Genomic DNA, 56,849 nt, shown 5'->3' with positions numbered 1-56,849 from the left:
CTGCGCGAACGCGAATTCGTCCGCGCCGCACGGTATATGGGCGCGTCGACGCCGACGGTCATCGTCACCCACATCGTGCCCAATATCGCCTCGATCCTGATCATCGATACGACGCTGGCCGTCGGCGCCGCGATCATGGCCGAGACGGGGCTGAGCTTCCTGGGGTTCGGCGTCCAGCCCCCCGACGTCTCGCTGGGCTCGCTGATCGCCTACGGCACCAGCCGGGCGCTCACATTCCCCTGGCTGTTCCTGTTTCCCGGCGGATTCCTGATCGCGATCGTGTTGTGCGCCAACCTGGTCGGCGACGGTCTGCGCGACGCGTTCGATCCCGGTTCGAAGCGGGCCCGGGCCCCGCGCAAGGCATCCAAGGCGGCGAAGAAGAAGGTCCAGGCATCATGACGGACAAGAGCGACGCCCCCACGGCACCGCTGCTGGAGGTTTCGGACCTGCACGTGTCCTTCCCCAGCGAGGAGGGCCGCGTCGACGCGGTGCGCGGGGTGAACTACTCCGTCTCCGACGGCGAGGTGCTGGCCATCGTCGGGGAATCCGGCTCGGGGAAGTCGGTCTCCTCGCTGGCGGTCATGGGGCTGCTGCCCGACCAGGCGCGGGTGAGCGGGTCGATCCGGTTGCGCGGCAAGGAATTGCTCGGCATGGACGACAAGCACCTGTCGGCGCTGCGCGGCACCCGGATCAGCATCGTCTTCCAGGATCCGCTCTCCGCGCTCACCCCCGTGTACCGGGTCGGCGATCAGATCGCCGAAGCGCTGCTGGCGCACAAGAAGATGAGTAAACAGCAGGCCGCCGACCGGGCCGTCGAACTGCTCGATCTGGTCGGCATCCCGGAGCCGGCGGTCCGGGCCAAGGCGTTCCCCCACGAGTTCTCCGGCGGCATGCGCCAGCGCGTGGTGATCGCCATGGCCATCGCCAACGATCCGGAACTGATCATCTGCGACGAGCCGACCACCGCGCTCGACGTGACCGTGCAGAAGCAGATCCTGAACCTGCTGCGCAAGGCGCGGGACATCACCGGCGCCGGCGTCGTCATGATCACCCACGATATGGGGATCGCGGCCACCCTGGCCGATCGCGTCGCGGTCATGTATGCCGGACGGGTCGTCGAGAACGCCTCCGCCACCGATCTTTTCGGCGCCCCGCGCATGCCCTATACGGTGGGGCTGCTGGGTTCCATCCCGCGCATGGACGGCCCCGCCCGGTCGCCGCTGATCCCGATCGTCGGAGCCCCGCCGACCATGCACGCGCTGCCCCCGGGATGCCCGTTCGCGCCGCGCTGCCCGGTGGCGATCGACGAGTGCCGGGCGGCGGAACCGGAACTGCGGGAGACGAGTCCGGGTCATCACGCCGCGTGCATCCGCACCGCCGAGGTCGGCACGGACGGTTTGTTCGCGGCGTACCGGCGCGAGATCGGCGACTCCGAGCCACCGGCCGCGGCGGATTCCGATGTGGTGCTTCGGGTCTCGGATCTGGTCAAGACGTTCCCGATCACGTCCGGTGTCGTCTTCAAGCGCCGCAAAGGCGAGGTGCGCGCCGTCGACGGCATCAGCTTCGAGGTGCGCGCCGGCACCACGCTGGCGTTGGTCGGCGAGTCCGGCTCGGGTAAGTCGACGGCGCTCACCCAGGTGATGGATCTGGTGAAACCGCAGGGCGGCGCCATCGAGGTGCTCGGCTCGGACGTCGCCACCCTCACCAGGGAGCGCCGCCGGGAAATCCGCCGGAGGATGCAGATCGTCTTCCAGGATCCGTCGGCGTCGCTGGATCCCCGGCTGCCCATCTCCGACGCGCTCGCCCAGCCGCTGCGCATCGACGGCCGTTCGCGCGACGAGATCCGCAGGCGGGTGCCGGAACTGCTGCGACAGGTCGGCCTGCAGCCCGAACTCGCCGAGCGGTACCCGGCCGACTTCTCCGGTGGTCAGAAGCAGCGCATCAATATCGCGCGGGCCCTGGCACTGGATCCGCAACTGCTGGTCCTCGACGAGCCGGTGTCCTCGCTGGACGTCTCGATTCAGGCCGGCGTGCTGAACCTGCTGCGCGATCTGCAGGCCGAGCGCGGCCTGTCGTATCTGTTCGTCTCCCACGACCTGTCGGTGGTGCGCAATCTGGCGCACGATATCGCGGTCATGTATCGCGGCAAGATCGTGGAATCCGGACCGGCGGAACAGATCTTCACCGATCCACAACACGAGTACACCCGCGCCCTGCTCGACGCGGTGCCCGTTCCGGTCGTCGCACGATAGGAGAAGACCGTGAGGATCCGTTCCCTGGCAGCCGCATTCGCCGCCGTGGCCACCGTGTCGGCGATCGGCCTGACCGGATGTTCCTCCGGCACCGACACTCCGACCGGCCCGGTGGCGCTGGGCACGGCGAACGACATCAATCCACAGCCCCGGGACGCGATCCGGGACGGCGGCAACCTCCGGCTGGCGGTGGGGGAATTCCCGCCGAACTGGAACGCGCTGACCAACGACGGCAACACCGTCGACTTCGGCCGCATCACCCAGCCGATGATGCCGCGGGCGTTCACCACCGACGCGGCGGGCCGCACCGCGGTCAACCACGACTACTTCACCGACGTCCAGCTCACGAACACCGCACCGCAGCAGGTGACCTACACCATCAACCCCAAGGCGGTGTGGAGCGACGGGAGCCCCATCACCTGGGAGGACATCGCGTCGCAGGCCCGCTCGCTCAACGGCGAGGACAAGCGGTTCCTCATCGCCATCACCAACGGCTTCGAGCGGGTGGCGAAGGTCGAGCGCGGGGTCGACGACCGCCAGGCCGTCCTGACCTTCAAGCAGAATTACGCGGAATGGCGCGGGCAGTTCTCCGGCAACGCGATGCTCTACCCGAAATCCGTGACCGCCGACCCGGAATCCTTCAACCACGCCCTCGCCGATCACATCACCCTGACGGCCGGACCGTTCCAGGTGCAGTCCACCGACCGGACACAGGGCCGAATCGTGCTGGCGCGCAATCCGAAATGGTGGGGCGAGACCCCGAAGCTGGACACCATCACCTTCAGCGTGCTGGATCAGGCGGCCGAACCGGCCGCGCTGCAGAACAACGAGCTGGATGCCGCGCAGCTGTACTCCCTGAGCGATCTCGCCACGGTGCGCAGTTCCCAGGGCCTGGTCATCCGGCGCACCCCGGGAACCATGTGGCGCCACCTGACCTTCAACGGGGCGCCCGGGTCGATCCTCGCGGACCCCGGGGTGCGGGTCGCCGTGTCCAAGGCCATCGATCGCACCGCCATCGCCGCGACGGTCATGAACGGCCTCGAGGACAACCCCAAGCCGCTGAACAACCATGTCTACGTGCAGGGACAGGAGGGGTACCAGGACAACAGCCTGCCCTTCGATCCCGATGCGGCGGCCCGCGAACTCGACGCGCTGGGCTGGAAGCTCCAGGGTGACGTCCGGGTGAAGGACGGCCGGCCGCTGGTGATCCGGGATGTCATGTACAACAGCGACCTCTGGGTCGGCGTCGCGAAGATCATCCAGCAGAACCTCGAGCGCGTCGGCGCGAAACTCACCATCGATACCCGGCCCTCGCAGAACATCTTCACCGACGTCTTCATCCCGGGCGACTTCGACCTCGCGCAATTCCAGTGGCAGGGCGACGCGTTCCCACTCAGCGGCGTTCCGCAGATCTGGGGCTACTACCCCGGCAACGTGCAGGGCAATTACGGCCGGATCGGCTCGCCCGCACTGAACGATCTCATCGACCGCACACTGTCGGAACTCGATCCGAAGAAGGCGATAGACCTCGCCAATCAGGTGGATCGCGGGGTATTCGAGGAGGGCCATTCGCTGCCCCTGACCCAGGATCCGGGCAACTGGGGCGTCCGCTCGAACGTCGCGAACTACGGGGCACCCGGTCTGGCCTCGTACGACTACACCACAATCGGCTTCGTGAAGTAGCCGCCACACCCGACTGAAGGAGCGCGATCCATGCGGATTCGTTCGATAGGAGCCCGACTCGCGATCCCCGCGGTGGCGATCGGATTGATCGTGTCGGGGTGTAGTTCCGACAGCACGCAGACCGCCCCCAGCGATATCGGATCGACCAACGACATCAATCCGAGGGATCCGAGCGAACTCCGCGACGGCGGCAATCTCCGCACGGATCTGACCGCGCTGCCGCAGAATTTCAATTACCTGAACGTCGACGGCACCGACGAGAACACCTCGTCCGTCATCGATCCGGTGATGCCCAGCGCGTTCACCGCGGACGCGGCCGGAAATATCGGCATCAATCACGACTACTTCACCGATATCCAGCTGACCGGCACCGATCCGCAGAAGGTCACCTACACCATCAATCCCCAGGCGGTGTGGTCGGACGGCACGCCGATCACCTGGGAGGACCTGAAGTCCGAAGCGCACGCGCTCAGCGGCGCCGACCCGGGTTATCTGCTGTCGTCGCCCAGCGGCTTCGACAAGGTGGCGTCGGTCGAGCGGGGTGTCGACGATCGGCAGGCGGTCCTCACCTTCAGCAAGCCGTACGCGGAATGGAAAGGGCAGTTCAGCCCGCTGTATCCGAAGTCGGTGACCCAGACTCCGCAGGCGTTCAACGAATCGATCCGCAGTAATCTGCCGGTCAGCGCCGGACCCTTCGTCATCACGAACATCGATCGCACGCAGAACCGGATCACGCTGGGCCGCAACCCGAAATGGTGGGGCGCGCCGCCGAAGCTGGACACCGTCACCTTCAGCGTGCTGGATCCCACCGCCGTACTGGCCGCGATCCAGAACAACGAGATCGACTACGCCTATCTGTCGGGCCGCACCAATGTGGTGGCCGCGCACAGTATTCCGGACATCACCGTGCGCACCGCTCCCGAGAGCCGGTGGAATGTGCTGACGTTCAACGGCGCGCCCGGGGCCGTCATGTCCGATGCGAAGGTGCGCGTGGCCATTTCGAAGGCCATCGACCGCCAGGCCATCGCCGACGCGCTGCAGAACGGCATCGTGACCAATCCCCGGCCGCTGAACAACCACATCTTCCTGTCGGGACAGAAGGGGTATCAGGACAATTCCGCGCCGTCCGCGTTCGATCCGGCGGCGGCCGCCGCCGAACTCGACGCGCTGGGCTGGAAGCTGAACGGCGACGTCCGCGAGAAGGACGGCCGCAAGCTGGTACTCAAGGATGTGATGTACCAGCAGGACGCGTGGGTCGACGTCGCGAAGATCATCCAGGAGAACCTGCAGAAGATCGGCGTGAAGCTCGAGATCCAGACCGTCCCCGGCCAGGGCCTGTTCACCGACGTCATCAACCCCGGCAACTACGATCTGGCCGAGCACGGCTGGGGCGGCAGCGTATTCCCGCTGGGCGCGCTGGAGCAGATCTACTACTACGACCCCAACAACCCGCAGAGCAACAGCGGCCGGATCGGGTCGCCCGAACTGAATGCGCTGATCCAGAAGACGATTTCCGAGCTGGATCCCGAGAAGGCCATCGACATGGCCAATCAGGCAGACAAGATGATCTGGGAGGAAGGCTTCTCGCTGCCCCTGGTGCAGGCCTCGGGTAACTACGGCGTGCGGTCCACCCTCGCCAATGTGGGCGCCTTCGGTCTGGCGACCGTGGACTGGACGAAAGTCGGTTACCTGAAATGATTCGCTCGACGGTGTCCCGTCTGGCGATCCCCGCGGTCGCCCTCGGATTGATCCTGTCGGGGTGTAGCTCCGACACCGGCACGACCGGTGGCGACAGCAGTATCGGGACGACCAACGACATCAATCCCCGGGATCCGAGCGAACTCCGCGACGGCGGGACCCTGCGGTTGTCGCTGGGCGGATTTCCGTCCAACTTCAACTATCTGCACATCGACGGCACCAACGAATACACCTCCGACGTCATCGAACCGTTGCTGCCCTCGGCGGTGATCAGCGACGCCGCGGGTGAGATATCGGTCGACCACAACTATTTCACCGATATCAAGCTGACCGGTACCAACCCGCAGCAGGTCACGTACACGATCAACCCGAAGGCCGAATGGTCCGACGGGAAGCCGATCACGTGGGAGGACCTGAAATCCCAGGCGCACGCGCTCAGCGGCGCCGACGGCGGATATCTCATCTCCTCGCCGCAGGGATTCGACCGGGTCGCCTCGGTGGACCGCGGGGTGGACGATCGGCAGGCGGTCGTGACCTTCAGCAGGCCGTACGCGGAATGGGAGGGGCAGTTCAGCCCGATCTATCCGAAGTCGGTGACCGAGAGCCCGGACGCATTCAACAACTCCGTCCGCGACAATCTCCCGATCACCTCCGGGCCGTTCGTCATCACGAACATCGATCGCACACAGAACCGGATCACGCTGGGCCGCAATCCGTCATGGTGGGGTGACCGGCCGAAGCTGGACACCATCACCTACTCGGTGCTGGACTCCAGCGCGGAGGTCGCGGCGATTCAGAACAACGAGATCGACTACACCGCGGTCGGCGGCCTGTCGAACGTGACGATCGCGCGGAATACGCCGGGAGTCGCCGTGCGGCGAGCGCCGGCGCCCGGGTTCAACGTGCTCACCTTCAACGGGGCTCCCGGCGCGATCCTGTCCGACGTCGCACTCCGCCGCGCTATCGCGAAGACGATCAACAGGCAAGCCCTCGCCGAAACCTGGCATCAGGGGGTTCTCGACAACCCCAAACCGTTGAACAATCACATCTTCATGGAGGGTCAGAAGGGCAATCAGGACAACTCCGGAGATATCCGGTTCGATCCGGATCAGGCCGCCCGCGAATTGGACGCCCTGGGCTGGACGCTCAACGGCGACGTCCGCGAGAAGGACGGCCGCAAACTCGAACTCCGGGACGTCATGTACCAGTACGACCCGTGGGTGGACGTGGCGAAGATCATTCAGCAGGATATGGCCAGGGTCGGCGTGAAGCTGAATATCGAGACCGTGCGGGGTCAGGGCCTGTTCTCGGATGTCATCAACCCCGGCAAATTCGATCTCGTCCAGCACGGCTGGAGCGGAGGCGTCTTCCCGCTGGGCGCGCTGGAGCAGATCTACGCCTGGAACCCCGACAACCCACAGAGCAATCACGCGCGGGTCGGCACGCCGGAACTCAATGCCCTGATCGAACAGACGGTGTCCGAGGTCGATCCGGACAAGGCCCGCGAACTCGCCAACCGGTGCGACGTCATGATCTGGAACGAGGTGCATTCGCTGCCGCTGTTCCAGGGGGCCGGTAACTACGCGGTCCGCGCGGATCTGGCCAACCTCGGCGCCTTCGGCCTCGCGTCGAAGGACTGGACGAAAGTCGGCTTTCTGAAGTGATTTCCGGTTCGGGTCACCCGCTGGCCTATCCGGTGCAGGCGGCGCTCGGCGCCCTGGTGATCTGTTTCGCCTGGGCGCCGTTCGCCGATCTGGAGCAGTTGAGCATGCTGGCGACGGTGGCGCTGATCGTGGTGGGGTACACGGTCGTCCGGCTCGCGGTCGCGGTCGGGCGGCTGCCGGTGCGCGGGGTGGCGCCGGGCATCGCGGACTGCACGCGGGTGCGGCAGCAGCATCGGCTGCTCAGCCGGTCCTGGCTGGAGTTCGAGATGGAGGGCCGGAGCCGCTGGCTGCCGGTGTATTTCGATCCCGCGCTGGTCACGCTCCCGGCATCGACGGCGACGCTGGGGGACGGCACGGTCCGGGTGGGGACGCTGCGCCTGTATCCCTCGGGGCCGCTGCGGGATTCGGAGCCGCCCGGGCGGCTGATCGACAATCCCACCCGCCCCGATCCGGACGGGCCCGCGCACGCCGCGCGGTCGGCGCGCTTCGGCCGCCGGTTGCTGCTGGATGCCCAGTTCGCCGTGGCCGCGCCGTTCGCCGCCCTGTTCTGGGTCTACGTCGCGGGCGGCGGGGCGCCCGCCTTCGTCGGCGCCGCAACGGTTTCCGCCGGCGTCGCCGTCTGGTTCGCGGCGATCCGCGGATCCGACCCCAGCTGAGCGGCCGGCTAGGCCGCGGTCAGCGGCTGCTGCTGGGTGGAGCAGTGAATACCGCCTCCGCCCTCCACCACCGCGTTGTATTCGATGCCGACCACCTCGCGGCCGGGGAACGCGTCCGCGAGAATTCCGGCCGCGCGGTCGTCGCCGCGCCGATCGCCGTAGCGCGGCATGTACACCGCGCCGTTGCCGACATAGAAATTCGCGTAGGAATAGAGGAATTCGGGGCCGCGTTCGCCGAGTTCGGCGGCGTCCGGTTGCGGTAGCTCGATGATCTCGAAGCGACGGCCCGCGGCATCGGTGGCCTCGCGCAGGATTTCCCGCGCCCGCACCGCCGCGCGGGCGAAGACGTCGCCCGGATCCGGGTGGACGGGCCAATCCAGCAGCACCACACCGGGTTCCGCGAAGCGCGCCACCGCGTCGACGTGGCAGTCGGTGACGTCCTCGCCCGAAACCCCTTGCAGCCAGATGACCTTGGTCACGCCGAGCATATCGGCGAGCGCCTTCTCGATCGCGCCGTGCTCCGATCCGGGATTGCGATTCGGGTTGACCAATGCGCTCTCGGTCGTCAGCAGAGTGCCGTCGCCGTCCACCTCGAGTGCGCCGCCCTCGGCCACGATCGGCGCGATCACGCGCGGAATTCCGGCGTGCTCGAGCACTTTTCGCGCAACCTTCGCGTCCATGTGGTATTCGGCCTTCTGTCCCCAGCCGTTGAAGTTGAAGTCGATTCCGGCGGGACCGTCCGGACCGGCGACGAATATCGGCCCGGTGTCGCGTATCCACAGATCGTCGAGGGGCGCCGGGACGACCTCGACGGCCGAACCGCAGGTCCGGCGCGCCTCGTCGGCATGTTCGCGCCGGGCCAGGACCGTCACCGGTTCGCGCTCCGCGATCGCGCGGGCCAGCCGCGCGATATCCGCGCGCACCAGCGGTAGCAGCTCTTCCCACACCGATTCCTTGGCGGGCCAGGCCAGCCAGGTCCGGGCGTGCGGAGCGGTTTCCGCCGGCATCATGTAGCGCGTCATGGCGACGACGCTACCTATTTTTGCGATGCGCACCAAAGAAATGGCGCGGATACTGTTTGCGGACGCACTCTCGACAATTTTCAACTACCGGTTATTCGGTGTTGAATTCCGGCCGAACGTTACGCGTATTCTCGTGCGGCAGCTATTCACCGGCCCGGGTGAACAGTGACAGGTGGTCGTCGACCCACCGCGCGAATTCGCGTGGCCGCCGCCCGATCGCCCGCAGCACGTCCTCGGTGAGTACGGCGTTGCGGCCCTCGCGGACATAGTTCGCGCCCTGCTGCGCGCCGTCGATGAAGGCGTCGGGCAGGCCCGCGGCCCGCATCCCCTGCCGCGCTTGCTCCTCGGAGATCTCGGCGGTCCGCACCTCCCGGCCCAGCGCCGCGCCGAGGATCGCCGCCTGCTCCGGCTCGGACAGCAGGTCGGGCCCGGTCAGGGTGTAGACCCTGCCCGCGTGGTCGCCGGAGACCAGTGCGGCCACGGCCACCGCGGCGACGTCGCGCGGATCGATCACGCCCTGTCGGCCGTCACCCGTGCGCACCGGCACCGGCGCGTCCGACCGGATCGCCTCGGCCCAGGAGCGGGTATTGGAGGCGAAGGCGGTGGGGCGCAGGATCGTCCATTCCAGACCGCTGGCGCGCACCGCCCGCTCGCCGGGCAGGTGCCAGGTGCCGACGATGCCGAGATCCGGTTCGCCGGTGCCGATCGCGGACAGTTTCACGACCCGCCGGGCCCCGGCGGCGCCGGCCGCGGCGACCAGTTCGGCGTCGGTATCCGCCTTCTCCGGGCCCAGCACGCCGACCATGAAGACCGCCTCGACACCGTCCATCGCCGCGCGGACCGAGGCGGGATCGGCGTAATCGCCCTGTGCCACCTCGACTCCCGCGGGGAAATGCGCCTGCTCCGGATGCCGCGTGAAGGCCCGGACCGGGTCGCCACGCTCGACCAGCTGTCGCACGATGTCACTACCGATGGTGCCCGTCGCACCCGTCACCAGAATCATGCGAGCCAGCATGCCGACCCACTCACCTGCCGCTATAGGAAATTTCGGCACGGCTCGCGGCGCGCGGGACGCTTACAGTGGGGCTGGTGACCACCCTGTCCGCCGCGCCGATGCACACCGTGGAGCGCTTCGCCCGGCCGCTCCCGGTGCCGGACGCCCTGCGGCCCTGGTTCACCGGCGGCGAGAGCATCCCGTTCGATCCGGGACTCACCGTGCCGTTCGTCCACATCCCGGACGCCACGACCCGGCTGGTCGTGCGCGACGACCGCGAAGGCCACCGCGACATGCTGGTGATCGGCCCGCTCACCCGCGCGACGTACAAGGCCGCCGCCGAACCGGTGTCCTGCGTGCGGCTACGGCTGGCGCCGGGCGCGGCCACCGCCGTCCTCGGGGTGCCCGCGGCCGAACTCACCGATCGCGCCGTGCGGATCGATCGGCTGCCGGGCCCGCTCGGCGCGCTGGCCGGCGAGTTGGCCGAGGCCACGCCGGACGAGGTTCCGGCACTGCTGGAGTCACTGCTCGCGCCGCGCCTGTCCCCCGCGCCGGCCGATCATCGCGCCCTGTTGCGGGCGGCCATGGCGCTGTTGTCGGCCACCTCGGCGTCGATACCGGCCGTGGCCGCCGAGCTGGCCGTCAGCGAGCGGCATCTGCGCAGCGTATTCGCGTCCGGAATCGGGTTGTCGCCCAAGCATTTCGCCCGCATTCGACGGGTTCGCCGCCTGCTGGCGACCGCCGAGCGCGCGCCGCTGGCCCAGCTCGCCGCGGATCAGGGGTATTACGACCAATCCCATATGACCGCGGATTTCCGCACGCTCATGGGTGTTCCGCCGACCTCGTACTTCGAGGGCCGGACGCCGGGTCCGACGCCCTGCGGAGTCTTGTTGCGCGGGTGAGCGTCTCAGCTCGATTCCGGCCCGAGTACCGCGTTCAGCAACTGCCGCAGCGACCATTCGAAATCCGCGACGGGTTCGGCCGCGGCGAGGTGCGGCCGGGCCGCGGTGAGCGAGGGATAGTCGGCGGCGGCGACATCGAATCCCGGGTGTCCGAGCGGATGGTTGTTGACCACGTGGCCCAGCAGTAGCAGCCAGATAGCGCGATAGGTGCGGGCCGCGATATCCGGGGTCAGGCCGGCGTCCAGCAGGGCGGTGAGACCGGCCTCCGCGAAGGGCAGGGCGGTGGCCGTCACCGACGACGCGTCCGTGATGACCCTGGCGGCCCACGGATGGTCGATCAGCACCTGGTGCGCGCCGAGCCACTGCTCGAGGATCCGGTCCCGCGCGGCGCCGTCGCGTACGACGGGAAAGGCGCGGGCCAGGTCCTCGTTCAGCAGCGCGAGCAGTTCGCGGCGGTCGGCGATGTGCCGGTAGAGCGAAGCCTGGCCGGTGTTCAGCTCCTGCGCGACGCGGCGCAGGGTGAGCGCCTCGATGCCCTCCTCGTCGGCGACCCGTCGTGCGGCGGCGACGATGACGCCGCGGGTCAGCGGTTGGTCGCGCATCGCTCTCCCTTCTCGGTGCCGTCCGTCTCGGTGCCGTGCTGTCGCGCTGTCCGAGCCTAGGTCGCGGCATGCGGGCCACGCACACTCGGTCGCCGGGCAGGGGTCGGCTTCGAGGCAACTCCACACCCTCTTGCGAACAACGTTCGCATGTAGTTAGGTTTGCCTAACGCGAACGTTGTTCGCATGAGGAGGAGGGGTGTAGTGACCACCGAAACGACAACCGGGACTCCGGTGGCGCGGCCGATCCATCGGCTGGGCGCGATGGCCGCGCTGGCGCTCGGCGTGCTGTCCTACGGGCTGATGCAGACCATGCTGGTGCCGGCGATCGGCGTACTCCAGCACGCGCTGCACACCGGGGCGACCGCCGCGACATGGGCCGTGCTGAGTGCGCCGCTGCTGGCCAGCGCCATTCTCACGCCACTGATCAGCAGGCTCGGCGACCGGTTCGGGCGGCGACGCATGCTGCTGATCGTGCTGGCGATCTACCTGGCCGCCACGCTCGTCGCGCTGGTCGCGCCGCAGATCGGGGTGTTGATCGCCGCCCGCGCCGGGCAGGGCGTCAGCCTCGCGATACTCCCGCTGGCCTTCGGTTCCGTGCCGGACATCCTGCCCGCCGAGCGGGTGCACGGCGGGCTGGGCCTGCTGTCGGGGCTGGTGGGCGGCGCGGCGGGGATCGCGCTGGTATGCGGCGGGCTGATCGTCGACCACGCCTCGTGGCGCTGGCTGTTCGTGGTCGGGGCCGGATTGATCACGGCCGCACTGCTACTCACCTACCGCTACGTCCCGGACGGGTCGGCGCGGTCGCCGGGGCGGCTCGACCTCGCGGGCACCGTCCTGCTGGCGGGCGGGCTGTGCGGCATCCTGCTGGCGCTCACCGTCGGGCCGGGCAGCGGCTGGCTGTCGGCGCCGACGTGCGGTCTCGCCGTCGCGGGTGTGCTGCTCCTGGCCGTCTTCGTGCGGGTGGAACGGCGGGTGCGCTTCCCGCTCATCGATATGGATCTCGTCCTGCACCGGCCCGTCGGGATCGCGCACCTCGCGGCGCTCACGCTCGGCGCGATGCAGTTCATGTACTACGTGCTGGCACCGAAGCTGGTCGAAACGCCCACGGCGGCCGGAGGATTCGGCGGTTCGGTCACCGCGGCCGGTCTGGTGATGCTGCCCTCGACCCTGGTCGTCCTCCCCGCCGGAACCGCGGCGGGCCGGGTGATCGCGCGCCGCGGCTCGCGCGGACCGCTGGTCGCCGGCCTCCTGCTGACCGCCGTGGGCGCTGGCCTCCTCGCCCTCGCCCACGGCTCGCTGTGGCAGGTGGCCCTCTGCGCACTGCCGATCGGCCTCGGCACAGGCTTGGTGATGACGGCCCTCCCCTCCCAGCTGCACCGGGTCGTCGATCCGGCGCGCGCGGCCACGGCCAACGGCATCAACACCGTCTCGCGGACGGTCGGCGGCGCGCTGGGCAGCCAACTGGGCGCGGCCTTGATCGTGGGGTCGGTGAGTGATGGGTTCCCGGTGGCGTTCTGGATTGCCACCTTCATCGGAATCAGCGGGGCCACACTGGTATCCGTCGACCCACCTTTTTTCCGGCGCGCTTTTGGCCGGAATCCGTGGTGAGCGCGGTGTGGATCCCGGCCAAAAGCATGCCGGGAAAAGGGAGGGGAGCCGGACCGCTGTCAGGCGTCGCGGGCCGCTCGCTTGGCGCGGCGGCGTTCCAACTCTTCCTGTTCCAGGACTGCTGCCTGTTCCAAGGTGGGCGCGGTGCCGCCCAGGCGGGCGGGGACCCAGCGGGCGCCCTCCGGCATGTCGTAACCCTGCTGGGCCTGGTCGAGTAGGTGTTCCATGCGGGAGCGAAGCTCAGCGGTGAGGGCGTCGGCGGGCTCGTGGGCGGGGATGGGCTCGCCGATGCGGATGTGGATCGGGAAGTGGTGGCGGCCCAGGTTTTTGGGCATGTCCTTGGTCCACACGCGCTGGGCGCCCCAGATGACCATCGGCACGATCGGCGCGCCGGACTCGATGGCCATGCGGGCCGCGCCGGATTTGAATTCCTTGAGTTCGAAGCTGCGGCTGATGGTGGCCTCGGGATACACGACCACGATCTCGCCGTCGCGCAGTGCCGCCACGGCCCGCTCGCGGGACTCCGCGCCGTGGCCGCGATCCACGCCGATCGCCTTGCAGTGCTTCATGAGCCAGCCCACGATGCCGTGCTCCAGCTCGGCCTTCATCATGTAGCGGACATTGCGCCCCGACTTGCGGCCCACCAGGCCGACTTCCATGAAATCCAGGTAGGCCGTGTGGTTCACGGCGAGCACCGCGCCGCCGGCCCGGGGAATGTTCTCCTGCCCCGCGATATCGAAGCGCAGCCCCTGCGCCCAGAACAGCGTGCGGACCAGACCGGTGAGGACGTCGAAGACGGGCTCTCGCGCCATGCTCTCGAAAACTCCTGTCCTGCCTGCCGTTCGGCTACTGGGCGCCATCCGGGGCCGCCCGGCGCGCGGCCTTCTCGGCGGCCTCCGCGGCGTCCATCGCGTCGGCCTCCTCCAGCGTCGGGGCGCCGCCGCCGAGCCGGGCCGGCACCCAGTATGCACCGGGTTCGTGAACGTAATCCCGCTGCAGCTGCTCCAGCATCTCCTGCATGGTCGCGCGCAGCGTGCGCGTCAGCTCGGCGGCCGGTTCGGTGATATCGCCCGAGACCTCGGGCGGGGCGATGGGCGCGCCGACCTTGATGGAGATCGGAGTGTTGGTCCGCCCCAGCCGCTTCGGATAGCCCTTGGTCCACACCCGCTGCGCGCCCCAGATCACCATGGGGATCACCGGCACCCCGGCCTCGATCGCCATGCGGGCCGCACCGGACTTGAATTCCTTGATCTCGAAGCTGCGGCTGATGGTGGCCTCGGGATAGACGCCGACCAGCTCGCCGCGCCGTAAGTACTCCACGGCGGCCTGGTAGGAATCCGCGCCCGCCGCGCGGTCCACCGGAATGTGTTTGAGCGCGCGCATGATCGGCCCGGAGATCTTGTCGTCGAAGACCTCCTTCTTGGCCATGAACCGGATGTAGCGCTTCGGCGTGCGCGCGGGCAATCCGGCGTAGGTGAAGTCCATGTATCCGGTGTGGTTGATCGCGATGACGGCGCCACCTGTCGCGGGGATGTTCTCGTCCCCGCTGACCTGGAAGGACAGTCCCTGTGCGAAGAAGACGGTCCGGGCCAGGCCGATGATCGTCCGGTATACGGGTTCCACAATTCCGCTAGCGTAGTCGCTGTCACATTCGGCACTCCCAGCGCACGCGCAGGAAAGAGGTTCCCGCAGTGAAACGCCCCCGACCAGCATCGCGGGATCGACATCGTCGGATGCGCCGGGGAGCGCTACTCGGTGGCCTCGCCGTTGTGGCGGTCGCGGCCGTGAGCGGGTGCGACTCGCGCGTCGGAATCGAGGGCACCGACTACGACAGCGGCGACACCACGTCGTCCGCCGCCGCGCCCGAGGCGCCCGCACCGGCCGCCGAGACGTCGGTCACCATCGCACTGGAGAACCGGGACCCCGCCGCGGCGGACGCGCTCACCCGCTGGGCGATCGACCTCCAGGAACTGCCGACGCCGAGCCTGGTGAACAAGTGCTGGACGATGGCGCCGCGCAATGTCGAGACCATGTACGCCGACAAGCAGGCCATCCTCGGGGCGCTCGCCGAACCGGGCGCGGACGACGGGACCTCGATCACGTGGAAGGGCCCGGCCGCACCCGGCCGCACCGGCGTGACGGTCGTCGCCCAGCGGTCCGATATCGCCACCGGTTATGCGTGCCCGCGGGTGTTCCCGTCCGGTACGGACGCCGCGTTCACCGACGCCGACGCCCGGCACACCGTGCGGCGCTACCTGGCCCGCGCCACCGGCAAGCCGCTCGACCCCGCCGATCGGGAGGCTACCCACCCGCTGCTCTGCACGGCCGCCACCACCTGGGATCCCACCGGCAGCGGCAGTTCGGCGACACCGCCGCTGGCGGCCGAACCGGACAAGTTCGCCGGCGCGCGGTCCTTCGTCGACCAGTCGATCACCTCCGACCAGCTGCGCCGGGGCTATCTCACGGTATCCGCGCCGGTCACGGGCGCAGCCGGGGTACAGCAGGAGCGGACGTTCACCGTGCGGGAGACCGAGCAGGGGTACTGCATCGGCGACGTCTCTCCCTGATTCCGGGGATGAATCGGACACGACTAACCTGGGTGGCTGATATCGGTTCAGGAGGGACTTCTTCGTGCAGATCACCAGTGTCGGACACGCCGGATTTCACATCCGTACCGCGGCCGGGACGATCCTCTGCGATCCGTGGGTGAACCCGGCGTACTTCGGATCGTGGTTCCCGTTCCCGGACAACACCCGGCTCGACTGGGACGACCTGGGCAACTGCGATTTCCTGTACGTCTCGCACCTGCACCGCGACCACTTCGACGCGAAGAACCTCGCCGAGCACGTCAACAAGGACGCCACCGTCCTGCTGCCCGACTACCCGGTGCCGGATCTGCGCCGTGAACTGGAGAAGCTCGGCTTCCAGCGCTTCGTGGAGACCGAGGATTCGGTGAAGCACACCGTCACCGGCCCGGGCGGCGAGATGGACATCATGATCATCGCGCTGCGCGCGCCCGCGGACGGCCCGATCGGCGACTCCGGTCTGGTCGTCTCGGACGGCGAGACGGTGTGCTTCAACATGAACGACGCCCGGCCGGTCGATATGGACGTGCTGCACGACCAGTTCGGGCATGTGGACATCCATCTGCTGCAGTACTCCGGGGCCATCTGGTACCCGATGGTCTACGACATCCCGAAGAAGACGAAGTCCAACTTCGGCAAGCAGAAGCGGCAGCGCGGCATGGACCGGGCCCGCAGCTATATCGAGCAGGTCGGGGCGACCTGGGTGGTGCCGTCCGCGGGCCCGCCGGTCTTCCTCGACGACGAGCTGCGCTACCTCAACGACGACCACGGCGACGAGGGCAATATCTTCCCGGACCAGATGGTCTTCCTGGAGCAGATGCGCATCCACGGCAATGCCGGTGGCGTGCTGATGATTCCGGGATCGGTCGCGGATGTGCGCGGGGCCGACCTGGAGTTGAGCCATCCGTTCGATCCGGGCGAGATCTACGACGACAAGGCCGCCTACATCGAGGATATGGCGCAGCGCATGGCACCGGTCCTGGCCGCCGAGAAGGCATCCTGGGCGAGCGGGGACGGCCCGCTGCTGCCGCAGCTGAAGGAGTTGTTCGAGCCGATCATGGCGCAGAGCGACCTGATCTGCGACGGCATCGGCTATCCGGTCGGCCTGGTCCTCGGCGACGAGACCGTGGTGCTGGACTTCCCCAAGCGCGTGGTGCGCGGCCCGATCGACGGAGAAGGCAAGTACCGCTACGGATTCCGCATCGACCCGCAGCTGGTGCGGACGGTCCTGCGCGACGACGAGCCGGACTGGGTGAACACGATCTTCCTGTCCACCCGCTTCCAGGCGTGGCGGATCGGCGGCTACAACGAGTACCTGTACACGTTCTTCAAATGCCTCACCGACGAGCGCATCGCCTACGCCGACGGCTGGTTCTCCGAGGCGCACGACGATTCGGCGTCCTGCGAACTCGACGGCTGGGAGGTGCAGCGGCGCTGCCCGCACCTGAAGGCCGATCTGTCGAAATTCGGTGTGGTGGAAGGCACCACGCTGACCTGCAACCTGCACGGCTGGCAGTGGGATCTGGAGAGCGGGCGCTGCAAGACGTCCAAGGGGCACGAGCTGCGCTCACGCAAACTGGTGTGAACGCAGCTCGCGCTCGCCCTATCTGATCTCGCGCGTCAGGCGCGAGGACCACGGACACCAGAAGCAGCCGGGCAGGAACGCGCCGCAGGCCTCGTCCAGGTGGTCGTCGACGTAGGTGATGCTCGCGTCGCAGACCTCGATGGCCATGGTGAAGAACGTGATCGTGTCCGGATCGAGGTGGAAGCTCCACCCCGGGTTGTATTCGGCCGGTTGTTTGCGGATCCGGCCCATGACGTGCACCGACATCGTTTCCTCGCCGGACAGGATCCGGCGTGCCTCCTCGATCCGCTGGTCGTTGGTCAGCCGGATGACGAATTCCTTGCCGGAGTAGTCGGTGAATGCGAAGTCCGCCATGGTGTTTCACCTCGATGAGTGGTGAAGGGGTAGGGACGCGCGCCGTTGCGAATCGATGGTAATGCGGCCGACCTGCCCGCTTTTACGAAATCGACTGTGCTGCAATAAAGTCAGTGTCGCGCGGTGGTTTTCGCCCCTATGATCAACTCCCGGGTGGCCATGGCTCCGCGCGCGACGGGGGCGGCCACCCGGCCGTCGGCGCCGATCAGCACCGCCGAGGGGGTGCCGCGCACCCGGTAGCGCAGGGCGGCCTCGTTGCCCTGCTGGACCAGCACCGGGATATCGCCCAGCCGCTGGTCCCGGCCCCAGCGGCGGTGCTCGTCGAGGTCGCCGTTGCCGACCACCGCGATCGTCAGGGTGTCGGCGGTGCGCGCGTGCCAGCGGGGCAGTTCCCGCGCCAGGGCCGCGCACAGTTCACAGCCCGGATGCACGAAGACCAGGAGCAGGCGCCTGCCCGGGGCCAGCAGATGTGCGAGGTCGGTGCGCCCGCCCGCGGTGTCCAGGAGTTCGAACTCCGGCGCCACCGCGCCCGCCGGGAGGCCCTCCGCGCCGAGCGTCGACAGTGCCTGCTCGTCCAGCCGGCGGCGCACCGCGCGGATCTCACTGAACAACCGGACCAGCGTCGCGATCAGGGCCGCCGCTGTCAGGGTGCCGACGGTGCGATCGGTCGGCAGGCCGTCCGGGATCGCCGGGTACACGCGGGATCCCCACGCGGCGACGACTGTCACGGCCAGCAGCAGGATGTTGCGCAGCACCGTGCCCCACCCGATCGGCGCGCTGGTCACCGTGCCGAAACACGAACAGGGCGGGCGCTTCCCGCTCCGCAGCAACCGGATCACGGCCGCCGTGAACACCACCAGCAGTAGCGCCGCCGCTACCGCCGCGGGCACGGCCGTCCACGGCGGCAACACCGCCACCGCGAGCACCGCCTCCACCCCCGGCAGCGCCCACGCCACCCCCGGCGCCCACCGCAACGGAACCCCGAAGTCCCCCACCGCCTTCCGCGTCCCCGCCCGATCCGCCAGCTTCCCCCACGCCGACAGCCCGAACACGGCCGCCACGGTCACCCGCACCACCCACACCCCGGTTTCGACCAGCATGAGTGCACGGTCGCACAACAAGCCTGCGGCGAAAGGCCGAACGGCGGAGCATCTTTCGCCTACCCCTGCCCAACCTCGTGCCTTTCGGGCACGCCGGGCAACAGGGTTCTTACGCCTGGGCCGTGATCGCTGAGGCTCGTGCTTGTTCCAGTACGTTCAGCGTGGCGACGGCATCGCGGGGGTTCACCGGGACCGGAGCGCCATGTAGGACAGCGTCAGCCACCTGGGTGTAGAAGGCCGGGTAGTCGCCTGGTTCGGTGGGGGTGGGGTGGGTGTCGCCCTCGGCGCCGAGGAGGCCCCACTGAGCGGCTTCGACTATGCCCCAGGGGGTTCCGTCGCCGGGGCGGCGGCCGGAGCGGAGGGCCTCCTCCTGGGGGTCGAGGCCGTAGGTGACGTAGCCGCTGGTGGAGCCGAGGACGCGGAAGCGCGGGCCCAGTTGCGGGGCGACGGCGCTCATCCAAAGATGGGAGTGCACGCCCGAGGCGTGGGTGAGGGCGAGGAAGGCGTCGTCGTCGGCTCCCACGCCCTCGCGGCGGGTGTCCAGTTCGCAGTAGATGTCCGAGACCGGGCCGAACAGGGTGAGCGCCTGGTCGACCAGGTGGCTGCCCAGGTCGTAGAGGATGCCCGCGCCGTCCGCGGCGGTTCCGGCCTCCCGCCAGCCGCCCTTGGTCTCCGGCCGCCAGCGCTCGAACCGGGACTCGAAGCGCCGCACCGTGCCCAGGCTGCCGTCCGCGATCAGCCGCCGCACGGTACGGAAGTCGCTGTCCCAGCGCCGGTTCTGGAATACCGTGAGCAGTTTTCCGGCCCGGTCGGCGGCGGCGATCACCTCCTCGCCCTCGGCCGCGGTGAGCGCGAACGGCTTGTCGACGACCACCGGCAGGCCCACCTCGAGTGCCTGTATCGCCAAGGGTGCGTGGGTGCGGTTCGGGGTCGCCACCACCACGAGGTCGATCCCGTCCGGGTCGGCGAACAGGTCCTCGGCCCGGGCGATCACCCGCACTCCCGGATATTCGTGGCGCGCCCGGTCGCCGCGCTCGGCGGACGAGGTCACCACGGCGGCCACCCGCATTCTCGGTTCGGCGGCGACCAGCGGTGCGTGGAACACCGATCCGGCCAGGCCGTAGCCGATCACCGCTACATTCAGTTCCCGCACACCGGCCCCTTCCTCGACGTCACCTCAGCTACCGATGATCGCACCCGAGATCGCTCCCACAGGTCAGGACGCGTCCCGGGCCGGTTCCGGGCGCACCGGGCTGCGGGTGGCGACGGCGACCGCGACGAGGGTGAGCAGGACCCCGGCCACCGTCGTGCCGGACAGTCCGGGGCCCGCGGGCGCGGCGATATCCAGGACGACGGCCGCGAGCAGCTGACCCGCGACCGAGGTGAGACCGAGCAGCAGGACGCCGATCCAGCGCACCGCCAGGGCCGCCAGCGCGATGAACACGACACCGATGACGCCGCCGAGGTACAGCCACGGGGCGGAGGGGAGGTGATCCGGCCATCCGGTCCTGGCCAGCACCAGGGATTCCACCACGAGCAGGCCGACCAGCCCGGTCGCGAAATTGACCAGCGTGGCCGAATAGGGCCCGCCGACCACGCCGATCCGCCCGTTCATCGCCTGCTGCCACGCCAATCCGATGCCGGCGAGCGCGGGCAACAGCACCAGCACCGCCGGGGGCACACCGCGCACGAGATCACCGGCGGCCGAGGGCGGGTGATCGGATCCGGAGCCGCCGGCGGCCGAGACGACCACCGCCGCCAGGGCGAGGGCCGCGCCCGCGAGGCGCATCGTCGTCACGGGAGTCCGCCCGGTCGGCCCCACGCCGAGCCGGTCCACCGCCAGACTGCTCGTCAGCTGTCCCGCGACGGTCGCCACCGTGAACGCCGTGACCCCGATCGCCGCGACGGTAAGCCCTTGGCAGGCAACGAAAAAGGCCCCGCACAGCCCGCCCGGTAACTGCCACCAGCGCAGACCGCCGTCGGCGACGGCGCGCCACGTCCGGCGCACACCCGCCCGCAGGCTCCCGTTCACCACGTAGACCACGCACAGGACCGCCAGCCCGGATCCGAAACTGATCACCGCCGCGGCGATCCCGTCCTGCAAACGCTCCCCCAGCGCCCCGTTCACTCGGCCCTGTACCGCCACCCCCGCGCCGATACACAACCCGGACCCGATACCCACCGATCTGCGCACCGGCCCGATTCTCCCGGACGGCGCGACCGCGGCGCCGCGCGCAACGCTAGTTCTGCGCGCCCGTATCGAACGGGTTGTCGACCGGAACCCATCCGTTGGTGGAGAATTCGCGACCCGCGCCCACCAGGCCGTGCCGGTCGTTGAGATCGTCGATCAGCTCCGCGACCGGATGCGAATCGCTGTAGTGATAGCCCTGGGCCAGCGCGAAGCCCAGCTCGGTGAGCACCGCGGCCTGGTACTCCGTCTCCACGCCCTCCGCGATGACCTGCAGATCCAGCGACTTGCTCAGCGCGGCGATGACGCCGAGCAGCGGCGGGGCGGGTGTGTCGGAGCGGATGGCGGCGACGAAGGACTGGTCGACCTTCAGGATGTCGCTCGGGATGGTGGCCAGGCGGCTCAGCGAGGAGTACCCGGTGCCGAAGTCGTCGATGGCGATGCGGACGCCCCGATCCCGCAGCATGTGCAGATTCGCGAGGGCCGTCTGGGATTCGGCGGCCAGCTCGCTCTCGGTGACCTCCAGGACGAGCTGGTCGGCGGGCCAGCCGGTATCGGCGAGGATTCCGGCGACCCGGTCCGCGTATTCGGGTTCGGCCAGTTCCAGGCCGCTCACATTGACGTTCAGGGTCAGATCCAGCTGGGCGAAGGTCTCCTGGAGGCGCGCCGCGTCGGCGCAGGCCCGCCGCAGGACCAGCTCGTCCAGATCGGAGATCAGGTCGTATTCCTCGGCGACCCGGATCAGGCCCTCGGTGGTGACGTCCGGCTGGGCGCTCGACGACCAGCGCAGCAGCGCCTCGACGCCGACGGCCTTGCCGCCGCCCTCCGACAGGCTCACGATCGGCTGGTAGTGCACGTCCAGCGCGCCCTTGTCGATGGCCTCGCGTAGTTCGACCGCCAGCGGCAGCTGCCGCGACGACTCCAGCACCGTCCGGTTGCGACCGGCCTGCTTGGCCCGGTACAGCCCCACGTCGGCCCGGCTGACCAGCAAGGATCCGGATTCACCGGGCTGCCAGGAGGTGACGCCCGCCGAACAGCCCGTCGTCACCGCCGCGCGCAGCTGTTCGGTGAGCAGGATCGCGGCCTGTTCGGTGGTGTCGGGCAGCAGCAGCGCGAACGCGTCGCCGCCGTAGCGGGCCAGGCGTTGATCCGGCCCGAGCAACTTGGCCCAGGTGTCGGCGACGCGCTGCAGCACGGCGTCGCCGGCGCGGTGACCGAGGTGGTCGTTGATCTTCTGGAAGCGGTCCAGGTCCACCAGGACCAGCGCCAGCCCCTGCCCGCTGCGGCTCGCGTGCGCGATGGCGGCATTGAGGGCGCGATCGAATCCGCGGCGGTTCAGCAGTCCGGTCAGGACATCGATGTCGGCGTCCGACGCCATCCGCGTGAGGATCCCGACGACGATGCCGGCCCCCACGGTGACCCCGGCCGGGATCATGCCCGCCCACCACGGCAGTCCGCGCGAGGGCACGACCCACAGGCACAGCGCGACGGCGAACAGCACATGCGCCGCAACCCACTGCCAGGCGAAGAATATGGCCGCGTCGCAGGCGACGAAGACGTAGAACGCGGCCAGGCTGATGCCGCCGACCGTATTCGGGAACCAGTGCACCGCGACCGTGACCAGGACCGTCGCGACCGCGACGTAGGCGTGGTGGATCGAGTGCGGCAGCCGGGGACCCCAGATGAGCAGGCTGATCCCGAGCAGCAGCGCGATGCCCGCCGCGATACCCACCAGCGGCCGATTTCCCTCGTCACCCGGGGCGATGGCCGTGATCAGCAGGCCCAGAACCCCACCCATCACGTAGAACGCCCCGGTGGTCCGAGCCATCACCATTGCCGTCGCTAGCGCCGACGCCGTTCGCACCCGCGTGCGGGTATCGCCGCCAGACCCGATTCCTCGCACGCTGCCTAGCCTAGACACAGTTGCCCCGCACAGTAGACACATCGGCAGGAATCGGCGGGCAAAGTCGCCGATTTCCCGGTTTCGCGGCGCACGTACGGGTGCACGTGCACCGTTTCACGACCTTCTGCGAATTTTCAGTTACCGCAACGGTTCCAGGACCTCCCGGCCGACGAACGGCACCAGCGCCGCCGGGACGCGTACCGAGCCGTCGGCTTGCTGGTGGTTCTCCCAGAGCGCGACCAGCCAGCGCGTGGTCGCCAGGGTGCCGTTCAGCGTGGCCGCGATCTGCGGTTTGCCGTTGTCGTCGCGGTAGCGCACCGACAGCCGGCGGGCCTGGAAGGTGGTGCAGTTCGAGGTGGAGGTGAGTTCGCGGTAGGTCCCCTGGCTGGGCACCCACGCCTCGCAGTCGAATTTGCGCGCCGCCGAGCTGCCCAGGTCACCGGCCGCGACGTCGATCACCCGATAGGGCACCTCGAGCGCGGCCAGCATCTCCTTCTCCCAGGACAGCAGCCGCCGGTGCTCGGCGTCGGCGTCCTCCGGACGGCAGTAGACGAACATCTCGACCTTGTCGAACTGATGCACGCGGATGATGCCGCGGGTGTCCTTGCCGTAGCTGCCCGCCTCGCGCCGGAAGCACGACGACCAGCCCGCGTAGCGCTTGGGCCCGGCGGAGAGGTCGAGGATCTCGCCCGAGTGGTACCCGGCCAGCGGCACCTCGGAGGTGCCGACCAGGTACAGGTCGTCGTCGGGCAGGTGGTAGATCTCGGCGGAGTGCTGGCCGAGGAATCCCGTGCCCGCCATGACCTCCGGGCGCACCAGCACCGGCGGGATCATCATGGTGAAGCCGTTGGCGGTGGCCCGCTGTGCCGCCAGTTGCAGCAGGCCCAGCTGCAGCAGCGCGCCGTAGCCGGTGAGGAAGTAGAACCGCGACCCGGACACCTTGGCGCCGCGCTCCATATCCACCAGCCCGAGCGATTCGCCGAGTTCCAGGTGGTCCTTGACCTCGAAGTCGAATTCTGTTGGCGTGCCGACGGTCTCGAGCAGGACGTAGTCGTCCTCGCCGCCGGCCGGTGCACCCTCCTGGACGACGTTCGACAGGGCGCGCTGCGCGGTCTCCAGGGCGGCGTCCGCGGCGTTCTCGGCGGCCTCGGCCTCCTTGACCTTCGCCGCCAGCTCCTGCCCGAGGGTCAGCAATGCGGGGCGTTCCTCCCGGGACGCCTTGCCGACCTTCTTACCCAGCGCCTTCTGCTCGGCGCGCAGGTTGTCGGCGGTGGCAACCGCGGCGCGGCGGGCGGCGTCGGCCTCGAGCAGGGAGTCCACCAGCGCCGGATCCTCGCCGCGGGCCCGCTGGGAGGCGCGCACCGCATCCGGATCGTCGCGCAGGAATCGGAGGTCGATCATGGGCCATCAGCCTAATAGGTGCCGTCGGCGAAGCCGCCCTTGGCCGCGCACGGCCGGGGCGAATGCGGAGGTACGCCCAATAGGCGGGGATACGGCCTGCGCACGGGATATCCGCGCCGATCCAGGGAGGCTCGTGGCGGGGCCCGGAACGCGCTGTCATGATGGAGCGCGATGTCCACCGATGATGTGCCCCAGGCGCCCGAACCCGGTGAGTCCGGACGGCGGAGGGCGAAACGGTCCTCGACCGCGCGCACCGCGTCCGGTCGGCTGCACCTGCCCGCGCACAAGATGCGCTGGGGCCTGCTGGCGGTGGCGATCGGCGCGGTGGTGGCCGCGCTGGTGACCATGTTCATCTCGGGGTTCCGCAGTTCGCACGGTTTGGAGGCGCACGATCCCGGCTCCCCGGCGCCGCCCGGCCGGGCCGCCGGCGCCTTCGGCAGCGCGCGCTCCGGCGACTGCCTGTCGTGGACCAATGCCAAGACGCTCGACCTGAACAAGGTCAACTGCTCGGACAAGCACCTGTTCGAGGTGACCGCCGATATCGACCTGAGCCGGTATCCGGGCCGCGAATTCGGGCCGGGCTCGCGCTTTCCCGATTCGCTGCGCTTCGCCGAGCTGCGCGACGAGCACTGTGGCCCCGCCGCCGCGGCCTACCTCGGCGGCCGCCTCGATCCGCGCGGCCGGTTCGTGGTCGGCATGATCAATCCGGGCGAGCCGGGCTGGCGCAACGGCGACCGCACCATCCGGTGCGGACTGCAAACGGTCAGCGCCACCGGCAATGCCAGCCAGCAGTCCACCGGCCGGGTCCGCGACAGCGACCAGTCGCGCACCTTCGAATCCGGCACCTGCATCGGCATCAGCCAGAGCCTGCCCACCAACGAGCCGACCGACTGCGCCAAACCGCATGCGTACGAGGTGATGTCGGTGGTGGACCTGGGCGCGCACTTCACCGGCGGCCCGCCCGACAACGGCGACCAGGACAAGTTCATGCAGGAGGAGTGCTCGCACGCCTCCGACGACTACATGGGCGGCCAGGACGCGCTGATCAACAAGACGCTCACCATCTTCTGGGACAACCTCGACACCCGCAGCTGGCTGGTCGGCAGCCACAAGCTGAACTGCCTGGTGGGCAAGGGTTCTCAGGACGGCTTCTCGACGATCGTCGGATCGGCCAAGGGCGACATCACGATCGACGGCCAGGCCCCGGTGGCGCCGCCGAACTCCGGCCGTTCCACCCCGGCGCCGCTGCCGGGCGCCGCGCCCGCCCCGGTTCCGCCGCAGCCGCGGTAACGGAGTCGGGGCATGGCCGTCTCGATGTCCGACGACCGCTTCGAGGAGTTGGTCGGCGAGGCGCTCGACATGATCCCGGCGGAACTGGCCCGCGCCATCGACAACGTGGTGGTGCTGATCGAGCCGCGCCATCCCGAGGATCCCCACCTACTCGGCCTGTACCACGGCATTTCGCTGACCGAGCGGGTCGACAGCCAGTACGGCGGCGCGCTGCCCGACACCGTGACGATCTACCGCGAGGCGATCCTCGGGATCTGCGACACCGACGAGGACGTGGTGGAGGAGGTCGCGATCACGGTGATCCATGAGATTGCTCACTACTTCGGGATTGACGAAGACCGCCTCCATCAGCTGGGATGGGGCTAGTCTTGACCCGCGAAGCGGGTCAAGCCGAAAATGATTGGGGACCTGAGGGAACCGAACCGCGGTCCGTCACGTCCAATCAACTCGTAGGGGGAATTCTCGTGGTTCCACCGAAGGGCAGACGTATGTCGGCCCGGCAGATGTACAGCCGCCACTAGAAGGGGTTCGAGTCATGGTTGGCAAATTCCTTTTGTCGCCCGAGCTGATGCTCGCGGCCTCGGCAGAACTGGATCTACTCGCGGAGCGTCTGATGGCCGCGTCCGCGCTCAGCGGTCCGGCGACCCATGTGCTTCCCTCGGGTTGCGAGGAGGTGTCCCTACTCGCCGCGGGCCACTTCAACCACGCCGCCATGACGCACGACGGTGCGGTCGCGCAGGGGGCGCTCGAACTGCACCACGCCGCGCACTCGCTGCGCATGCAGTGCGCGAGCTTCCTCGCCGACGACGCGGTCCAGGCCGTCAGCGTCGCCGCCGTCAACGCCGCCATCGGCGGCGCCACGCAGGTTTAGCCTCCGGACCACCACAGCCACTTGTACCGCACAGGGGAGTAACGAACATGGTTGCAGGGATCACCGGGGCGATCTGGGAACTCCGTCCCGCCGAAGTCAACAGCGCCACGCTGCACAGTGGCGCGCACGCGGTCCCGATCGTCGCGGCCGCGACGGCCTGGGGCGCGCTCGGGGCGGTGTGGGCCGAGGCCAGCACCACCGTCGCGCGCACGATGGCCGAGGTCGGCGTCGGCATGGAGGGCCTCGGTGGTGTCGCCGCCCTGGCCAAGCTGACCACCTTCCTCGGCTGGGCCGGCCAGCAGACCGCCATGTCGGCCACCATGGCCGCCAAGGCCACCGGTAACGCCACGGCCTACGGTGTCGCCGCGCTCGCCATGCCGAGCCCGCCCGAGATCATCGCCACCAACGCCGCGGTCACCGCCGCGCACACCCCGCCGGGGATCGTCTCCGGCAGCTTTGCGCTGGCCGAGGCCGCGCGCGTCGCGATGGACGCGCGCGCCGCGGCGGTCATGGAGGTCTACGAGGCCGCGACCACCTTCATCGCGACCACGCCGGGCGAATTCCTCATGCCGCCGCCGATCGTCCCGGGCGCGGGTTCGGCCGCCGAGGGCGGGCAGGCCGCGCAGGGCGCGGTCATGCAGGCCAACCCGAGCGACCCGCTGCAGGCCACCATCGCGGCGGCGCAGGCCGTGGCGAGCAACCCGTCCGTGATCAGCACCGCGACGCAGGCCGCGCAGTCGGCGGCGTCGATGGCCGCCAGCGGTGTGTCCAGCGCGGGCAGCGCCGCGAGCACCGCGATCTCCTCGGCCGTGCACGGCAGCTCCGGCGTGCCGAGCTTCGCCGGGCCCATGATGGCGGGGGTCGGCATGGCCGGCGGCGGGGTGGCCGCGGGCGCGTCGACGCGCGCGGTGTCGTTCTCCGGCAACTCGACCGTCGGCATCGGCAACAACGCCGGTTCGCTGAAGCTGCCCGAGGGCTGGGGCGCGGGCGCCATCGGCGCCACGCCGGGCACAGCGCCGACGACGACCGTCGACCCGGTTCCGACCGCGAGCCAGGCGGGCGCTCCCGCCCCGGCCCGCACGGCCGGCACCGGCGGCAATCCGCTGCTCGGCAACCAGGGGCATGCCGACGAGGACGAGGCGGAGCACAAGCGCAACGAATACCTGCGGGGGGACCACATCGGCGAGGGCGGGCTCATCGCGCCCGGCGTCATCGGTGGCGACCCCTCCGCGGAGAGCGCTAGGTGACGGTGTTGGGCGCTGGCCACGGCCCCTCCATGCTGGAGGCGGTCGTGCTGTCGTTCCACGAGTTCCAGTTCCTGCTGCAGAAGCTGGAACTCACCAACATCCCCGTCGTCCTCGCCGCGAACCGGTACTACGACACCGAGGACACCTACTCCCAGGCCATGTCCGGCGCGGAACAATCCCTCACCGATCGGGAACTGCTGTTCGGTGAGGAGGTCCTGCCGGATCTGGCGGAGCGCCTCCGGGCGCTCGAGCGTCCGCACTGGGCGCTCGAGATGCGCTGGATCGTCGCCGATTCGGTGAACCGGCTGTGCATCGCGAAGGGCGACGAACTGGAGGTCGTCGTCCTGCGCGGGCAGAACTCCTTCGTCGTCGACGAGGTCGGGCCGGATCTGCCGGGCACGGTGATCGCCGCGCTCGGATCGGCCCCGCCGCTGGAGCTGTACGGCATGAACGCGCCGACCGAGGAGCTGGCCCCGATCCTGGGCGACACGGGCGACACCGCCGCGACCGCGCGGCGGCTGGCGGAGATCGGCCGGCCGGCCCAGGACGCGCAGACCCTCGCCGCGGCACTGGTGGAGATCGAGTCCGCCGCGGAGATCATCGGTGTCGTCTACGGCGACGGCAGCCGCGATTTCACGCCCAATCACATCTCCGTCTTCAACACGCGCCACGGCCGGTTCATCTCGACCACGAGCGTCTCCGAGGACGAGGTGAAGTGGTCGTCGCTGAGCACGGGCACCCCGGCCCGTCTGCGAATCGCTTTGCAGGACTTGATCAATTCGATGCCGCTGCGCGAGGACTTCCCGTTCGGCTCCGGCTCCGCCTCGCCGCTCGGCACCTGACCGGAACGGACGTTCAGCCCATCGGATCGTCGGCGGTGGGCTCCACGTCCGTTCCGAAGGGCGGGGTGTAGCGGCCCCACCGCGCGCACTCCCAGCCCAGGAATGTCGCCCCGTCCACCCGCGGTGCGTAGCGCGGGACCAGTTCGATCGTCTCGGTGTTGTCCAGGTGGTTGTTCGTCGTGAACGGCGGCGCCACACCGCCGATCGCCCGGCCGGCCAGGCGCATGGCGGCGCCGTGACTCACCAGCAGGATGTCGCCGCGCTCGGAGACGTCGCCGGGCGTCAGATAGGTCTCGCGCAGGTGATCCAGCACGGCCAGATACCGGTCGAGCACCTCCTGCCCGTTCTCGCCGCCGGGCAGGCGCACCTCCAGCTCGCCCAGGTGCCAGCGGCGGTAGACGCTCTGGAACACCTCGTGCGCCGCCGCGGAATTCGCGCCCTCGAGCTCGCCGACCTGCACCTCGTGCACCCCGTCGACGACCTCGGCGGGGACGCCCGTCACCGATTCGATGTGCCCCGCGGTCTGCCGGGCCCGCAGCGCCGCCGAGCTGAACAGCCGCCGCGGCGCGGCCGCGAGATTCGTCGCGAACGATTTCGCCTGCGCCACACCGCGTTCGGTCAGCGGCAGGCCGGGCAGCTCGGTATCGAGCACCTTGGCGACATTGCCCTCGGTCTCCCCGTGCCGGACCAGGATCAGCCGGCCGGCCCGGTTGGTCGCGCCGGCGCCTACACGGTCGTTCACAGGTCGGCCTTGCCTTTCTTCAGATCGTCCAGCCAGGCCGCCGCCGGTGCGTCGGGCGGCGGCGGGGTGCCGCTCGGCGAACTCGCCGGCCACGAGCCCAGGAAGCGGATCCGGCCGGCCGTGCGGTGCAGCGCTTTGAGCGCCTCGGCCACCGCGACATCGTCGATATGGCCGACGCAGTCGAGGTAGAAGCGGTAGGTGCCCATTCCGGTGCGGGTGGGCCGCGACTCGATCCGGGTGAGATCGACTCCGCGGGTCGCGAATTCGGCGAACACCCGCATCAACGCACCGGGCTCGTTCGCCAGTTCCAGCACCACCAGCGAGGTCCGGTCGCCGCCGGTGCGCGCCGGCGCCTCGCACGGCCGGGTCACCAGGACGAAGCGGGTCACCGCCTGATCGTGGTCGGCCACGCCGGACGCCAGCACCGCCAGGCCCATCCGCTCGCCGGCCAGCGTCGTGGAGACGGCCGCCTCGGCATGCCCCTGCACCACATCCTCCGCCGCCGCCGCGTTCGAGGCCGAGACGTACATCCGCGCCCGCGGCAGCTGCCGTTCCAGCCAGATCCGCACCTGGGCGGCGGCCACCGGATACGCGGCGATCGTGCGCACCTCGTCCAGCGTGACGCCGGGACGGGCCACGATCGTGAACGCGACATCCAGTTCGGTCTCCGCCACGATCTGCAGGCGCGGGCCGAGGGCGAGCGCGTCGAGGGTCGTCGAGATCGACCCCTCGACGGAACTCTCGATCGGCACCACCGCGCCGTCGACCTCGTCGGAGCGGATCATCTCGAGGGCGGCACCTTGACTGGGTGCGGCGACGCGTTCGACCGGACCGTCGAACACGCGCGCGGACTCGAGCTTGGCGAGGGCCATCTCGGTAAAGGTTCCCGACGGCCCGAAATAGGCGATACGCGGCACGGATACGACATTACCGAGGAGTCGGGTACAGGCTCGGAGTTTGCGCGATGTCAGGAGGCCAGCACGCCGAGGTGATGGGCCACCTCGTCGGGCGTGTCCGACTCGACCGCCAGCAGTACCTCGCGCAGCGCGTGCACGGCCGGCGGTTTCAGGCCGCGCAGGAAGGCGATGTCCGGGCGGCGCAGCGCGGCGCGGATGTCCTCGCCGCACAGCGCGGCGGCGGTGGCCGCGACGATCGCCAGCGCCCGCTCCCCCGACTCGACGCGGGCCACGAACCCGATCTCGGTATGGGCGGCGCCGACCAGGAATGCGGAAACCTGCTCGTCAGGGGCGTCGCCGTCGAGTACCGGCGCATCCGGCACCGCGGGTGCGGGGCGGACGAGGCCGTCCACGAGGCTCGCGTGGGCGGTGGCCGGAACACCCAGCGACACCAGGACCGGCTCGGAGGCGGAGCTCGAATCGTGCGGCACGGTTTCCACCGTAGCGATCGCAATGCTTGCGCTCCGCCTCGCCTTCACTTAGCTTAGGTTTACCTAATACAGCGCCGGGTCCGGACATCTGGGAGGACGCATGCCCCGCACGACCACCACCGCCGCACCGTCCACGGCCGAGCGGGTGCGCAGCGCGAGCGCACACGCCGAGCAGGCGGTCCTCGCCATGCCCGGCGCCGATCCGGTCCCGACGTCCGTGCATCACCTGCGGGCGTGCGGCGATGCCGTCATCGCGGTGCCCCTCGACTCGGCCGCGGTGGCCGCCGCCTTCGGACCGCTCGGCTCCCCCGCGGTGCTCGAACTCACCGATATGGCCCCGCTCCCCCTGCGCGAGCCGGTGCGGTCGCTGGTGTGGCTGCGCGGCCGGGTCCGCGCCGTGCCGCAGTACGCCCAGCGCGCGCTGGCGGGCGAGGTGGCCAAGGAGCATCCGCACCCCGCGCTGCTCGACGTCGGCCACACCACCACGCTGCTGCGCGTGGTCATCGACTCGGCGGTCGTCGCCGACTCCAGCGGCGCCGCCTCGGCCTGCCTGGAGCAGCTGCGCTCGGCCCGCCCCGATCCGTTCTGGGAGCTGGAGTCGGCCTGGCTGCAGCACATGGACGCCGATCACGCCGATGTCGTCGCCCAGCTGGCCCGCCACCTTCCCGTCCGCCTCCGCGGCGGCACGGTGCATCCGCTGGCCATCGACCGCTACGGCGTGACGCTGCGGGTGGAGAGCGCGGAGGGCGACCACGACGTCCGCCTCCCGTTCGAATCCCCCGTCGACGACATCCAGGCCCTCAGCCGCGCGGTGCGCATCCTCGCCGGGTGCCCGTTCCTGCACGGCATGCGCCGAATCTGACAGGCCGGCCACCGCGCGATCTTCAGCGACGCCGTGGCCGCCGCGGAGTAGACGCCGGGCGCACATAGATTGGCGGGCATGGTCTTCCCCGCCGATACCGGACAGCAGCGCACCGCGATACGGCTCGAGATCGCGATCGTCCTGGTCGTCACGTTCGGGCTGAGCGGGGCCAATGCCGCCCTGTCGCTGCTCGAGAGCGCGCTGTCGCCGGGCGGGGTCGGCGGGCAGAGCGTGGCGCTGAACCCGTCGCGAGCCACGCAGTCGACGATCGATCTGCTGTTCCAGCTGTTGAGCGTGCTCCGGCTGGCGGGCTGGGCGGCGCTGGGCCTGTACCTGTTGTGGCGCAGCGGGTTCGGGCCGCGGCTGATCGGACTGGCGCGCATCCGGCTGAAAGGGGACGTCCTGCCGGGGCTGGCGCTGGCGGCCCTCATCGGCCTGCCCGGCCTGGCGCTGTATCTGATCGCACACGCGCTCGGGATGAGCGTGACCATCGTGCCGAGTTCGCTCGGCGACCACTGGTGGCGGCTGCCGGCGCTGGTGCTGTCGGCGATGGCGAATGCCGTTGCCGAAGAGGTGCTGGTGGTGGCGTATCTCATCACGCGGCTGCGCGCGCTGGGCTGGTCGGAGAACCGGTCGCTGGTGGCCTCGGCGCTGCTGCGCGGCAGCTACCACCTGTATCAGGGACTCGGCGGCGGCCTCGGAAATCTGGTGATGGGCCTGGTGTTCGGCACGTTCTGGCAGCGCACGAACCGGCTGTGGCCGCTGATCCTGGCGCACGCGACCATCGACACCGTCGCCTATATCGGATACACCGTGCTGCACGGCCATGTCTCCTGGTTGCCATGAGAATGCCGCGATACACGTGAGAACTGTCATCTGTTCGAGATGAACCCTCCGGCGGGCCGGGTCAGTAGCATCTCGGTGATGAACGGCGACGACCCCCAGCAGTACGCGCGGACGCGCCGGGTGCCGCCGCCAGGCCCCGGGCGTCCCGGACCTCCCCCGGCGAACCGGCGGCAGCCCGGCGGCGAACCGCCCCGGCGGCCGCCGATCGAGCCGACCCAGGTGATGCGACGCGACGGCCACGATCAGGCGCTGGCCTATTCGCAGGTGCCGCCGCAGAATCAGCCGCGCTTCCGCCGCGGCGGGCCGCCGCCGGAACCCATGACGCACGCGCCCACCCAGCGCCCGGTCCCCTATCGGGAGGCGCCGCCCCCGCCACCGCCGTCGGCCCCGCCCCGCCGCCGGGATCGGGACCGGCCGCCGCCGGAACCCCGGATGCGCCGCAAGCGGCGCTGGGGACGCTGGCTGCTGCTGATCCTGATCATCCTGCTGATCCTGCCGATCGCCGGCGCGATCTACCTGGACCGCTCGCTGCACCGCGTCGACGCCCTCAGCGACTACAAGGACCGCGTGGGCGACACACCGGGCACGAACTGGCTGCTGACCGGTTCGGACAGCCGCCTTGGCCTCACCGCCGATCAGGAGAGCGAGCTGTCCACCGGCGACAGCCAGGACGCGGGCGGCCAGCGCAGCGACACGATCATGCTCGTGCACGTTCCGAAGTCGGGCAAGACGACCATCGTGAGCTTGCCGCGCGACTCCTACGTCCCGATTCCGGGCGTCGGCAGGGACAAGCTGAACGCGGCGTTCTCGGCGGGCGGGCCGAAACTGCTGACCCAGACCGTCGAGACGGTCACCGGCCTGCACATCGACCATTTCGCGGAGATCGGCTTCGGCGGTTTCGCGGGCATGGTGGACGCGGTCGGCGGCATCGATATGTGCCTGCCCGACGCGATCGACGACCCGCTGGCCGGAATCGACCTGCCCGCCGGGTGCCAGCGCCTGTCCGGGGCCCAGGCGCTCGGCTTCGTCCGCACCCGCGCGACCCCGCGCGCGGATCTGGACCGCATGCACAACCAGCAGATGTTCCTCTCGGCGCTGCTGAAGAAGTCGACCGACACCGGAACGCTGATCAACCCGCTGCGACTGTGGCCGCTGGCGCAGGGCCTGGCCGATTCGCTGCAGGTCGACAACGGCGACCACATCTGGGACGTGGCCCTGCTCGGCTGGGCGCTGCGCGGCGACACGGTCTCGACGACGGTTCCGATCGGCGGCTTCGACACCGTCTCCGGCAGCGGCAGCGTCCTGCTGTGGGACAAGGAGAAGGCGGGCCGGTTCTTCGACGCCCTGGCATCCGACAAGGCCGTCCCCGAGGATTTGATCACGCGGTAGCGTCGAAACATGCCCGACGACGGTCAGCACCCGGACGACGATGAACGCCCCTTTCCCGAATTGTTGCGCGATCAGATCCGCCACGAATTCACCGCCGCGCAGCAATATCTCGCGGCCGCGGTATACCTGGACGCGCTACGGCTCCCGCGGCTGGCGGGGGTCTGCTACGGCGGCGCCGAGACCAAGCGCGACCACGCGCTGCGCATGATCCGATATCTGCTCGACCGCGATGTCCCGGTGGCGGTCGGCGGTCTGGACGAGATCGTGCCGTCCTTCGAATCGGCCCGCGCGGCAATCGAGTTCATGCTGCGCCGGGAGCAGTGGCTGAGCGAACGCGTGCACGCGCTGACCCGCACCGCGTGGGAGACCGGCGACTACGTGGGCGAGCAGTTCATCCAGTGGTTCCAGCGGGGCCAGCTCGACGAGGTCGCCCGGATGACCACCCTGCTGGCGGTCTTCGACCGTCCCGGCGGCACCCTGTTCGATATCGAGGACTTCGTCACACGCGAGATGGGAATTTCCCGGAAACAGGATCCGGCGGCGCCCGGAATTGCTGGGAAAACGCGAATCCGATAAGGCAATACTTCCCTCAATTAGGCTGTACTCAATAAGGGTGTACTTGGATGACAGCCACGATGACCAGCATTAATGTCGTATTCATGTCCAGCCACCCCGAAACTCACCGCAGCAAGTTCCACAGTTTGCTGCACGATCAGATTCGGCACGAATTCAATGCCGAACATCAGTACATCGCGATCGCAGTCTGGTTCGACAATGCGGACCTCCCGGTGCTGGCGAAGTACTTCTACAAGCAGGCGGTCGAAGAACGCAACCACGCGATGATGATCGCGCAGTACTTCCTCGATCGCGATATGAGCATCGAACTGACGGGCGTCGACGGCGCGAAGTCGCGGTTCGAGAACGCCCGCGAGCCGATCGCGCTGGCGCTGCAGCAGGAGAAGACGGTCACCGATCAGATCGTGCAGCTGGCGAGCACCGCCCGGGAAGAGGGCGACTACCTCGGCGAGCAGTTCATGCAGTGGTTCCTCAAGGAGCAGGTCGAGGAGGTCGCGCGGATGACGACGCTGCTCACCGTCACCGATCGCGCCGGCTCCAACCTGTTCGATCTGGAGAATTTCGTCTCCCGCGAGATGAGCGTGCCGGACGATACGTCGGGCGCACCGCACGCCGCCGGAGGCTCGATCTGACGGCGTCCCCACGGGTGGACGAGGCTCGGCTCCGCGGCGACCGCGGGGCCGAGCCTTTCCGCTACTAGCGCAGAGTGACCTGACGCGAGCGCAGCCCGTCGCGCGACCGCCGCTCGTCGGAGGTCAGGGGCGCGTCGGTGGCCAGGGCCTCGGCCAGGCGCTTGCCGAATTCGGCGGCGGGAGCGGCCCATTCGTTCTGATGCTTCTTGCGGTCGAGGTCGAAGACCGGCACCAGCAGCCCGTGGGTGCGGAACGAGCCCGCGAACCGCGACCCCTCGCCGAGGTTCAGGCCGCCGGCCGCGTGCACCCGGGCCAGCGCCAGCATCAGCGCGTCCTCGTCCTCGGGGCGGACCCACCGCAGGTGCGCCTTCTCGCCGGCGTCGACCCACCACGCGGCGCCGGCCGCGTCCAGTTCGAGCCGGTCCGACGGCATGATCGCCTGATTCGCCTGCTCGATGGTGGCGGCGACCTGCGGGTCCGGGGTCACGCCTGCCGGCACCCACCAGTTGAAGTCCTGGTGCACGGTCAGATCCAGCGCCGCGTCCGGATCGATCACGTCGGACAGCGCCGGCGCCTCGTCCTGGCCCTCGGCGGCCTGCAGCGATTCGCCGGGCTCGGCGTCCTGCGTCCACCGGATCGCGGCGGCGAGATCGGCCACGGGATCGTCGGACTGGAACTGCACCTGGGCGGCGACGAATCCGGTCGGGTCGTCGCCCGCGCGCACCAGCGCCGCGACGGCCCCGGGCAGCACGGTGGCCAGGGTGACCGGCCGCGTGGCCGACGCCTTCGGCGAGAGCCGCAGCGTCCCGGTCGCCGACGGCACGAACTCCCGTAGCGCGACGAGATCGCATTCGGCGGCCAGGCCGGCGAAGGGGCGCGTCACCGACTGCGCCGCCTGCTCCTGCGCCGCGCGGCGCTCCGCCAGCCGCTGGGCCCGATTCCCGCCGGGCTTGGGTTGATTTCGTTTGCTCTTACCCACGAACGGTGAACCTACAGTGTCGGATTGCGCACACCGCGCAGGGGCACGGGAAGGGATCGGCCGTTTCAGACCGAGGACAGGACCGCCTTGGTGCGGCCGGGGTGGTTGGTCGCGATCCAGCTGACGCCGAGTTCGGCGCAGAGTTTCACATCCTCCGCGGCGTCCACGGTCCAGCAGTAGGTGGCCCGACCGGCCGCGGCGGCCTTGTCCACCAGATCCGGATGGTCGCGCAGGGTCTTCACCGACGGCCCGACCGCGGTCGCGCCCACCGTGGTCGCGGCGCTGCCGCCCAGGTAGCGGGAGGACTCGCCGAGCAGCACCGTCGGCAGCAGCGGCGCCGAGCGCCGGATCCGCCACACCGCGGTGGCCGCGAACGACATCACCACCGCGCGCGAATGGTCGGCCGAGGCCGGGGTCGCGATGCCGAAGCGCTGCAGTTCGGCCAGCACCTTGGCCTCGACCAGCGCGCCGTAGCGCACCGGATGTTTGGTCTCGATGAACAGCTTGGTGGGGCGGCTGCGCCAATCCAGCACCAGCGTGATCAGGTCGCCGAGGGTGAGCACCCCGGCATCGCCGCCGTCGCCGAAGTCCAGCTGCCGCAACTCGTCCAGGCTCATCTCGCTCACCAGGCCGGTGCCCGAGGAGGTCCGGTCGACCGTGCGGTCGTGCACGCACACCAGGTGACCGTCGCGGGTCAGCCGGACATCGCATTCGACACCGTCGGCACCCTCCTGCAACGCCAGCTCGTAGGCGGCCAGGGTGTGTTCCGGGCGGGTGCCCGAGGCGCCGCGGTGCGCCACCACGAACGGCGCGCGATTGTCTCGGCTCACTTCGCCATGACCTCCTCGTGCTCGGTCTCGGCGTCGACCGCCGGCTCGGAGCCGTCATTCTTCCCGACCGGTGCATCCGGCGCGCGCCCATCCGATTCCGCCACGGGGTGCACGGGCTCGATGACGGGCGCCGAAGTACTCACCGCGGCCAGCCACCGCTTCTCCAACCGGATACGTCCGCGCAGGTCACGGCCCTCGATCAGCCGGACCACCCACAGCGACAGCACGGCGACCGCCGCGGCGGCCAGATCGGTGTACGCGGTGAACACCACACCGTCGGCCTGCGCCTGCAGCGATCCCGCGGAGCGCCAGAGCAGCGCGGCCGCCACCAGCACACCGTTCAGCACCCAGGCGCCCCACCAGATCCGCACCGCCCGCACGACCCGGAGATCTCCGCCGCGGCGCGCGACCAACTCGGACAGGTAGACCCCCGGATACACGAGATTCACCACCGGGATCAGGCATCCGCCCCACAGCGCGGCCCGCGTCCGGGGTTCCCGGCTCCCGGCCCGCGCGTAGGCGGTCCGGCGGGCGTCGACCAGCCAGGCCACCAGGGCCAGCGCGGCGGCCAGGGCGAGCAGCAGCGACAGCACGGCCGTGACGTACACAGCGATATCCGAGAGGATCAGCCCGACCGGCGAGACCAGGCGGGTGCGGTTGTACAGCAGGATGCCGTAGCGCACGAATTCGGCGAGCGCCGCCAGCGCGAACACGATCGCGGTGGCCACCAGCAGCCGATCGCGGCGCTCGAGGAGAGCGGCGAACCGGCCGCGCACGACCGCGGCGGGCCGCGGCGGCGCGTCCCGCAGACCCCAGCGCGGCATCTCGCGATATCGCGGGGTCTCCGGGGCGGGGCGGGGACGGCGTGTCTGCCGCGTGTCGGCCGGATGCTTACCGGGCGGGCGCGCCACCCACCGGTAGTTGCGGCGTTCGGCGGGCGCGTCGACCGGTCCGGGAGACAGCAGCACACCGCGGCAGCGCGGGCACCAATGCAGCGGCCTGCCCTGCACCGCCCACCGCGCTCCGCAGCGGGCGCAGGGCTGTACGACGGAACTCACCGGGCGCCGCCCCCTTTCAGTCGAGCCATCAGTAGATCTTCGCCTCGTCGTCGCCGGCGCCGGTCAGCGGGCGGCCGGATTTCTGCCAGGCCACCATGCCGCCGAGGACGTTGACCGCGTCGAATCCGACGTGCGTGAGGTACTGCACCACCTGGAGCGACCGGCCACCCTGCCGGCACACCACGTAGATCTCGGCGTCGTAGTTCAGTTCATCGATGCGGGCGGGCACGTCGGCCATCGGGATGTGCAGGGCGCCGGGCGCGTGTCCGAGCTGCCACTCGTCGTCCTCGCGAACGTCGAGCAGGATGGCCGCACTGCCGGTGTCGAACTCGGCGGGCACTTCGTCGACCGGCACCGAGGGGATATCGGGGCTCGTCACGGTTTCGATCCTGCCACGGGTGCCGGGAGGGCGGGGAGTTCCATGGGTGTTCACGGCCCGGCGCGGGCGCTGTACTCGCGGTCTGTTCCGGCCCCGCAGAGCCTGTCACGCCCTCGGAGCCGCCCGCTGGTGCGCATCGGCGTGCCTAGTTATCCACATAATCCACAACCTGATCCACAGGTGCGGGCAACCGATCCGAGACTCCCCTCCTCATCCCGGAGCGGTCGCCCGCCGCCGAGGCGGAAACCGCGCCGCAGGTCGAGCACGTATCCGAGATCCGCGGCGCGATCCCGACAACTACTTGGACGGAGCGTCGGGACGTTCGGTTCCCTCGGTTTCGAAAAAAACGACAACACTAGCGAGAAACTGAAATCCCGGGCTCTGCCCGGACCGATCGGTAGCCTTGGTTCATGGACGCGAGCAGGGGGTTACTCGACGGTTTGGATTCGGCCGGGCTCAACACCGCGCTTGCCGAGGCCACCTGCCTCGGCCTGACGGTCGATGTCCCGGCCGCTCGGCTGCGACTCGAACTGGAGGTCCTGACTCTTCCGGTCAGCGGCCCACCACCGGCGGACCGCCGGGTATTCCTGACCCTGACCGGCGTCGGCCGTGTCGCCGCCTCCCTGCGCAGGCAGGAGTGGGACGACCTGGAACCGCAGGTCTTCCCCCTCACCCTGGACACGCTGAGCGAGGCGATCGCCGGTTTCGGCGGCAGCGCGCTGCACGGCTGGGACTTCATCGATGTCGACGAGAGCGGCTGGTCGCTGTGGCGCGAGCTGCTCAGTTTCGACACCACCCTCGGCCCGGCCCCGGCCGAGCACGTGCTGGAGTTCTCCCAGCAGGAGGGCATCGACCCGCGCGAACTCGACGTGCGGGTGTGGTTCGCCGGCCTCGAGGTCGAGACCGCCGACGGCCGCCCGATCACCCCGGCCGAATTCGTCGCCGGCGGTCAGCGCTGGTGGAAGGCGCACGACGCATGCGATCCGCGCACCATGCTGCCGGACGTCGCCCCGCCCATGTGATCATCGCGATGAATTCTCGCCGACCGGGTATACGCAACCGGGCACGGCGCGTCCGCACGGACTAGCGTCGTGCACGTCGATCCCCCGCCGCGCCCTGTGCACGGCCCATACCGTGGGATTCCGGGACGAGATTGGAATCCGGGGGCGTCGAACCCGGTTGCAACCGAGCGGGTGTACGAATGATGGTTGGGTGCGCCCGCAGAGCCTGCGGGCGCACGCGGCCCGACATCATGAGGAAGGGACATCGTGGCTGAGTACACGCTGCCAGATCTGGATTACGACTACGGCGCCCTGGAGCCGCACATCTCCGGGCAGATCAACGAGATCCATCACTCCAAGCACCACGCGACCTACGTCGCCGGTGTGAACACCGCCCTCGAGAAGCTCGAGGCGGCGCGCGAGGCCGACGATCACGGCGCGATCTTCCTGCACGAGAAGAACCTGGCCTTCCACCTGGGTGGACACGTCAACCACTCCATCTGGTGGAAGAATCTGTCGCCCAACGGCGGCGACAAGCCGGTCGGGGATCTGGCCGCCGCGATCGACGACCAGTTCGGCTCGTTCGACAAGTTCCGCGCGCAGTTCACCGCCGCCGCCAACGGCCTGCAGGGCTCCGGCTGGGCGGTCCTGGGGTACGACACCCTGGGCCAGAAGCTGCTGACGTTCCAGCTGTACGACCAGCAGGCCAACGTGCCGCTGGGCATCATCCCGCTGCTGCAGGTCGACATGTGGGAGCACGCCTTCTACCTGCAGTACAAGAACGTCAAGGCCGACTACGTGAAGGCTTTCTGGAACGTGGTCAACTGGGCCGACGTGCAGGAGCGCTTCGCCAAGGCGGTCGCGCAGGGCAAGGGCCTCATCTTCGGCTGAGCCGCCCCGCGAACCCGGCCCGCGAACCGATCGGTTCGCGGGCCTTTTTGTGTTTCGGGCCTGTTACCTGGGGCTTGGCACTCTCTGGTACTTGTGTGCCAGACATTGTTTGGGCCATTCTCGGGTACTCACAAGTCAATGGACGGGCTCGCTCGTCGCCGAGCAGCCGGCCCCCGTAACCACCTCGGGGAGGCAACGATGCGCAGCAACGATCACCAGGTGCTGGTCACGCCGTTCCAGGCGCACGGCCTGCTGCGGGGATTCCTGATCGGCGGCCGCTGGCCCGACACCACCAAGGAGTGGGCGCAGGTACTCGTGCTGGCCGTGCGGGTGGCCAGCCTCCCGGGCCTGCTCGCCACCTCCACGGTCTTCGGCGCGCGCGAGGACTTGCCCGACGACCCCCATCCCGGCACGGTCGGCCTGGTCCTGGCCGAGGGCCCGGTGCTGGGCGACGAGGCCGTCGAACCGGGCCGGTTCGCCGAACACGCGCCGCCCGCGCTGCTCATGCTGCATCCCCCCTCGGAGACCCGGCCGTCGCTGCCGGAATGCTCGGGCGCGGCCTCGGGCTGCGTCCTGCTGCCCGGAGTACCGCACCTGGGCCTCGAACACCGCGCGGCGTGGGTGGAGGCGGAGTCGGACGGCACGGTCACGACGATGGTCAGCCGGGTGGGCGTCGACCCGATCAGCGACCCCGACACCGCCGTCCTGGCCATGCTGCTGGCCGCCTGAGATCGGGTCGGCGGCCGGCCGCGAACGGGTCGGCTGCCGGACTCGGACGGGTACCCGAAAACTTCGGCGTGGATCGCCAAACTTATTGCGCGCATTGCGATTTCGATACCAGCGGGTTGCCGCGCGAGGCCGACTCAGGGTAGGCTCGGTCGCAGCGAAGGGGAGTAGCCCCCAATCACGTGGTCGACATACTGATCCCGCTCGGCGACGCCGGCAGGGTCCGGCCACGTGAACCGGCTCCATCCGGTGGGCGAGACCTTCGGCCGATGACAAACCAACCGATTGTTCGGGTGCGTTGTCGGTCGAGGCGCCCCGTCTTCGGCCGACAGGCCGGAGACCTGGGAGCTTATTCATGATCGCCACGGTATTGCTGAGTTTCGGCGTACTGTTCGTCGCCGAACTGGGCGATAAATCGCAGCTGATGGCGCTGACGTTCGCGCTGCGCTACCGGTGGTGGATCGTGCTGTCCGGGATCGCGGTCGCCAGTGTCGCGGTCAATCTCATCGCCGCCGGTGTCGGGCATTTCCTGGGCGCGGCCCTGCCGACCGACCTGATCGCGATCTGCACCGGCGTCGTCCTGCTCGTGGTCGGCCTGTGGACGCTGCGCGAAACGCTCGCCCAGGACGAGGACGCCGAGGTCGAGAAGGAGTCCGGCGACCGGTCGCCGGGACGGGCCTTCCTGATGGTGCTGTCGGCCTTCCTGCTCGCCGAACTCGGCGACCGGACCATGTTCGCCACCATCGCGCTGTCCTCCAACCACAGCTGGCTGGCGGTGTGGACCGGCTCGGTCCTGGGCATGGTCGCCGCCGGGGCGCTCGCCATCGGCATCGGGATCACCGTCGGCAAGCACCTGCCCGAGCGGTTGATCGCCACCGGGTCGGGGCTGCTGTTCCTCTACATCGGCGCCGCGACCCTGCTGGGCGCGCTGATCCCGGGTCTGGGCCGGGCGCCGGAGCTGGTCCTGGCCGCGCTGGCTCCCGTGGCGGCCGGTGGGGTGCTGTGGCTGGTGCGGCGCAATCGTGCTTCGGTACCCGCCACGGTCGAGGACGACGAATCGCTGCACCTGGACAACCAGCACTGAGCCCGTTGAACGAGCAGCGGCACTCAGCCTTCGGAGGCCGCGCCTGCGGGCAGCTCAGCAGGCGCCTGCCCGAACAGGTCTCCGCTGCGGCGCACGAGGTCGAGCATCGGTTCGCGCAGGGCGTCCAGCCCGGCCAGGTCGTCGGCCGCGACGTGGGTGGTGACCATGGCGCTCAGCGCGGCGACCAAGGTCTGGCATCCGAAACGCTGCTGCGGGGTGCGCGCGTCCAGAATCCCCGCCAGCACCTCGACGAACGATTCCTGGAGCACCGCGCGGCGCGCGATCGCCTTGGGCCCCACCGCGAACACCTCCACGAGATACAGCCGCGCGTACGCCGGTTCGCTCGCCAGGCCCTCCAGGTAGGCCGTCAGCAGGGCGTGCATGCGACCCTCCAGCGAGGTCACCGAATCCTGCTGTGCCCGTGCCACTTCCATGATCCGGTCGAGCAGCATCCGCACCGCCAGCTCGTACGCCGCCTCGAAACAGTCCTCCTTGGAACGGAATTGCTCGTAGAAGGTCTCCCGTGACACCCCGGCCCGCTTGATGATCGCGGCCACCGACGTTCCCACATAACCGTTTTCGGTCATCGCGTCGGCCATGGCGCCCAGAATGCGGTCGCGCTGCGAGGCGATCACCGCCTCCCGGGGCAGGCCGTGACGGCCGCGGGGCAGCTGGCGGGCGGTGCTGACCGGCTCTGGCATACCGACGACGGTAGCACTGAAGAACATGGCTGTTCACAAATGCCTGGCCGCCACCCCCGGCCGGTTCACCGTGCCCATCGCATTAGGGTGCTTATTGACGGAAGGCCAGCGAAGGGCCGTCACGAACGAGAGGACCAAACACCGTGGAGATTTCGGGCTCCGCCGCAATCATCACCGGAGCTGCGTCCGGTCTGGGCGCCGCGACCGCCAAGCGCTTCGCCGACGCGGGCGCGACCGTGTTCGGCCTGGACCTGCAGCAGTCCATCGAACGCGCCGGCGACAGCGTCCCGGCCGGTGTCACCCTGATCCCGACCGATGTCACCAGCGCCGACGAGGTCGCCGCCGCCATCGCCAAGGTCGTCGAGTCCGGCGTGCCGCCGCGCATCGTCGTCAACTGCGCCGGCGTCGGCTGGGCCGGACGGATCCTGTCCAAGAACGGCCCGCACGATCTGGAGCTGTTCCGCACGGTCATCACCGTGAACCTGCTCGGCACGTTCAACGTGATGCGCCTGGCCGCCGACGCCATCTCCAAGACCGAGCCGGTCGACGAGTACGGCCAGCGCGGCGTCGTCATCAACACCGCCTCGGTGGCGGCGTTCGAGGGCCAGATCGGCCAGATCGCCTACTCCGCGTCCAAGGGCGGCGTCGCCGGCATGACCATCCCGGCCGCGCGCGACCTGGCGCAGTTCGGCATCCGCGTCGACACCATCGCCCCCGGCATCATCGACACCCCGATGCTGGCCGGCGTCACCGAGGAGTACCGCAAGGGCCTCGAGGCCGGCGTGCCCTTCCCCTCGCGCCTGGGCCGCCCCGACGAGTACGCCCAGCTCGCGCAGTACATCGTCGAGCACGACTACCTCAACGGCGAGGTCTTCCGCATGGACGGCGCCCTGCGCATGGCGCCGCGCTGACGCGGATGTCTTCAGAGGCCCGCACTGTAAACAGTGCGGGCCTTCGCGTTGCGGGCTAGCGCACTGTGCGAGTCTTCACAGCGCGCGGGCGTTGCAGGCCCGGTGGCGCGAACGCTGTGCGGGCCTTGGTGTTTCCCTAGTTCGAATCAGACGCGGGGCGTAGCCGGACCAGGGCGCGGCGGGTGTGGTCGACGGTGGATTCGGCGACGGCCTTGGTGACGAAATGGCCGGCGGCGGTGACGCCGAACAGGACGACGATGGCCGCCGGGGCCCAGGACCAGCTCAGGGCGAGCAGGATGCGGTCGAAGGCGCCGCGCGGCTGGACCACCGGTTCCCAGCTGTTGAGCCGGGCCCAGCGGCCGAGGAAAATTCCGACCGCACAGGACAGGTGCAGGCTGAGGGTGACCGGGATCCGGTGGCGGCCCAGCCCGTTGCGCTCCAGGAACCGCCCCACCTCGGACAGCGCCAGGTAGTACGCGACGAATCCGGAGATGATGAACGCCGCGTACCACGGCAGCACGGTCGAGACGACCGGGCCGTCACCGGCGAGATGAATGTCTTCGCGCAGGTGCACCAGATCGGTCACCACATACGGCGCATTGGGCAGGAACAGCACGAACAGCGCCAACCCCGCCCACCACACCGGCGACCGCGCGATGAGATCGCCCCGCCCCGAACGGAACACCAACAGCGCCAGCGCCACCGGAATCCAGGCCAGGACGGTATTCCAGGTCATCCACAGAAGGTCACGACGAGCCAGCCCAAGCAAGCTCGCGGCCACCGCATCGAGCACGTCCATACCAACCATGATGCAGGATTTTCGGAGCGCACTGGGCACGATCAGGGCCCGCACCGAATTCCGGCGCGGGCCCTGGAGTTTCGAAAAATTACAGGGTGCGGGTGAGGCGGTCTGCCAGGACCTGGGCGAAGTGGGCCGGGTCCTTCAGTTCGCCGCCCTCGGCGAGAACCGCCGTGCCGTACAGCAATTCGGCGGTCTGGGTGAGGTCCTCGGCCTTACCGGCTTCGGCGTCCTCGCGCTTCTCGCCGTAGGCGTCGCGCAGGCCCGTGACCAGCGGGTGGCTGGGGTTGAGCTCCAGGATGCGCTTGGTCTCCGGCATGATCTGGCCCGAGGCGCGATACATGCGCTCCAGCTGCGGGCTGAAGTCGAAGACGTCGCCCACCACGCACGCCGGCGAGGTGGTCAGGCGCGAGGACAGCCGGACCTCCTTGACGCTGTCGCCGAGGGTCTCCCGCATCCACTTCAGGACGTCGCCGAAGTCCTTCTCCTGCTGCTCGCGCAGGGCCTCGGACTCCTTCTTCTCCTCCTCGGTCTCCAGGTCGACCTCGCCCTTGGCGATGGACTGGAACTGCTTGCCGTCGAATTCCGGCACCGAGCCGACCCACATCTCGTCGACCGGATCGGTGAGGACCAGCACCTCCAGACCCTTGGCCTGGAAGGCCTCCATATGCGGCGACTTCTCGATCTGCTGCCGCGACTCGCCGGTCATGTAGTAGATGGAGTCCTGGCCGTCCTTCATCCGCTCCACGTACTCGGCGAGCGTGGTCGGCTGCTCGTCCGAGTGGGTGGACTCGAAGGACGAGACCTGCAGGATGGTCTCGCGGTTGTCGAAGTCCGACAGCAGGCCCTCCTTGAGGACGCGTCCGAACTCCTTCCAGAACGTCTCGTACTTCGACTTGTCTTCCGCGCCTTGCAGATCCTTCACCGTCGACAGGACCTTGCGCACCAGGCGCTTGCGGATCATCTGGATCTGGCGGTCCTGCTGCAGGATCTCGCGGGACACGTTGAGCGACAGGTCCTGCGCGTCCACCACGCCCTTGACGAAGCGCAGGTACTCCGGCATCAGCTCTTCGCAGTTGTCCATGATGAACACCCGCCGGACGTAGAGCTGCACACCGCGCTGGTGGTCGCGCTGGAACAGGTCGAACGGCGCATGCGACGGGATGAACAGCAGCGCCTGGTATTCGAACGTGCCCTCGGCCTTGAGCGGGATGATCTCCAGCGGATCGTCCCAGGCGTGCGAGACGTGCTTGTAGAACTCCTTGTACTCCTCCTCGGACACCTCGCTCTTCGGGCGCGTCCACAGCGCCTTCTGCGAGTTGAGCGTCTGATCCTCGAGAATCGTCTTCTCTTCCTTATCCTCGCCCTCACCCTCGGTGACGGTCCGCTCCACCTGCATGCGGATCGGCCAGGCGATGAAATCGGAATACTTCTTGACGATCTCGCGGAGCTTCCACTCCTGCGTGTAGTCGAAGAGGTGGTCCTCCTCGTCGGCGGGCTTGAGGTGCAGCGAGACCGCGGTGCCCTGCGGCGCCTCGTCCAGGGTCTCGATGGTGTAGGTGGAGCTGCCCGCGGCCGACTCCCACCGGGTGGCGGCGGTCTCGCCGGCCTTGCGGGTGGTGAGGGTGACCTTGTCGGCCACCATGAAGGTCGAGTAGAAGCCGATACCGAACTGACCGATCAATTCCTCGGCCTCGGCTTGCGCCTTCCTGGCCTCCAGCAGTTGCCGCCGCAGTTCGGCGGTGCCGGACTTGGCCAGGGTGCCGATGAGATCGACCACCTCGTCGCGCGACATGCCGATGCCGTTGTCGCGCACGGTCAGGATCCGATTCTCGGCGTCGACCTCCAGCTCGACGTGCAGATCCGAGGTGTCGACCTCGAGATCCTTGTCCCGGAACGACTCCAGCCGCAGCTTGTCGAGGGCGTCGGAGGCGTTCGAGATCAGCTCGCGCAGGAAGGTGTCCTTGTTCGAGTAGACCGAGTGGATCATCAGTTCCAGGAGCTGATGGGTTTCGGCCTGAAACTCCAGCTGTTCGACGTGCTCAGTCACGTCGGAAATTTTACGACGGCCGCGACGGAGCCGGCACGGGGCTCTGCTCTCGGAAGTCGGACATGGCCGGGACCTCGGCCTCGGCGCTGCGACCGCCGGGGCGGCTCGGGGCCATCCACTCGCGCAGGGCGAGGGTGGCGCGCACGTCGTCCTCGTTGTACTCGAGCAGGCGGGTGCGCTGGGTGAGATCGCATTCACCGTCGTAGCCGACCGCCTGGCGGTACCAGCTCATCGACGCCTCGCCGCCGGCCTCCGGATCGCGCCAGGAGAATCCGGCCACGGGCGCGATCTTCTTGAGGCCCTTGCCGTTCGGGCAGATGAACTGCTCGGAGACCGCCTGGAACATGTCGACCCAGTCGGGGCCGTCGACGAAATCGCGGATCTGGTCCTCGGTGGGGACGCCCGGCATACCGGCGAACCGGCGCGCCGACTCGTACAGCCACTTGTCCTCGGCCGTGCGCGAATAGCAGTACGCGGCAAAGCTTCTCCCCGCCGCGTGGGCCTCGGCGCGCACGCCCATCAGCCAGACCCAGAACTCCGCGAACGAGCGGGCCTCGTCGTCGGTGGGCAGCGGGTCCCAGGTGACGAACGGGCGGTACACGCCGTCGAGCAGGGTGCCCCACAGGTAGGCGCCGTACTCCTGGTAGCTCTCCAGATCCACGTCCACCTCGACGTCGGCGCGCTGCACCCGCACCTGGTCGAAGCGGCGGACCAGGGGCGCGCCGGAGATCCAGGCGCGCGCGGTGACCACGGTCTCGGCGAACGGCTCGTACTGCCAGTCGTCGGGGTCGTCGCCGGTCCAGCCGGCCAGGTCCTCGATGGTCTCGACGCCGTGGCGGCGCAGGAGTTCGGCGCGCGAACCGGGCGCGACGAGGCTGACGTCGCGATGCGTGGTCAGCCAACGCTCGCAGCTGGGGAGATCACCGTCCGGACCGGGCACCGACCGGCTCCACCAGGGGCAGCGGCGGCATTCGGGCACCTTGGACGGGACGGTGGGCAGTTCGCCGCGGACCACCGCGATGCGGTCGGCGTAGCGCAGGTCGTAGTCGTCGAGGATCGGGGCCAGGTCGTGGACCAGGATCCGGTCGAAGTGGTAACCGATCGCGCCGCCGGCCACGGCCGGGCTGGCCAGGCCGTGGCGCTGCAGCATCCGGTACAGGTGGGCCAGGCGCTGCTGGTCGCGCGGCTGGGCGCGGACGCGGACGTGCTTGTCGGGCAGCGGTTTCCAGCGGTAGAGGTCCGAGGTGAGGGGGTGGAAGTCGGCCGGGTCGGGCTGGCGCGGGTCGGTGACCTTGTGATTGACCACGATGACCGGGAGGTAGCCGCCGCGGTCCGGATCGAGCAGCAGGATCTCCGAGCCGCCGCGGCGGCCCGTATCGGGCTCCTGCGGCAGCAGCGCGCCCCAGATGTGCCGGGCGCCTGCCGCGCAGGCGCGCAGCGTGGCGGCGGCCCGCTCGGACGCCGGTTGCGCCGGGTCGATCACGACCCAGTGCTCCGGATCCGCGGCCACGAGGGTGTCGCGCACGCGCTCGCGGTGCGCCGCGGCCGCCTCGCGGCGCTGCTGGACCCCCGCGTCCTCGGCCACGCCCGTCAGCAGGCCGGGATGCGTCGCCTCCAGATGCAGCCGGTGGCGGCAGCCGATCAGCGCCCGCGCGTCGACGTACGCGGCCCGGCCGCTGGTGGATCCGCTTGCGGCGGAAGGTATCTCACGACCGGCCCCCGGGGCGACCGCCCGCGCGGAGCCCCCCTCGGCGCCCGCGGTCGCGGCGGCGCCGTCGCGCACCGCGGCCACCCGCCGTGGGGCGCTCCCGCCGTCGTCGTCGCGACCGTTGCGGTCGCCGCTGCCCGAGTACACGTAAGCAGTATGGTCCAGACCCCCGACACACTCGTGAACCGCACCGCACACCCCGGTCTCGGATCGGCCCACCGGTCGTTACCGCGACCACGACCCGAACACAGCGGCCACCCGACCGGCACAGCGAACGTGGCTCGTCTACGACCCGAACACAGCGGCCTACCGATCCGCTGTGCGAACACGACCACCGCGACCCGAACTCAGCGTGCCCGCGCGGAGGCCCGCGGGAACAAGTTAGGGTTGGCGCAAACTGTGTGTGCACCGGAATACACGGCAGGTAGCGGCTGCCTGCGCGAACCAGCATGTCGGAGAGGGCCTTATTCATGGGGTTGTTCACCAAGCGCAACAAGCGGGCGGACCGCAAGGCCGAGGCGAAAGCCCTCAAGCACAAGGCCGCCATGGAGGCCAAGCTCGGCGCCCGCAACGAGCGCAAGCGCGACCGCGCCGACGCCCGCACCCAGCGCGATGTGGCCAAGCAGCAGATCGCGACGCTGAAGGCGGAGGAGAAGGCCGCGGAGAAGGTGGCCGCGAAGGCCGACCGCGACCTGCTGACGGCCGGACAGGTCAAGAAGTACCTGGGCGTGGCCCGGGTACTCGTCCCGGTGCTGGCCCCGCTGGCCTACCGCGCCGCGACGTTCATCCGCGGGCAGATCGACACCCGCCGCGCCCACCGCCTGGGCATCGGCCTCGATCAGCTCACCGACTTCAGCGGGCACGGCGCCAAACTGCAGGCGCGCGTCGCCAACGCCGAGGGCGCGCTCACCGAGATCGCCGGCAAGACCGGTAAGGACGACGCCGAGGGCGCGAAGTTCGTCGCCGCCACCCGCGAACGCCTCGACAGCCTGACCGCCGCGGTCCGCACCGCCGAGCAGATGCCGCCGCAGCGCCGCCGCGCGGTCCACACCTCCATCTCCACCGAGCTGTCCGGCATCGAGGCCGATATCCTCGCGCGCCTCGGCGTGCGCTGAGACTCAGACCCCACGTTCATGCACCACCCCGGCCGGTCGCGTTCCCGTTCCATGGGTCATCGACCCATCGGACGCGATCGTCCAGGTCCCGAATCAGGCCGGGGCGGTAGCGGATTCGCGACGCGCGGGCCCGGCGGTGTACTCACCGGCGCGGCGGTCATGACGCTCGTGGTGGCCGCACACGGGTGGGCCGGTGGCGGATTCCCGGATTCGACCGCGCTGACGCTGCTGCTGCTCATTGCCGTCGTGGGCGGGACAGCGGTCGGGCTACTCCCGCCGAGGGCCGGATTACGCCGCCGGGCGGCACTTTTCGCGGTGCTGGCCAGTGGACAGCTGGCCGGACATGCCGTGCTGGCCGGAACTCCCGGTCACGATCACGGCGGCGTGAGCAGGCACTCGGCCCATGTGACAGACGTTCTCGTCGGCGGCGTGCACCTGCCCACCGGGTGGATGGCGCTCGCCCACTCGCTCGCGGCACTGCTGTGCGCGGTGCTGATCGCCGCGGCCGGTCGGCTGTACGACCTTGTCTCGCAGACCGTTCGGGCCCTCCGAAGTCACCCGCTACCCGAGTTGCCCGCCCGCGCGATCCGGCGGCCGGATACCGCGGCACGCACGGATTCCTTTCTCCGTCTCGGCGCGATCGCACCCCGCGCGCCACCGGTGCCGGCCTGACCCCCGACACCCCACCCTCGACAGAGAAAGATCTCCCATGTCTCCTGCGATCTCGCGCGCCCTCGTCGCGGCGGGCGCCGCGGCCGGGCTGGCCCTGCTCGCCACCGGCACCGCCGCCGCACACGTCACGGCCGACGCGCCCGGCGCCGCGCAGGGCGGCTACGCCGTCGTCACCTTCAAGGTGCCGACCGAATCGGCGACCGCCGCCACCACCAAGCTGAAAGTGACACTGCCCGAGCTGGTCTCGGCCCGCACCGAGCCCATGCCCGGCTGGACGTCCTCGATCGACAAGAACGACAAGAACCTGGCCGTCGCCGTCACCTGGACCGCCGAACCCGGCAATCCCGGTGTGGCGCCGGGCCAGTTCCAGCGCTTCGTCCTGTCCACCGGCCCGCTGCCGAAACAGGACACGGTGAGCTTCCCGGCCGCCCAGACCTACAGCGACGGCAAGATCGTCGACTGGAACCAGCCGATGGGCCCGGACGGCTCGGAGCCCGAACACCCCGCCCCCGAACTCACGCTCGCGGCGGCCGGTTCCGGGGACGACCACGCCTCGTCCGCCGCCGCCTCCGAATCGGAGAGCGACGACACCGCCCGGTGGCTCGGCGGTATCGGCCTGGCCCTCGGCGCGATCGGCGCGCTGCTCGGCCTGGGCGCCCTCGTCCGGGGACGGCGCTCGTGATCCGGCGGCTGGCCGGTGGCCTGCTGACCGCGCTGCTGCTCACCGGCCTCGCGACGCTGACCGCGGGCCCGGCGGCCGCGCATTCGGCGGTCGTGTCCACCGACCCGGCCGACGGCGCGCAGCTCGACGCGGGCCCGGCCCGGGTCGCGATCACCTTCAACGAGAACCTGCAGCCCAGCTTCCCGTCGCTGACCGTGGTCGGCCCGGACGGGAACCGGTGGGACAAGGGCCAGCCCCAGGTGGACGGGCCCACCGTCAGCGTGGAGGTGGGCGCGCTCGGCCCCGCCGGGCAGTACACGATCGCCTACCGGGTGACGTCCGCGGACGGCCATCCGGTCAGCGGCACCCGCACCTTCACACTCACCACACCCGGTAACGGCACGCCAGGGCCGAAGGCCGGTGCGGCGAGCGATTCCGGCGGCGGCGACTCCGGCGGCATCCCGGTCTGGGTGTTCATCGTGGCGGCGGTCGTGATCCTGGGTGGCGTCCTGGCGGTATTGCTGCTCGGCCGCGGAAGCGCCCGCAAGCGACAGTGAGCAGAGCGGCGACCGGCGGCAGTTCGACCGCCCTGCGGTCGGCGCTGGTGCTGGTCGTCCCCGCGGCACTGCTCGGCGTCGCGCTGGCGTGGGCGCTGGCGGCGCCGGATCCGGTGCAGGCCGAGGCGCCCGTGCGCGCGCTGGCCGACTGCGCCGGGGCCACGGTGCTCGGCCTGGCCGCCCTGCCCCGCCTGCACGAGCGGCTGCTCCCGCCGTGGCGGCTGCTGGCCGGGATCGGCGGGGTATGGGCGGCGACGGAACTCGCGGTGCTCGGCTGCGAGGCGGCGCAGGTGGTCGGCGTCGGCGTGACGCGGCTGGGAGTCGGCCAGTTCGGCGATTACCTGGCGCACGTGAGCGGCGGCCAGGTGGGTATCGCGATCCTGATCGGCACCTGCGCGATCACCGGCTACGGCGTACTGGCCTACCGGCGACCGCGGCACGCCACCACCGATCTCGTCCTGGTCTTCGCGGCGGTCGCGCTGGTACTGCGGCCGATCACCGGGCACATGTCGCAGCAGGCGTTCGGCTCGGTGCTGGCCGCCGGGCACGCGCTGGCCGCCGCGGTGTGGTTCGGGCTGCTGTCCGCACTGGCCCTGGTCACGCGCACCCGCGGCGAGTGGGCGGCGGTGCTGCCCCGGTATTCGGCGTGGGCGCTTCCGGCGCTCGCGGCGGTCACGGTGACGGGCGTGTGCAACGGGCTGATCCGGCTGGGCGGCCTCACACCGCTGATCGATACCGGGTACGGGCGCATCCTGCTGGCCAAGACGGCACTGCTGGCCGGACTGCTGATGCTCGGCTGGTGGTGGCGCCGGCGCTGGGTGCCGCTCGCGGGCGACCACCGGATGACGGCCGAATCCTCGCTGCGCCGAGCGATTTTCGAGGTGGTGGTGATGGCGCTGGTCTTCGGCCTGGCGGCGACGCTGTCGGTCACGGCCTGACCCCTCGTGGCGAGGCGAGCGGGCCATGGCAAGCTGGCGGGCGTGACCGACTCAGCCAATCCGGTAGCGACCGCAGACCTCGCCGACGAGATCGGCCCCGACATCCGCAGCTGCGACACCCAATTCAGGCAGCTGGGCGGCCGCGAGACCTTTGCCGGACGGATCGTCACGATCCGCTGCTTCCAGGACAACCTGCTGGTCAAGCAGACGCTGGGCGAACCGGGCGAGGGCCGGGTCCTGGTCGTCGACGGCGGCGCGAGCGTGCACACGGCGCTGGTCGGCGACATCATCGCCGGTCGCGGCGTGGACAACGGCTGGGCCGGGGTCGTCGTCAACGGCGCTGTCCGCGATTCGGCGATCCTGCGCACGCTCGATATCGGCCTGAAGGCGCTGGGCACCAACCCGCGCAAGAGCACGCAGACCGGATCCGGCGAGCGCGATGTGCCGGTCGAATTCGGCGGTGTGACCTTCGTCCCGGGCGAGATGCTCTACAGCGACGCCGACGGCGTCGTCGTGCGGGCGGAGTGAGGGTCAGCCGTTCGCGACCCGCGCCCGGTGTCCGGCGAGAGTGACGACATCGCCGTGCTGCAGCTGCCTGCCGCGGCGTAGTTCGACCTCGTCGTTGACCCGCACGAGACCGGCCGCGATCACGGTCTTCGCCTCCGAGCCGCTCTCGATCAGGTTGGCCAGCTTCAGGAATTGTCCGAGCCGTATGACATCGTCATCGATCGGCACATCGACTGGATCCGACATGGGGTACATCATTACCCGTCGCGCCCGGCGGGCCGCACCGGCCCCCGCGACCCCGGCCGGTGAACGGACATGCCCGTCCATGTTCTGTGCACGAGCCCGGTCAGCGATCACACTGATGCGGTGACTTCGACGCAGGACCGGCAACACCAGGACACCGAGCACAGACCGCGGTCCCCGGAGGTGCCGCATCGCGGCCACGGGCGGCTGCGCGAGGTACCGCATATCGTAGGGCTCGTCCTGGGCGTCTTCGCCGCTCTGTGCGCGTTGTGGAGCATCTCCCCCGGCCTGCGTTTCATCACCCAGGTCCCCCGCCGCTACCTGGACACCTATTACTTCGACGCCCCCGACACCAGCCTCGTGTGGGCGCTCATCATCGGCCTGCTCGCGGGCGCCACCGCCAGCCGCAAGCGCGTGGCCTGGTGGCTGCTGGTCGGTTATCTGACGCTGCTGGGCGTCGCCAACGCGCTCGAATTCGCCTCCGAGGGCGACGTCAACGACCTGGTCGCGCTGATCGTGCACGCCGCGGTCATCGGGCTGCTGATCGCCGCGTGGTCGGAGTTCTACACGCACGTGCGCCGCGGCGCGGCCTGGACCGCGCTGGGCGTCCTGGTCGGCGGCCTGGTGATCGGCTGCCTGGTCGGCTGGGCGCTGGTCGAGGTGTTCCCCGGGAGCCTGCCGCGCGGCGCCGAGCGCCCGCTGTGGGCCGTCTCGCGGGTGACCGCGGCGATCCTGGTCAGCAACGACAACTTCGACGGCCATCCGCCCCATCTGGTCAACCTGCTGCTGGGCTTCTTCGGCTTCGTGGCCCTGATGGCCGCGGTGATCGTGCTGTTCCGCTCGCAGCGGGCCGAGAATGCCATGACCGGAACGGACGAATCGGCGCTGCGCGGCCTGCTGGAACGGTCGGATGTCGAGGATTCGCTGGGCTACTTCGCCACCCGCCGCGACAAGGCGGTGGTCTTCGCGCCCAGCGGCAAGGCGGCGGTCACCTATCGCGTGGAACTCGGGGTGTGCCTGGCCTCCGGCGATCCCATCGGCATGCGCGAGGCCTGGCCGCAGGCGATCGACGCCTGGTTACGGCTGGCCGACCAGTACGGCTGGGCGCCCGCCGTGATGGGCGCCGGCGAATTCGGCGCGACGGCCTATCGGCGCGCGGGACTGTCCGCGCTGCGGCTGGGCGACGAGGCCATCCTCGACACCCGTCAGTTCTCGCTGGCCGGTCCGGAGATGAAGCAGGTCCGCCAGGCCTCGAACCGGTTGCGCAAGCAGGGGTTCACCGTCCGCATCCGCCGTCACAACGAACTCACCCCGGACGAGCGCGCGCAGATGACCCGCCGCGCGGACACCTGGCGCGACACCGAGACCGAGCGCGGCTTCTCGATGGCCCTGGGCCGCCTCGGCGATCCGCTGGACGGCGACAGCCTGCTGGTCGAGGCGGTCGACGCGGAGGGCCGGGTGTGGGGCATGCTGTCGCTGGTGCCGTGGGGTCGCACGGGCGTCTCGCTGGATGTGATGCGCCGCGATCCCAAGGGGCCCAACGGGATCATGGAGTTGATGATCTCGCAGCTGGCGCTGTCCTCGGGCCAGTACGGCATCACGCGGGTGTCGCTGAACTTCGCGGTGTTCCGCTCGGTGTTCGAGGAGGGCGGCCGCATCGGCGCGGGGCCGGTGCTGCGGTTGTGGCGCAGCGTGCTCATGTTCTTCTCGCGCTGGTGGCAGCTCGAGGCGCTGTACCGGTCCAACGTGAAGTACCAGCCGCAGTGGGTGCCCCGGTTCTTCCTCTTCGAGGATCGCCGCCAGCTGCCGCGCGTCGCGATGGCCAGCGCGCTCGCCGAGGGCTTCCTGCCGCGCTTCGGCAAACAGCCGGATGCCATGGCGCACACCGGTCTCCACTCGGCCGTCCCGGCGACCATGACCGGCCTGCACGCCGACGGCAGCCCGCCCGAACTGCCCGCGGAGGAACTGGAGCAGACCAACGGCCGCCGTCCCGAACAGGTGCGCGTCCGGATGGACAAGGTGCGCCGTCTCGAGGCGAGCGGCGTGGACGTCTACCCGGTCGCCTATCCCCCGACCCACACCGTCGCCGCCGCGCGGCGCTCGCCCAAGGGCACCACGGTGCGAGTGTGCGGGCGGCTGTTGCGGATTCGCGATTACGGCGGCGTCATCTTCGCGGTGCTGCGCGACTGGTCGGCCGATATCCAGCTGGTCATCGATCGCGGCCGGGTGGGCGCCGAGCGCGCCGCCGACTTCGACGAGTACTTCGATCTCGGTGATCTGATCGAGGTCTCCGGCCAGGTCGGGCACAGCCGTCGCGGCGAGCTGTCGCTGCTCGCGCAGGACTGGCGGATGATCGGCAAATGCCTGCACCCGCTGCCGGACAAGTGGCGGGGCCTGTCGGATCCCGAGGCGCGGGTGCGGCAGCGCTATGTCGACATGGCGATCAACCCCGAGGCCCGCGAGCTGCTCGCCAAGCGCAGCGCGGTGGTGCGGTCGCTGCGGGACACGTTGAGCGACTGGGGATTCCTCGAGGTCGAGACGCCCGTGCTGCAGCAGGTGCACGGCGGGGCCAACGCCGCGCCGTTCACCACCCACATCAACGCCTACGACCTCGACCTGTACCTGCGCATCGCGCCCGAGCTGTATCTGAAGCGGCTCTGCGTCGGCGGGATGGAGAAGGTGTTCGAACTGGGCCGGGTGTTCCGCAACGAGGGCGTGGACTACAGCCACAATCCGGAGTTCACGATCCTGGAAGCCTATGAGGCGCACAGCGATTACGAGCGGATGATGCACGCCTGCCGCCAGCTCGTCCAGGCGGCCGCCGTCGCCGCCAACGGACGGTGCGTCGCGCTGCGTCCCGGGCCGGACGGCACGCTGAAGGAGGTCGACATCTCCGGTGACTGGCCGGTGAAGACCGTGCACGGCGCCATCTCCGCGGCCATCGGCGAGACGGTCACCCCCGACACCGATGTCGACCGGCTGCGCACGCTGTGCGAGAAGGCCGATGTGCCCTACCAGTTCGGCTGGGACGCCGGGCAGATCGTGCTGGAGATGTACGAGCACCTGGTGGAGGACCGCACCGAGGAACCCACGTTCTACATCGACTTCCCCACCTCGGTCTCGCCGCTCACCCGCGCCCATCGCAGCGTCGCGGGCGTGGCCGAACGGTGGGATCTGGTGGCCTGGGGCGTCGAACTGGGCACCGCCTACAGCGAGCTGACCAACCCGCTCGAACAGCGCCGCCGCCTCACCGAGCAGTCCATGCTCGCCGCCGGCGGCGATCCGGAGGCGATGGAGCTGGACGAGGACTTCCTGCAGGCGCTGGAGTTCGCCATGCCACCGACCGGCGGCCTGGGCGTCGGCGTGGACCGCGTGGTCATGTTGATCACCGGCCGCAGCATCCGGGAAACCCTGCCGTTCCCCTTGGTGAAGCCGCGCGGCTGAGCGTCCCGGGGCACTTCTAGAGTGGGACGGGTGCAGCTCGTTCTCGTTCGTCACGCCCAGCCGCAGCGGCTGTTCACCACGTCCGGTCCGGCCGATCCCGGGCTCACGGAGCTGGGGGCCGAGCAGGCGGGGCGGGTGCCCGCGGCACTGACGCGGATGGAGGGCGGGCCACATCGCGTCACGCGGGTGGTGAGCAGCCCGCAGCGCCGCGCGCGGGAGACGGCCGCGCCGGCGGCGGAGAAGCTGGGGTTGCCCGTGGATGTGCTCGACGATCTCGCCGAGTACGACCGGGATCTGCCGGTCTACATCCCGATCGAGGATGCGCGGCGTGAATTCGAGGCCACCTACGACCGGATCAAAGCCGGATATCTGCCCGAGCAGATCGACGGCCCGGCGTTCGTCGGGCGGGTGCTGCGCACCGTCGACGAGATCGTCGCGGCCGCGAGTCCCGCGGATACGGTGGCCGTCTTCGCGCACGGCGGGGTGATCAACGTGCTGCTCCAGGATGTACTGGGTCTGGAACGCCCGCTGACCTTCCCGATCGACTACTGCTCGATCACGCGGATCCTCTATTCGCGCACCGGTAGTCGCACGGCGGCTACGGTCAACGAGAACGGTCACGTGTGGGACCTGCTCCCCCGCACCCTCGCCGCCGAATCCTGAACTCCCAGACAAGGCGCCGAACTCCCAGGAAACTGCCAGCTCGATCGGATT

56 protein-coding genes (1 of these 56 running past the window's edge) are annotated in these 56,849 nt (G+C 69.7%); 33 read left to right on the top strand and 23 right to left on the bottom strand.

Going from position 1 to position 56,849, the window contains the following annotated elements; translation table 11 throughout:
* The 6 genes in view from ON41_RS01800 to ON41_RS01775 are tightly spaced (at most 56 nt apart) and all read left to right on the top strand, a layout consistent with a single transcriptional unit that may run on beyond the window.
* Window positions 1-399: the end of an ABC transporter permease gene (locus ON41_RS01800; protein WP_040744368.1), read on the top strand. 549 nt of this gene lie to the left of the window's left edge; the window shows 399 of its 948 coding nt (coding positions 550-948); its start codon lies beyond the left edge, outside the window; it ends in the stop codon at window positions 397-399.
* The gene (locus ON41_RS01795) at window positions 396-2,252 is read left to right on the top strand and encodes a dipeptide ABC transporter ATP-binding protein (protein ID WP_040744366.1); all 1,857 of its coding nucleotides are present in this window, start codon (window positions 396-398) and stop codon (window positions 2,250-2,252) included. The genes ON41_RS01800 and ON41_RS01795 overlap by 4 nt, the downstream gene beginning before the upstream one ends.
* Window positions 2,253-2,261: 9 nt before the next feature.
* Complete coding sequence (locus ON41_RS01790) at window positions 2,262-3,935, top strand: ABC transporter family substrate-binding protein (RefSeq protein WP_040744364.1); 1,674 nt, start codon at window positions 2,262-2,264, stop codon at window positions 3,933-3,935.
* A gap of 30 nt (window positions 3,936-3,965) precedes the next feature.
* Entirely contained in the window at window positions 3,966-5,633 is a 1,668-nt protein-coding gene (locus tag ON41_RS01785; RefSeq protein WP_040744362.1) for an ABC transporter family substrate-binding protein, read from the top strand.
* Window positions 5,630-7,297 carry an ABC transporter family substrate-binding protein gene (locus ON41_RS01780; RefSeq protein ID WP_040744360.1) on the top strand — a complete coding sequence of 556 codons (1,668 nt, stop codon included), beginning with the start codon at window positions 5,630-5,632 and terminating at the stop codon, window positions 7,295-7,297. Before ON41_RS01785 ends, ON41_RS01780 begins: the two co-directional genes overlap by 4 nt.
* 56 nt (window positions 7,298-7,353) lie before the next feature.
* Window positions 7,354-7,953: a hypothetical protein gene (locus ON41_RS01775; RefSeq protein ID WP_040744594.1), complete on the top strand. Its 600-nt coding sequence runs from the start codon at window positions 7,354-7,356 to the stop codon at window positions 7,951-7,953.
* A gap of 8 nt (window positions 7,954-7,961) precedes the next feature.
* Here ON41_RS01775 and ON41_RS01770 read toward each other — a convergent pair whose 3' ends face one another.
* Both ON41_RS01770 and ON41_RS01765 read right to left on the bottom strand, forming a co-directional pair.
* Window positions 7,962-8,975 carry an agmatine deiminase family protein gene (locus ON41_RS01770; protein ID WP_051160853.1) on the bottom strand — a complete coding sequence of 338 codons (1,014 nt, stop codon included), beginning with the start codon at window positions 8,973-8,975 and terminating at the stop codon, window positions 7,962-7,964.
* A gap of 142 nt (window positions 8,976-9,117) precedes the next feature.
* Complete coding sequence (locus tag ON41_RS01765) at window positions 9,118-9,978, bottom strand: NAD(P)H-binding protein (protein WP_040744591.1); 861 nt, start codon at window positions 9,976-9,978, stop codon at window positions 9,118-9,120.
* A gap of 86 nt (window positions 9,979-10,064) precedes the next feature.
* Between ON41_RS01765 and ON41_RS01760 the strand changes: the two genes are divergently transcribed.
* Window positions 10,065-10,871 carry an AraC family transcriptional regulator gene (locus ON41_RS01760; RefSeq protein WP_218003329.1) on the top strand — a complete coding sequence of 269 codons (807 nt, stop codon included), beginning with the start codon at window positions 10,065-10,067 and terminating at the stop codon, window positions 10,869-10,871.
* Between the two features lie 5 nt (window positions 10,872-10,876).
* Here the strand turns inward: ON41_RS01760 and ON41_RS01755 are convergent, their stop codons facing one another.
* Window positions 10,877-11,473 carry a TetR/AcrR family transcriptional regulator gene (locus tag ON41_RS01755; RefSeq protein ID WP_051160852.1) on the bottom strand — a complete coding sequence of 199 codons (597 nt, stop codon included), beginning with the start codon at window positions 11,471-11,473 and terminating at the stop codon, window positions 10,877-10,879.
* A 201-nt stretch (window positions 11,474-11,674) separates the two neighbouring features.
* Between ON41_RS01755 and ON41_RS01750 the strand changes: the two genes are divergently transcribed.
* Entirely contained in the window at window positions 11,675-13,081 is a 1,407-nt protein-coding gene (locus tag ON41_RS01750) for an MFS transporter (RefSeq protein WP_157185327.1), read from the top strand.
* A 59-nt stretch (window positions 13,082-13,140) separates the two neighbouring features.
* Here ON41_RS01750 and ON41_RS01745 read toward each other — a convergent pair whose 3' ends face one another.
* Both ON41_RS01745 and ON41_RS01740 read right to left on the bottom strand, forming a co-directional pair.
* Window positions 13,141-13,893, bottom strand: a complete 753-nt coding sequence (locus tag ON41_RS01745; RefSeq protein ID WP_040744358.1) for a lysophospholipid acyltransferase family protein — start codon at window positions 13,891-13,893, stop codon at window positions 13,141-13,143.
* Window positions 13,894-13,927: 34 nt separating this feature from the next.
* Entirely contained in the window at window positions 13,928-14,704 is a 777-nt protein-coding gene (locus ON41_RS01740; protein WP_040744356.1) for a lysophospholipid acyltransferase family protein, read from the bottom strand.
* Between the two features lie 110 nt (window positions 14,705-14,814).
* On the opposite strand from ON41_RS01740, the gene ON41_RS01735 reads away from it, so the two are divergent.
* On the top strand, window positions 14,815-15,648 hold the full coding sequence (locus ON41_RS01735; protein WP_040744354.1) for a hypothetical protein: 834 nt from the start codon (window positions 14,815-14,817) through the stop codon (window positions 15,646-15,648).
* A 64-nt stretch (window positions 15,649-15,712) separates the two neighbouring features.
* Window positions 15,713-17,251: a Rieske 2Fe-2S domain-containing protein gene (locus ON41_RS01730; RefSeq protein ID WP_040744352.1), complete on the top strand. Its 1,539-nt coding sequence runs from the start codon at window positions 15,713-15,715 to the stop codon at window positions 17,249-17,251.
* A gap of 18 nt (window positions 17,252-17,269) precedes the next feature.
* On the opposite strand, the gene ON41_RS01725 is transcribed toward ON41_RS01730, so the two are convergent.
* The 6 genes from ON41_RS01725 to serS form a co-directional block, all read right to left on the bottom strand.
* Complete coding sequence (locus tag ON41_RS01725) at window positions 17,270-17,605, bottom strand: BP74-related protein (protein ID WP_040744350.1); 336 nt, start codon at window positions 17,603-17,605, stop codon at window positions 17,270-17,272.
* Window positions 17,606-17,715: 110 nt separating this feature from the next.
* Entirely contained in the window at window positions 17,716-18,705 is a 990-nt protein-coding gene (locus ON41_RS01720) for a MauE/DoxX family redox-associated membrane protein (protein WP_040744349.1), read from the bottom strand.
* A 109-nt stretch (window positions 18,706-18,814) separates the two neighbouring features.
* On the bottom strand, window positions 18,815-19,858 hold the full coding sequence (locus ON41_RS01715) for a Gfo/Idh/MocA family protein (RefSeq protein ID WP_040744347.1): 1,044 nt from the start codon (window positions 19,856-19,858) through the stop codon (window positions 18,815-18,817).
* Window positions 19,859-19,921: 63 nt separating this feature from the next.
* Window positions 19,922-20,899: a DMT family transporter gene (locus tag ON41_RS01710; protein WP_085995583.1), complete on the bottom strand. Its 978-nt coding sequence runs from the start codon at window positions 20,897-20,899 to the stop codon at window positions 19,922-19,924.
* 46 nt (window positions 20,900-20,945) lie between these two features.
* Complete coding sequence (locus ON41_RS01705) at window positions 20,946-22,721, bottom strand: putative bifunctional diguanylate cyclase/phosphodiesterase (protein WP_246460944.1); 1,776 nt, start codon at window positions 22,719-22,721, stop codon at window positions 20,946-20,948.
* A 213-nt stretch (window positions 22,722-22,934) separates the two neighbouring features.
* Complete coding sequence (serS, locus tag ON41_RS01700; protein WP_040744341.1) at window positions 22,935-24,197, bottom strand: serine--tRNA ligase; 1,263 nt, start codon at window positions 24,195-24,197, stop codon at window positions 22,935-22,937.
* Between the two features lie 171 nt (window positions 24,198-24,368).
* Between serS and ON41_RS01695 the strand changes: the two genes are divergently transcribed.
* The 5 genes from ON41_RS01695 (at window position 24,369) to ON41_RS01675 (ending at window position 28,447) form a co-directional block, all read left to right on the top strand.
* Window positions 24,369-25,487 carry a septum formation family protein gene (locus tag ON41_RS01695; RefSeq protein WP_040744339.1) on the top strand — a complete coding sequence of 373 codons (1,119 nt, stop codon included), beginning with the start codon at window positions 24,369-24,371 and terminating at the stop codon, window positions 25,485-25,487.
* A 12-nt stretch (window positions 25,488-25,499) separates the two neighbouring features.
* Entirely contained in the window at window positions 25,500-25,853 is a 354-nt protein-coding gene (locus tag ON41_RS01690) for a metallopeptidase family protein (RefSeq protein ID WP_040744337.1), read from the top strand.
* Between the two features lie 169 nt (window positions 25,854-26,022).
* Window positions 26,023-26,358, top strand: a complete 336-nt coding sequence (locus tag ON41_RS01685) for a PE family protein (protein ID WP_040744336.1) — start codon at window positions 26,023-26,025, stop codon at window positions 26,356-26,358.
* 47 nt (window positions 26,359-26,405) lie between these two features.
* Entirely contained in the window at window positions 26,406-27,605 is a 1,200-nt protein-coding gene (locus tag ON41_RS01680; RefSeq protein ID WP_040744334.1) for a PPE family protein, read from the top strand.
* Window positions 27,602-28,447 carry an ESX secretion-associated protein EspG gene (locus ON41_RS01675; RefSeq protein WP_051160849.1) on the top strand — a complete coding sequence of 282 codons (846 nt, stop codon included), beginning with the start codon at window positions 27,602-27,604 and terminating at the stop codon, window positions 28,445-28,447. Before ON41_RS01680 ends, ON41_RS01675 begins: the two co-directional genes overlap by 4 nt.
* A 13-nt stretch (window positions 28,448-28,460) precedes the next feature.
* Here ON41_RS01675 and ON41_RS01670 read toward each other — a convergent pair whose 3' ends face one another.
* The 3 genes from ON41_RS01670 to ON41_RS01660 are packed head-to-tail and all read right to left on the bottom strand — an operon-like array spanning window position 28,461 to window position 30,576.
* A complete protein-coding gene (locus ON41_RS01670; RefSeq protein ID WP_051160848.1) occupies window positions 28,461-29,189 on the bottom strand; it encodes a histidine phosphatase family protein in 729 nt (242 codons plus the stop codon).
* Window positions 29,186-30,106 (bottom strand): prephenate dehydratase, encoded by a 921-nt coding sequence (gene pheA, locus ON41_RS01665; protein ID WP_040744332.1) that lies wholly within the window; start codon window positions 30,104-30,106, stop codon window positions 29,186-29,188. The genes ON41_RS01670 and pheA overlap by 4 nt, the downstream gene beginning before the upstream one ends.
* A 50-nt stretch (window positions 30,107-30,156) precedes the next feature.
* Window positions 30,157-30,576, bottom strand: a complete 420-nt coding sequence (locus tag ON41_RS01660; RefSeq protein ID WP_040744582.1) for a hypothetical protein — start codon at window positions 30,574-30,576, stop codon at window positions 30,157-30,159.
* Window positions 30,577-30,676: 100 nt separating this feature from the next.
* Here ON41_RS01660 and ON41_RS01655 point away from each other — a divergent pair, with 100 nt between their 5' ends.
* From ON41_RS01655 to ON41_RS01635, 5 genes are all read left to right on the top strand, one after another.
* Complete coding sequence (locus tag ON41_RS01655; protein ID WP_040744330.1) at window positions 30,677-31,438, top strand: DUF2470 domain-containing protein; 762 nt, start codon at window positions 30,677-30,679, stop codon at window positions 31,436-31,438.
* A gap of 78 nt (window positions 31,439-31,516) precedes the next feature.
* A complete protein-coding gene (locus tag ON41_RS01650) occupies window positions 31,517-32,284 on the top strand; it encodes a CPBP family intramembrane glutamic endopeptidase (protein WP_040744329.1) in 768 nt (255 codons plus the stop codon).
* Between the two features lie 78 nt (window positions 32,285-32,362).
* Window positions 32,363-33,673 carry an LCP family protein gene (locus tag ON41_RS01645; RefSeq protein ID WP_085995589.1) on the top strand — a complete coding sequence of 437 codons (1,311 nt, stop codon included), beginning with the start codon at window positions 32,363-32,365 and terminating at the stop codon, window positions 33,671-33,673.
* 9 nt (window positions 33,674-33,682) lie between these two features.
* A complete protein-coding gene (locus ON41_RS01640) occupies window positions 33,683-34,249 on the top strand; it encodes a ferritin (protein WP_040744327.1) in 567 nt (188 codons plus the stop codon).
* Between the two features lie 83 nt (window positions 34,250-34,332).
* Window positions 34,333-34,881, top strand: coding sequence for a ferritin (locus ON41_RS01635; RefSeq protein ID WP_040744324.1), 549 nt, complete (start codon window positions 34,333-34,335; stop codon window positions 34,879-34,881).
* A gap of 64 nt (window positions 34,882-34,945) precedes the next feature.
* Here ON41_RS01635 and ON41_RS01630 read toward each other — a convergent pair whose 3' ends face one another.
* From ON41_RS01630 to ON41_RS01615, 4 genes are all read right to left on the bottom strand, one after another.
* Window positions 34,946-35,860, bottom strand: a complete 915-nt coding sequence (locus ON41_RS01630; RefSeq protein WP_040744323.1) for a DUF5926 family protein — start codon at window positions 35,858-35,860, stop codon at window positions 34,946-34,948.
* 65 nt (window positions 35,861-35,925) lie between these two features.
* Window positions 35,926-36,690, bottom strand: coding sequence for a glycerophosphodiester phosphodiesterase (locus tag ON41_RS01625; protein WP_040744321.1), 765 nt, complete (start codon window positions 36,688-36,690; stop codon window positions 35,926-35,928).
* Window positions 36,687-37,748: a DUF4328 domain-containing protein gene (locus ON41_RS01620; RefSeq protein ID WP_040744318.1), complete on the bottom strand. Its 1,062-nt coding sequence runs from the start codon at window positions 37,746-37,748 to the stop codon at window positions 36,687-36,689. The genes ON41_RS01625 and ON41_RS01620 overlap by 4 nt, the downstream gene beginning before the upstream one ends.
* 28 nt (window positions 37,749-37,776) lie before the next feature.
* Window positions 37,777-38,127: a rhodanese-like domain-containing protein gene (locus ON41_RS01615; protein ID WP_174411276.1), complete on the bottom strand. Its 351-nt coding sequence runs from the start codon at window positions 38,125-38,127 to the stop codon at window positions 37,777-37,779.
* Between the two features lie 410 nt (window positions 38,128-38,537).
* Here ON41_RS01615 and ON41_RS01610 point away from each other — a divergent pair, with 410 nt between their 5' ends.
* The 4 genes from ON41_RS01610 (at window position 38,538) to ON41_RS01595 (ending at window position 41,829) form a co-directional block, all read left to right on the top strand.
* Window positions 38,538-39,149, top strand: coding sequence for a hypothetical protein (locus tag ON41_RS01610; RefSeq protein ID WP_040744316.1), 612 nt, complete (start codon window positions 38,538-38,540; stop codon window positions 39,147-39,149).
* Window positions 39,150-39,395: 246 nt separating this feature from the next.
* Window positions 39,396-40,019, top strand: a complete 624-nt coding sequence (locus tag ON41_RS01605) for a superoxide dismutase (RefSeq protein WP_040744314.1) — start codon at window positions 39,396-39,398, stop codon at window positions 40,017-40,019.
* Window positions 40,020-40,217: 198 nt separating this feature from the next.
* On the top strand, window positions 40,218-40,748 hold the full coding sequence (locus ON41_RS01600; protein ID WP_040744312.1) for a hypothetical protein: 531 nt from the start codon (window positions 40,218-40,220) through the stop codon (window positions 40,746-40,748).
* A gap of 352 nt (window positions 40,749-41,100) precedes the next feature.
* A complete protein-coding gene (locus ON41_RS01595; protein WP_040744310.1) occupies window positions 41,101-41,829 on the top strand; it encodes a TMEM165/GDT1 family protein in 729 nt (242 codons plus the stop codon).
* A gap of 23 nt (window positions 41,830-41,852) precedes the next feature.
* Here ON41_RS01595 and ON41_RS01590 read toward each other — a convergent pair whose 3' ends face one another.
* On the bottom strand, window positions 41,853-42,530 hold the full coding sequence (locus ON41_RS01590) for a TetR/AcrR family transcriptional regulator (RefSeq protein ID WP_040744578.1): 678 nt from the start codon (window positions 42,528-42,530) through the stop codon (window positions 41,853-41,855).
* A 143-nt stretch (window positions 42,531-42,673) separates the two neighbouring features.
* Here ON41_RS01590 and ON41_RS01585 point away from each other — a divergent pair, with 143 nt between their 5' ends.
* Window positions 42,674-43,441, top strand: a complete 768-nt coding sequence (locus tag ON41_RS01585) for an SDR family NAD(P)-dependent oxidoreductase (protein WP_040744308.1) — start codon at window positions 42,674-42,676, stop codon at window positions 43,439-43,441.
* A 136-nt stretch (window positions 43,442-43,577) separates the two neighbouring features.
* On the opposite strand, the gene ON41_RS01580 is transcribed toward ON41_RS01585, so the two are convergent.
* The 3 genes from ON41_RS01580 to ON41_RS01570 all read right to left on the bottom strand — a co-directional run bounded on the left by ON41_RS01580 (window position 43,578) and on the right by ON41_RS01570 (window position 48,145).
* Entirely contained in the window at window positions 43,578-44,240 is a 663-nt protein-coding gene (locus ON41_RS01580) for a DUF1361 domain-containing protein (RefSeq protein WP_051160846.1), read from the bottom strand.
* 88 nt (window positions 44,241-44,328) lie between these two features.
* The gene (gene htpG / locus ON41_RS01575; RefSeq protein WP_040744306.1) at window positions 44,329-46,290 is read right to left on the bottom strand and encodes a molecular chaperone HtpG; all 1,962 of its coding nucleotides are present in this window, start codon (window positions 46,288-46,290) and stop codon (window positions 44,329-44,331) included.
* A 10-nt stretch (window positions 46,291-46,300) separates the two neighbouring features.
* Window positions 46,301-48,145: a TM0106 family RecB-like putative nuclease gene (locus tag ON41_RS01570; protein ID WP_063709813.1), complete on the bottom strand. Its 1,845-nt coding sequence runs from the start codon at window positions 48,143-48,145 to the stop codon at window positions 46,301-46,303.
* Between the two features lie 323 nt (window positions 48,146-48,468).
* On the opposite strand from ON41_RS01570, the gene ON41_RS01565 reads away from it, so the two are divergent.
* From ON41_RS01565 to rraA, 6 genes are all read left to right on the top strand, one after another.
* On the top strand, window positions 48,469-49,113 hold the full coding sequence (locus tag ON41_RS01565) for a DUF6474 family protein (RefSeq protein ID WP_040744304.1): 645 nt from the start codon (window positions 48,469-48,471) through the stop codon (window positions 49,111-49,113).
* Window positions 49,114-49,272: 159 nt separating this feature from the next.
* Window positions 49,273-49,785 (top strand): hypothetical protein, encoded by a 513-nt coding sequence (locus tag ON41_RS01560; protein WP_051160845.1) that lies wholly within the window; start codon window positions 49,273-49,275, stop codon window positions 49,783-49,785.
* A gap of 37 nt (window positions 49,786-49,822) precedes the next feature.
* Window positions 49,823-50,467 carry a YcnI family protein gene (locus ON41_RS01555; protein ID WP_040744303.1) on the top strand — a complete coding sequence of 215 codons (645 nt, stop codon included), beginning with the start codon at window positions 49,823-49,825 and terminating at the stop codon, window positions 50,465-50,467.
* On the top strand, window positions 50,467-51,003 hold the full coding sequence (locus tag ON41_RS01550) for a copper resistance CopC family protein (RefSeq protein WP_040744572.1): 537 nt from the start codon (window positions 50,467-50,469) through the stop codon (window positions 51,001-51,003). Before ON41_RS01555 ends, ON41_RS01550 begins: the two co-directional genes overlap by 1 nt.
* Window positions 51,000-51,941, top strand: coding sequence for a CopD family protein (locus tag ON41_RS01545; protein ID WP_051160844.1), 942 nt, complete (start codon window positions 51,000-51,002; stop codon window positions 51,939-51,941). Before ON41_RS01550 ends, ON41_RS01545 begins: the two co-directional genes overlap by 4 nt.
* Before the next feature lie 42 nt (window positions 51,942-51,983).
* The gene (gene rraA, locus ON41_RS01540) at window positions 51,984-52,469 is read left to right on the top strand and encodes a ribonuclease E activity regulator RraA (RefSeq protein ID WP_040744302.1); all 486 of its coding nucleotides are present in this window, start codon (window positions 51,984-51,986) and stop codon (window positions 52,467-52,469) included.
* Window positions 52,470-52,472: 3 nt separating this feature from the next.
* On the opposite strand, the gene ON41_RS01535 is transcribed toward rraA, so the two are convergent.
* Complete coding sequence (locus tag ON41_RS01535) at window positions 52,473-52,694, bottom strand: RNA-binding S4 domain-containing protein (RefSeq protein ID WP_040744569.1); 222 nt, start codon at window positions 52,692-52,694, stop codon at window positions 52,473-52,475.
* Between the two features lie 120 nt (window positions 52,695-52,814).
* Between ON41_RS01535 and lysX the strand changes: the two genes are divergently transcribed.
* Window positions 52,815-56,135, top strand: coding sequence for a bifunctional lysylphosphatidylglycerol synthetase/lysine--tRNA ligase LysX (lysX, locus tag ON41_RS01530; RefSeq protein ID WP_040744567.1), 3,321 nt, complete (start codon window positions 52,815-52,817; stop codon window positions 56,133-56,135).
* A gap of 30 nt (window positions 56,136-56,165) precedes the next feature.
* Entirely contained in the window at window positions 56,166-56,798 is a 633-nt protein-coding gene (locus ON41_RS01525) for a histidine phosphatase family protein (protein WP_040744300.1), read from the top strand.
* Window positions 56,799-56,849 lie beyond the last annotated feature (51 nt).

This window comes from Nocardia transvalensis NBRC 15921, assembly GCF_000308875.1.
Classification (GTDB): Bacteria; Actinomycetota; Actinomycetes; order Mycobacteriales; family Mycobacteriaceae; genus Nocardia; species Nocardia transvalensis.
The sequence above is the reverse complement of the archived record's forward strand: the minus strand, read 5'-3'. Positions and strand labels throughout refer to the sequence as shown.

What these genes read in the sequence shown, in the direction of transcription:
- ON41_RS01555 (WP_040744303.1), top strand. Translation starts at nt 49,823, where the DNA reads ATGTCTCCTGCGATCTCGCGCGCCCTCGTCGCGGCGGGCGCCGCGGCC.
- ON41_RS01795 (WP_040744366.1), top strand. Translation starts at nt 396, where the DNA reads ATGACGGACAAGAGCGACGCCCCCACGGCACCGCTGCTGGAGGTTTCG.
- ON41_RS01735 (WP_040744354.1), top strand. Translation starts at nt 14,815, where the DNA reads ATGCGCCGGGGAGCGCTACTCGGTGGCCTCGCCGTTGTGGCGGTCGCG.
- ON41_RS01645 (WP_085995589.1), top strand. Translation starts at nt 32,363, where the DNA reads ATGAACGGCGACGACCCCCAGCAGTACGCGCGGACGCGCCGGGTGCCG.
- ON41_RS01610 (WP_040744316.1), top strand. Translation starts at nt 38,538, where the DNA reads ATGGACGCGAGCAGGGGGTTACTCGACGGTTTGGATTCGGCCGGGCTC.
- ON41_RS01565 (WP_040744304.1), top strand. Translation starts at nt 48,469, where the DNA reads ATGGGGTTGTTCACCAAGCGCAACAAGCGGGCGGACCGCAAGGCCGAG.
- serS (WP_040744341.1), bottom strand. Translation starts at nt 24,197, where the DNA reads ATGATCGACCTCCGATTCCTGCGCGACGATCCGGATGCGGTGCGCGCC.
- ON41_RS01685 (WP_040744336.1), top strand. Translation starts at nt 26,023, where the DNA reads ATGGTTGGCAAATTCCTTTTGTCGCCCGAGCTGATGCTCGCGGCCTCG.
- ON41_RS01695 (WP_040744339.1), top strand. Translation starts at nt 24,369, where the DNA reads ATGTCCACCGATGATGTGCCCCAGGCGCCCGAACCCGGTGAGTCCGGA.
- ON41_RS01635 (WP_040744324.1), top strand. Translation starts at nt 34,333, where the DNA reads ATGTCCAGCCACCCCGAAACTCACCGCAGCAAGTTCCACAGTTTGCTG.
- ON41_RS01705 (WP_246460944.1), bottom strand. Translation starts at nt 22,721, where the DNA reads ATGGCTCGGACCACCGGGGCGTTCTACGTGATGGGTGGGGTTCTGGGC.
- ON41_RS01785 (WP_040744362.1), top strand. Translation starts at nt 3,966, where the DNA reads ATGCGGATTCGTTCGATAGGAGCCCGACTCGCGATCCCCGCGGTGGCG.
- ON41_RS01535 (WP_040744569.1), bottom strand. Translation starts at nt 52,694, where the DNA reads ATGTCGGATCCAGTCGATGTGCCGATCGATGACGATGTCATACGGCTC.
- ON41_RS01600 (WP_040744312.1), top strand. Translation starts at nt 40,218, where the DNA reads ATGCGCAGCAACGATCACCAGGTGCTGGTCACGCCGTTCCAGGCGCAC.
- ON41_RS01720 (WP_040744349.1), bottom strand. Translation starts at nt 18,705, where the DNA reads ATGCTGGTCGAAACCGGGGTGTGGGTGGTGCGGGTGACCGTGGCGGCC.
- ON41_RS01690 (WP_040744337.1), top strand. Translation starts at nt 25,500, where the DNA reads ATGGCCGTCTCGATGTCCGACGACCGCTTCGAGGAGTTGGTCGGCGAG.
- ON41_RS01770 (WP_051160853.1), bottom strand. Translation starts at nt 8,975, where the DNA reads ATGACGCGCTACATGATGCCGGCGGAAACCGCTCCGCACGCCCGGACC.
- ON41_RS01560 (WP_051160845.1), top strand. Translation starts at nt 49,273, where the DNA reads ATGACGCTCGTGGTGGCCGCACACGGGTGGGCCGGTGGCGGATTCCCG.
- ON41_RS01640 (WP_040744327.1), top strand. Translation starts at nt 33,683, where the DNA reads ATGCCCGACGACGGTCAGCACCCGGACGACGATGAACGCCCCTTTCCC.
- ON41_RS01650 (WP_040744329.1), top strand. Translation starts at nt 31,517, where the DNA reads ATGGTCTTCCCCGCCGATACCGGACAGCAGCGCACCGCGATACGGCTC.
- ON41_RS01755 (WP_051160852.1), bottom strand. Translation starts at nt 11,473, where the DNA reads ATGCGCGACCAACCGCTGACCCGCGGCGTCATCGTCGCCGCCGCACGA.
- ON41_RS01780 (WP_040744360.1), top strand. Translation starts at nt 5,630, where the DNA reads ATGATTCGCTCGACGGTGTCCCGTCTGGCGATCCCCGCGGTCGCCCTC.
- ON41_RS01580 (WP_051160846.1), bottom strand. Translation starts at nt 44,240, where the DNA reads ATGGACGTGCTCGATGCGGTGGCCGCGAGCTTGCTTGGGCTGGCTCGT.
- ON41_RS01680 (WP_040744334.1), top strand. Translation starts at nt 26,406, where the DNA reads ATGGTTGCAGGGATCACCGGGGCGATCTGGGAACTCCGTCCCGCCGAA.
- ON41_RS01725 (WP_040744350.1), bottom strand. Translation starts at nt 17,605, where the DNA reads ATGGCGGACTTCGCATTCACCGACTACTCCGGCAAGGAATTCGTCATC.
- ON41_RS01745 (WP_040744358.1), bottom strand. Translation starts at nt 13,893, where the DNA reads ATGGCGCGAGAGCCCGTCTTCGACGTCCTCACCGGTCTGGTCCGCACG.
- ON41_RS01655 (WP_040744330.1), top strand. Translation starts at nt 30,677, where the DNA reads ATGCCCCGCACGACCACCACCGCCGCACCGTCCACGGCCGAGCGGGTG.
- ON41_RS01590 (WP_040744578.1), bottom strand. Translation starts at nt 42,530, where the DNA reads ATGCCAGAGCCGGTCAGCACCGCCCGCCAGCTGCCCCGCGGCCGTCAC.
- ON41_RS01595 (WP_040744310.1), top strand. Translation starts at nt 41,101, where the DNA reads ATGATCGCCACGGTATTGCTGAGTTTCGGCGTACTGTTCGTCGCCGAA.
- ON41_RS01765 (WP_040744591.1), bottom strand. Translation starts at nt 9,978, where the DNA reads ATGATTCTGGTGACGGGTGCGACGGGCACCATCGGTAGTGACATCGTG.